General features: G+C 34.8%; 49 protein-coding genes and 1 pseudogene (1 of these 50 only partly in view). 33 read left to right on the forward strand and 17 right to left on the reverse strand.

Going from position 1 to position 57,671, the window contains the following annotated elements; genetic code table 11:
- The first annotated feature begins 214 nt into the window (after window positions 1-214).
- From BW946_RS13405 to BW946_RS13440, 7 genes are all read left to right on the forward strand, one after another.
- Window positions 215-775, forward strand: coding sequence for a recombinase family protein (locus BW946_RS13405; protein ID WP_076596665.1), 561 nt, complete (start codon window positions 215-217; stop codon window positions 773-775).
- 51 nt (window positions 776-826) lie between these two features.
- The gene (locus BW946_RS13410; protein ID WP_076596666.1) at window positions 827-1,756 is read left to right on the forward strand and encodes an ABC-three component system protein; all 930 of its coding nucleotides are present in this window, start codon (window positions 827-829) and stop codon (window positions 1,754-1,756) included.
- A complete protein-coding gene (locus tag BW946_RS13415) occupies window positions 1,749-1,985 on the forward strand; it encodes an ABC-three component system middle component 8 (RefSeq protein ID WP_076596667.1) in 237 nt (78 codons plus the stop codon). The genes BW946_RS13410 and BW946_RS13415 overlap by 8 nt, the downstream gene beginning before the upstream one ends.
- Complete coding sequence (locus BW946_RS13420) at window positions 1,985-3,742, forward strand: DUF2326 domain-containing protein (protein ID WP_076596668.1); 1,758 nt, start codon at window positions 1,985-1,987, stop codon at window positions 3,740-3,742. The genes BW946_RS13415 and BW946_RS13420 overlap by 1 nt, the downstream gene beginning before the upstream one ends.
- A 136-nt stretch (window positions 3,743-3,878) precedes the next feature.
- Complete coding sequence (locus BW946_RS13425; RefSeq protein WP_076596669.1) at window positions 3,879-4,250, forward strand: hypothetical protein; 372 nt, start codon at window positions 3,879-3,881, stop codon at window positions 4,248-4,250.
- A gap of 859 nt (window positions 4,251-5,109) precedes the next feature.
- A complete protein-coding gene (locus BW946_RS13435; RefSeq protein ID WP_076596671.1) occupies window positions 5,110-6,105 on the forward strand; it encodes a PDDEXK nuclease domain-containing protein in 996 nt (331 codons plus the stop codon).
- A 46-nt stretch (window positions 6,106-6,151) separates the two neighbouring features.
- Window positions 6,152-6,793 carry a hypothetical protein gene (locus tag BW946_RS13440; RefSeq protein WP_139326007.1) on the forward strand — a complete coding sequence of 214 codons (642 nt, stop codon included), beginning with the start codon at window positions 6,152-6,154 and terminating at the stop codon, window positions 6,791-6,793.
- 152 nt (window positions 6,794-6,945) lie between these two features.
- On the opposite strand, the gene BW946_RS13445 is transcribed toward BW946_RS13440, so the two are convergent.
- The 4 genes from BW946_RS13445 to BW946_RS13460 form a co-directional block, all read right to left on the reverse strand.
- A complete protein-coding gene (locus tag BW946_RS13445) occupies window positions 6,946-8,352 on the reverse strand; it encodes an MFS transporter (protein ID WP_076596673.1) in 1,407 nt (468 codons plus the stop codon).
- On the reverse strand, window positions 8,349-8,999 hold the full coding sequence (locus BW946_RS13450) for a uridine kinase family protein (RefSeq protein ID WP_076596674.1): 651 nt from the start codon (window positions 8,997-8,999) through the stop codon (window positions 8,349-8,351). The genes BW946_RS13445 and BW946_RS13450 overlap by 4 nt, the downstream gene beginning before the upstream one ends.
- Before the next feature lie 32 nt (window positions 9,000-9,031).
- Complete coding sequence (locus BW946_RS13455) at window positions 9,032-10,150, reverse strand: glycoside hydrolase 100 family protein (RefSeq protein ID WP_076596675.1); 1,119 nt, start codon at window positions 10,148-10,150, stop codon at window positions 9,032-9,034.
- 61 nt (window positions 10,151-10,211) lie between these two features.
- The gene (locus BW946_RS13460) at window positions 10,212-12,635 is read right to left on the reverse strand and encodes a TonB-dependent siderophore receptor (protein WP_076596726.1); all 2,424 of its coding nucleotides are present in this window, start codon (window positions 12,633-12,635) and stop codon (window positions 10,212-10,214) included.
- A 241-nt stretch (window positions 12,636-12,876) separates the two neighbouring features.
- On the opposite strand from BW946_RS13460, the gene BW946_RS13465 reads away from it, so the two are divergent.
- The gene (locus BW946_RS13465; protein WP_076596676.1) at window positions 12,877-13,806 is read left to right on the forward strand and encodes a LacI family DNA-binding transcriptional regulator; all 930 of its coding nucleotides are present in this window, start codon (window positions 12,877-12,879) and stop codon (window positions 13,804-13,806) included.
- A gap of 909 nt (window positions 13,807-14,715) precedes the next feature.
- Here the strand turns inward: BW946_RS13465 and BW946_RS21805 are convergent.
- Complete coding sequence (locus BW946_RS21805; protein ID WP_262484569.1) at window positions 14,716-14,838, reverse strand: hypothetical protein; 123 nt, start codon at window positions 14,836-14,838, stop codon at window positions 14,716-14,718.
- 585 nt (window positions 14,839-15,423) lie between these two features.
- Here BW946_RS21805 and BW946_RS13470 point away from each other — a divergent pair.
- From BW946_RS13470 to BW946_RS13505, 8 genes are all read left to right on the forward strand, one after another.
- Complete coding sequence (locus tag BW946_RS13470) at window positions 15,424-15,759, forward strand: hypothetical protein (protein WP_076596677.1); 336 nt, start codon at window positions 15,424-15,426, stop codon at window positions 15,757-15,759.
- A gap of 14 nt (window positions 15,760-15,773) precedes the next feature.
- A complete protein-coding gene (locus tag BW946_RS13475; protein WP_076596678.1) occupies window positions 15,774-16,568 on the forward strand; it encodes a hypothetical protein in 795 nt (264 codons plus the stop codon).
- An 88-nt stretch (window positions 16,569-16,656) separates the two neighbouring features.
- Entirely contained in the window at window positions 16,657-16,878 is a 222-nt protein-coding gene (locus BW946_RS13480) for a hypothetical protein (RefSeq protein ID WP_076596679.1), read from the forward strand.
- A 201-nt stretch (window positions 16,879-17,079) separates the two neighbouring features.
- Window positions 17,080-17,946 (forward strand): T9SS type A sorting domain-containing protein, encoded by an 867-nt coding sequence (locus BW946_RS13485; protein ID WP_076596680.1) that lies wholly within the window; start codon window positions 17,080-17,082, stop codon window positions 17,944-17,946.
- A 451-nt stretch (window positions 17,947-18,397) separates the two neighbouring features.
- The gene (locus BW946_RS13490) at window positions 18,398-19,015 is read left to right on the forward strand and encodes a DUF1684 domain-containing protein (protein WP_076596681.1); all 618 of its coding nucleotides are present in this window, start codon (window positions 18,398-18,400) and stop codon (window positions 19,013-19,015) included.
- 4 nt (window positions 19,016-19,019) lie between these two features.
- Window positions 19,020-19,493, forward strand: a complete 474-nt coding sequence (locus BW946_RS13495; protein WP_076596682.1) for a GNAT family N-acetyltransferase — start codon at window positions 19,020-19,022, stop codon at window positions 19,491-19,493.
- Between the two features lie 73 nt (window positions 19,494-19,566).
- A complete protein-coding gene (locus BW946_RS13500; protein ID WP_076596683.1) occupies window positions 19,567-20,376 on the forward strand; it encodes a glucose 1-dehydrogenase in 810 nt (269 codons plus the stop codon).
- Window positions 20,377-20,467: 91 nt separating this feature from the next.
- Entirely contained in the window at window positions 20,468-23,137 is a 2,670-nt protein-coding gene (locus BW946_RS13505) for an MGH1-like glycoside hydrolase domain-containing protein (RefSeq protein ID WP_076596684.1), read from the forward strand.
- A 14-nt stretch (window positions 23,138-23,151) separates the two neighbouring features.
- Here BW946_RS13505 and recO read toward each other — a convergent pair whose 3' ends face one another.
- From recO to BW946_RS13525, 4 genes are read right to left on the reverse strand one after another with little or no spacing between them, the layout of a single operon-like run.
- Window positions 23,152-23,838: a DNA repair protein RecO gene (gene recO, locus BW946_RS13510; protein ID WP_076596685.1), complete on the reverse strand. Its 687-nt coding sequence runs from the start codon at window positions 23,836-23,838 to the stop codon at window positions 23,152-23,154.
- Window positions 23,838-26,102 (reverse strand): type IX secretion system anionic LPS delivery protein PorZ, encoded by a 2,265-nt coding sequence (locus BW946_RS13515; RefSeq protein WP_076596686.1) that lies wholly within the window; start codon window positions 26,100-26,102, stop codon window positions 23,838-23,840. Before BW946_RS13515 ends, recO begins: the two co-directional genes overlap by 1 nt.
- Window position 26,103: 1 nt before the next feature.
- Window positions 26,104-27,054: a bifunctional metallophosphatase/5'-nucleotidase gene (locus tag BW946_RS13520; RefSeq protein WP_076596687.1), complete on the reverse strand. Its 951-nt coding sequence runs from the start codon at window positions 27,052-27,054 to the stop codon at window positions 26,104-26,106.
- A gap of 2 nt (window positions 27,055-27,056) precedes the next feature.
- Window positions 27,057-27,812 (reverse strand): 5'-nucleotidase C-terminal domain-containing protein, encoded by a 756-nt coding sequence (locus BW946_RS13525; protein ID WP_076596688.1) that lies wholly within the window; start codon window positions 27,810-27,812, stop codon window positions 27,057-27,059.
- Window positions 27,813-27,919: 107 nt separating this feature from the next.
- On the opposite strand from BW946_RS13525, the gene dapA reads away from it, so the two are divergent.
- The 4 genes from dapA to BW946_RS13545 all read left to right on the forward strand — a co-directional run bounded on the left by dapA (window position 27,920) and on the right by BW946_RS13545 (window position 30,806).
- Window positions 27,920-28,792 carry a 4-hydroxy-tetrahydrodipicolinate synthase gene (gene dapA / locus BW946_RS13530; RefSeq protein WP_076596689.1) on the forward strand — a complete coding sequence of 291 codons (873 nt, stop codon included), beginning with the start codon at window positions 27,920-27,922 and terminating at the stop codon, window positions 28,790-28,792.
- A 194-nt stretch (window positions 28,793-28,986) separates the two neighbouring features.
- Window positions 28,987-29,490: a GNAT family N-acetyltransferase gene (locus tag BW946_RS13535; protein WP_076596690.1), complete on the forward strand. Its 504-nt coding sequence runs from the start codon at window positions 28,987-28,989 to the stop codon at window positions 29,488-29,490.
- Window positions 29,491-29,785: 295 nt separating this feature from the next.
- On the forward strand, window positions 29,786-30,367 hold the full coding sequence (locus BW946_RS13540; protein WP_076596691.1) for a helix-turn-helix domain-containing protein: 582 nt from the start codon (window positions 29,786-29,788) through the stop codon (window positions 30,365-30,367).
- On the forward strand, window positions 30,360-30,806 hold the full coding sequence (locus tag BW946_RS13545) for a response regulator (RefSeq protein WP_076596692.1): 447 nt from the start codon (window positions 30,360-30,362) through the stop codon (window positions 30,804-30,806). Before BW946_RS13540 ends, BW946_RS13545 begins: the two co-directional genes overlap by 8 nt.
- A 613-nt stretch (window positions 30,807-31,419) precedes the next feature.
- On the opposite strand, the gene recG is transcribed toward BW946_RS13545, so the two are convergent.
- From recG to BW946_RS13575, 6 genes are all read right to left on the reverse strand, one after another.
- Window positions 31,420-33,507, reverse strand: coding sequence for an ATP-dependent DNA helicase RecG (gene recG, locus BW946_RS13550; protein WP_076596693.1), 2,088 nt, complete (start codon window positions 33,505-33,507; stop codon window positions 31,420-31,422).
- A gap of 165 nt (window positions 33,508-33,672) precedes the next feature.
- On the reverse strand, window positions 33,673-34,206 hold the full coding sequence (locus tag BW946_RS13555) for a thioredoxin family protein (RefSeq protein ID WP_076596694.1): 534 nt from the start codon (window positions 34,204-34,206) through the stop codon (window positions 33,673-33,675).
- Window positions 34,207-34,247: 41 nt separating this feature from the next.
- A complete protein-coding gene (locus tag BW946_RS13560; RefSeq protein ID WP_076596695.1) occupies window positions 34,248-35,759 on the reverse strand; it encodes a peptide MFS transporter in 1,512 nt (503 codons plus the stop codon).
- A 23-nt stretch (window positions 35,760-35,782) separates the two neighbouring features.
- Complete coding sequence (locus BW946_RS13565) at window positions 35,783-36,775, reverse strand: PDDEXK nuclease domain-containing protein (RefSeq protein WP_076596696.1); 993 nt, start codon at window positions 36,773-36,775, stop codon at window positions 35,783-35,785.
- Between the two features lie 58 nt (window positions 36,776-36,833).
- Entirely contained in the window at window positions 36,834-38,588 is a 1,755-nt protein-coding gene (locus tag BW946_RS13570) for a peptide MFS transporter (protein WP_076596697.1), read from the reverse strand.
- Window positions 38,589-38,722: 134 nt separating this feature from the next.
- Window positions 38,723-40,378: a peptide MFS transporter gene (locus BW946_RS13575; RefSeq protein ID WP_076596727.1), complete on the reverse strand. Its 1,656-nt coding sequence runs from the start codon at window positions 40,376-40,378 to the stop codon at window positions 38,723-38,725.
- 265 nt (window positions 40,379-40,643) lie between these two features.
- On the opposite strand from BW946_RS13575, the gene BW946_RS21445 reads away from it, so the two are divergent.
- From BW946_RS21445 to BW946_RS13585, 3 genes are all read left to right on the forward strand, one after another.
- Window positions 40,644-40,817: a bacteriocin-like protein gene (locus BW946_RS21445; protein WP_170872087.1), complete on the forward strand. Its 174-nt coding sequence runs from the start codon at window positions 40,644-40,646 to the stop codon at window positions 40,815-40,817.
- 89 nt (window positions 40,818-40,906) lie between these two features.
- Window positions 40,907-41,704, forward strand: coding sequence for a GLPGLI family protein (locus BW946_RS13580; RefSeq protein WP_076596698.1), 798 nt, complete (start codon window positions 40,907-40,909; stop codon window positions 41,702-41,704).
- A gap of 125 nt (window positions 41,705-41,829) precedes the next feature.
- Window positions 41,830-42,648: a GLPGLI family protein gene (locus tag BW946_RS13585; RefSeq protein WP_076596699.1), complete on the forward strand. Its 819-nt coding sequence runs from the start codon at window positions 41,830-41,832 to the stop codon at window positions 42,646-42,648.
- Window positions 42,649-42,717: 69 nt separating this feature from the next.
- Here BW946_RS13585 and BW946_RS13590 read toward each other — a convergent pair whose 3' ends face one another.
- Window positions 42,718-44,847: a S9 family peptidase gene (locus BW946_RS13590; protein ID WP_076596700.1), complete on the reverse strand. Its 2,130-nt coding sequence runs from the start codon at window positions 44,845-44,847 to the stop codon at window positions 42,718-42,720.
- Window positions 44,848-44,968: 121 nt separating this feature from the next.
- Here BW946_RS13590 and BW946_RS13595 point away from each other — a divergent pair, with 121 nt between their 5' ends.
- The 5 genes and pseudogenes from BW946_RS13595 (at window position 44,969) to BW946_RS13610 (ending at window position 50,448) form a co-directional block, all read left to right on the forward strand.
- A complete protein-coding gene (locus BW946_RS13595) occupies window positions 44,969-45,442 on the forward strand; it encodes a hypothetical protein (RefSeq protein WP_076596701.1) in 474 nt (157 codons plus the stop codon).
- Between the two features lie 61 nt (window positions 45,443-45,503).
- A pseudogene (locus BW946_RS21690) lies at window positions 45,504-45,721 on the forward strand (DUF6496 domain-containing protein).
- A gap of 400 nt (window positions 45,722-46,121) precedes the next feature.
- Entirely contained in the window at window positions 46,122-47,675 is a 1,554-nt protein-coding gene (locus tag BW946_RS13600; protein ID WP_170872088.1) for a sulfatase, read from the forward strand.
- Window positions 47,676-47,692: 17 nt separating this feature from the next.
- Window positions 47,693-49,303 carry a sulfatase gene (locus BW946_RS13605; protein WP_083688877.1) on the forward strand — a complete coding sequence of 537 codons (1,611 nt, stop codon included), beginning with the start codon at window positions 47,693-47,695 and terminating at the stop codon, window positions 49,301-49,303.
- Window positions 49,304-49,350: 47 nt separating this feature from the next.
- Complete coding sequence (locus tag BW946_RS13610; protein WP_139326008.1) at window positions 49,351-50,448, forward strand: formylglycine-generating enzyme family protein; 1,098 nt, start codon at window positions 49,351-49,353, stop codon at window positions 50,446-50,448.
- A 2-nt stretch (window positions 50,449-50,450) separates the two neighbouring features.
- Here BW946_RS13610 and glgP read toward each other — a convergent pair whose 3' ends face one another.
- Window positions 50,451-52,112, reverse strand: a complete 1,662-nt coding sequence (gene glgP / locus BW946_RS13615; RefSeq protein ID WP_076596704.1) for an alpha-glucan family phosphorylase — start codon at window positions 52,110-52,112, stop codon at window positions 50,451-50,453.
- 204 nt (window positions 52,113-52,316) lie between these two features.
- Here glgP and BW946_RS13620 point away from each other — a divergent pair, with 204 nt between their 5' ends.
- From BW946_RS13620 to BW946_RS13640, 5 genes are all read left to right on the forward strand, one after another.
- On the forward strand, window positions 52,317-53,114 hold the full coding sequence (locus tag BW946_RS13620; protein ID WP_076596705.1) for a hypothetical protein: 798 nt from the start codon (window positions 52,317-52,319) through the stop codon (window positions 53,112-53,114).
- A 198-nt stretch (window positions 53,115-53,312) separates the two neighbouring features.
- Window positions 53,313-55,415 (forward strand): T9SS type B sorting domain-containing protein, encoded by a 2,103-nt coding sequence (locus BW946_RS13625; protein ID WP_076596706.1) that lies wholly within the window; start codon window positions 53,313-53,315, stop codon window positions 55,413-55,415.
- Window positions 55,416-55,500: 85 nt separating this feature from the next.
- Window positions 55,501-56,091: a DUF1572 family protein gene (locus tag BW946_RS13630; RefSeq protein ID WP_076596707.1), complete on the forward strand. Its 591-nt coding sequence runs from the start codon at window positions 55,501-55,503 to the stop codon at window positions 56,089-56,091.
- Between the two features lie 66 nt (window positions 56,092-56,157).
- Complete coding sequence (gene mtaB / locus BW946_RS13635; RefSeq protein WP_076596708.1) at window positions 56,158-57,504, forward strand: tRNA (N(6)-L-threonylcarbamoyladenosine(37)-C(2))-methylthiotransferase MtaB; 1,347 nt, start codon at window positions 56,158-56,160, stop codon at window positions 57,502-57,504.
- A 54-nt stretch (window positions 57,505-57,558) separates the two neighbouring features.
- Window positions 57,559-57,671 carry the 5' portion of an FMN-binding glutamate synthase family protein gene (locus BW946_RS13640; protein ID WP_076596709.1) on the forward strand. Its footprint extends 1,405 nt past the window's final position, so only the first 113 of its 1,518 coding nucleotides appear in the window; the start codon lies at window positions 57,559-57,561; the stop codon falls past the right edge of the window.

Raw genomic sequence — 57,671 nt, forward strand, 5'->3', positions numbered from 1 at the left:
TCCTTAATTGGAGTTCTTTTCATTTTTACGGCTTTCCGTAAACTGATTACTTATAGAATATTTATTTTTATTAAATAATTATCCTTAAACGGTCGGTTTTATGTAATTGCATTGATTTTTTTAATTAAAGCTTATTCTCGTCTTTTTAAGTACATTTTCGTTGTACATAAAATCAAATTACATTATATTTGTTAAAAATGAGTAAAATGTACTAATGATAATAGGATATGCAAGAGTCAGCAAGTTTGAACAAAATTTAGATTTACAAACAGATGCTTTAAAAAAAGTCGGAATAGAAAAAATTTATGTTGACAAAGTTAGTGGAGTAAAATCAGAAAAGCCGCAACTTAATGATTTATTGAAATATATTAGGAAGGGAGATACTTTAACGGTCTGGAGATTAGACAGGATTGGAAGAACAACAGTTGGATTAATTCAATTCGTAACAGAATTGAACGAGAAAGGAATACACTTTCGATCTATCTCTGAGAATATAGATACCAGCTCTGCTAGTGGAAAATTAATCTTCCAGATTTTTTGCGTTTTGGCTGAACATGAAAGAAACGTTTTGATAGAGCGAACAAATGCTGGATTGAAAGCAGCCAGAGCAAGAGGGAAAAATGGAGGTAGACCAAAAGGAATGACAGAAAAATATAAAAAAATTGCGCCTCTAGTAAAGACTTCCTACGAAAGTAAGAACATTCCTATTGAGGAAATTATGAAAGCTTTTAATATCGGAAGTAAAACCACCTTTTATAAAATAATCAAATCTTAAATTGATTAAATAATCTTCTATTTATCATTCTTTCTATAAATTTAAAACTATATGAGAAAATATCCTCTACATTATTTAAATGATGCAGAATTTGAAAATTTAGCAACACTAATTTGCAGAAAAATTCTGGGCGAAGCTGTTATTCCTTTTGCAAAAGGGTCAGATGGGGGAAGAGATGGAAGGTTTCACGGAAAAGCAAATTTCTTTCCAAGCACAGTAGAACCTTGGGACGGAAAAATAGTTATTCAAGCAAAGCACACAACGAAAGAAAATACAAGTTGTTCAGATCGTGATTTTCAAAAAATCCTTACGACTGAGGTTGTTCCTGCAATCGAAAGATTGAAAGGGGAAAATAAAGTTGATTATTATATGCTTTTTACCAATCGTAAGCTAACAGGTAAACAAGATGAAAAAATTGAAAATTTAATCGATGAAAATACAGGTGTTATAAATATTGTTCTTGCTGATGAAAAAATACAGCAGTGGCTACAAGCTTATCCTGATATAGTTAAAGAAGCAAAATTACAGAGTTTATTAACACCACTACAGTTTGATGAACAAGATTTAAAAAATCTCATAATTGAGTTTCATAAGACCATTCCTGATACTAGTGTAATAGGTAAAACTGAAGAAGATCTTATCTATGTAAAAATAGAACGTAAAAATGAGATAAATAATTTAAGTCAAGATTATTTTGATGAAATAATAAAAAAGAATTATACATATTTTGATTTTATCAGAAACTTTTTGAAAGATCCAATTAATCAGTCTCTTAAAGAAATTTATGATGATACAGCAGATGAGTTAAATGCAAAAATTGTAATCAATAGAAGTGCTTACAATGCTTTTGAACACTTACTGGAAGAGTTATATGACTATGTAATTTCTAATAATTCTGAATTGGCGGGAAAAAAAAGATTAATTCGTTTATTTTTGCATTACATGTATTGTAATTGCGATATAGGTAAAAAGAATGCTTAAACCAGACAAACATACAGATATAAAATATTCTGTAGTATATCTTTCTGCTGTTATGATGAAAGAAATACAGCAGAGTGGGATTATTAAATATGATGAGCTCAAGAATATTTTGATACAAAAGATAGGAAACAAAGTGAATGAAAATTTTGAGAAAGCTCTTTCATTTTTATATCTTTTAGATAAAGTCGTTTATTTGAATGAACTTGATTCTATTAAACAAAGTAAGTAATGAAATTAGTAAAAATATATGCTAACAAAAATTTCAAAAACATTGAATTTAATGCAAAATTCAATGTTGTGTTGGCTATTATTAATGATAAACTGAATAAAAAAGACACACATAATCTAGGAAAAACATCTTTGATTCACGTAATCAATTTTATTCTTTTAGGATCTTTTAATAAAAAAATATTTGAAAATGCAATTTTCAATGGTGTAATATTCTATGGAGAGCTAAAATTAAACAGTGGACAGTACCTCACAATTAGAAGGGGGATAGATACTAATACAAAGATATCATTTAAATTAAGTGATGATAAAAGTAAGAGTTTTGATGCTCCAAGTATTTGGGACGAAGAAAATATTCCGTTCGAAAAATCTCGAAAAAAATTAAATGAATATCTGGGATTTGATGTTGTTACAAATTATGATTATCGAAAATCAATTACTTATTTTTTGCGAACCCAACAAGATTTTCTTGATGTATATAAGTTAGATAAGTTTAAAGGAAAACATATTGATTGGAAACCTTTTGTATTTGAGCTTTTAGGATATGACAGTAATTTAATAGTCAATAAGCTATCATTAGAAGATGATATTGAGAAGAAAAAAGGGATTATTAAAGTATTGAAAGAAGAAGCTAGGATTAACATTGAAGATAGAGATAAATTAGCTGGGTTACTTGATATAAAAAAGCAGGATTTAGAAATAGCATTACAAACTATAGATAAATTTAATTTTTTTGAACAAGACAAGACACTTAATAAGGAATTGATTGATCAAATAGATAGTAATATACAACTCTTAAGCACAGAGCGCTATCGTTTAGATTATGAAATTAATAAGATTGAAGAATCTTTATCACATTTAAATCTAGATATTAAAATTGAGGATTTAGAAGTATTATATAAGGAAACTGAACTTTATTTTCCTGAGGTTTTAAAAAAGGACTTTTCGGAATTAATAAAATTTAATGAAGCTATATCTAAAGATAGAAGGAAATATCTAAATGAAAATTTAGAAGAGTTAAAGACACAAAACTATACTGTAAATAAAGAACTTAAAGCTCTTGAACTTGATAAAAGTGAAAAACTTGCATTTCTGACAGAGAAAGATAGTTATGAAAAATTTAAATCTTATCAGAAACAACTATCTAAATTAGAAGCTGAAATTACACGAATTAATGACAAAATACAAGCGGTGGACCAATCTGTAGAAATTGAAGAACAGATACAGGGAATTCATTTGCAAGTAGAAAATGCTGTAACTGCAATTAGGGAGGCGGTTAACAAAAGAAAGCATGCAGATATAAATAAAATTTTCAACAATATTATTTATGATATTTTAGGAACCAATGCTTTGATATCAATACAGCAAAACAAACAGGGAAATGTGGAATATAGCGCAGATTATCAAAATCCATCTGATTTATTAAATACTTCGGAATCACAAGGAACAACATATAAAAAGTTACTTTGTATGGCTTTTGACTTAGCATTATTAATACATTATAGAAAAAAATCATTTTTCAGATTTGCTTATCACGATGGAATTTTAGAGGGGCTTGATGATCGTATAAAAATTAGATTACTAAATAAAATAAAAAGTCTTTGTGAAGAATACGATTTACAATACATTTTATCTTTGATTGATTCGGATATTCCTACTGATGAAAAGGGAGAAAAGTATAAGTTTACATCTGATGAAATTTGTCTAGAACTAAATGATAAGGATGATTTAGGAAAAATTTTCCTTAATAGTTTTTAGTTTAATAAATCTAAAAAGAGATAGCAAAATTTTTGAAAAATAAGATTTGAAAGTCTTTCTTCCAAAAGAGAAGGAATGCACAGGTACAAGTGTATTATCATATTATTGTAGTGTCAAGTTATTTTAATAATTATAAATGATGAAAAAAGAAGTTATACATATATCTACGATTCCAGTTACAATAAAGGTAATTCAAGTCGGTGAAAAAAAACTATCTGTTTCCGTGTTTAATCAAATTCCTATCGATGATGCCTTCTTTACTAAATTAAGTAGTGATGAGAGAATCAATTGCTTTATCGGTTGGGTTGAGAGGGAAACAAAATATATACTTTATTCTTTAGACGGCATTTTATTGAGATTTCAAATTAATAATGAATTATTAACTTCCTCTGATTGGGATTATAAACGCAAGCAATATCAAAAGAAATATAAGTTAAAGCATAAAGATTTCTTGCTTGAAATAGGTAACTTTTTAAATAATAAAAACCAAATTTACATAGCAATTTAGTCTCAAAAAACGATTTGATGAAAAATAAAAAGCTACTCTATATAACATCTTTTCTATTCTTAATAGTGTTTCTTTTGTGTTTTATTTTAATACAGATAGAAGTGAGAAATACATATATTGATATTATTTACTCAGCGGTTATCTTAACAACTATGGTTACTTGTGTAGCTTTATATTTTAATCTAATACTAAAGCTAAAAGATAAATCTAAAAAAATGATCAAAAGCAAGAAAAGCAAATACTTATAGATTATTTATCTCAAAATGGATTTTCAAATGAAAGTGCAACACTTTATGTAAATAGTTTATTAAAGAATCCGGAAGAACCTACAGGGCTTAAAATTTCAGCAATTCTAAATATTATAAAGTTTACTCTAAAGCTAAATACACCAGAACTCAAAACTTTAGAGTTAAAAGAGCCAGTAAAAATTCTCCGAATAAATCCTTTATCGAATCTACTTGATGATTTTATTGATGGAAAATTAAATGAAGATGAAGTTAATCAGTTCATAACGTAATTTGATAATATCAAAAAACAGTATGATACCAAATAATCTCAAATAACGATGAAGAAAAGGAAGTTGTATATTCTCGTAATAGTAATAATAATTTTATTTTTACTTTTTTTTGTTAAGCAAGAAAAAGGATTAGAAGTAGGAACATGGGGTATAAATAGAAACATTAACTGGAAATGAGATTTCGGGTTTTAATAAAAAATTATAATCTCAGAAAATGATTATACAGCTATTCTAGATTTATTAAATTGCTGAATGTTTGGTGTGTTCTATAAATTAATAAAACCTGAAAAACGATCTTGAGGTTACCAAAATTACACACAGTAAATTTTGTAATTTTGGTAAATGATAGAAAAAATACCAGAATTTAATCAAGACCTTTACAGTTCCATTGCAAAAATTATTGTTGATGCCAAAGACCAGGTTTATAGAAACAGTAATACTATATTGCTGAAAATGTATTGGGAAATTGGGCAGCTTATTATTGAGGATGAACAAAATGGTAAACTTCGTGCGAAGTATGGAAAATCAGTCTTAAAGAATCTTGCTAATCATCTATCATTGGAATTTGGAAAGGGATTTAATGAAAGAAATCTTAATAACATGCGAGCTTTTTTCATCGCATTTCCAATTTGGAACGCAGTGCGTACCGAATTGAGCTGGACTCACTACCGAATTATTAGTAGAATTGAAAATACTGAACACCGAATACAGTATATAGAACATTCTATTGAAGGAAACTGGAATACCAGGACACTTCAAAGAAACATTGACAGCCAGTATTTAGGTAGATTATTAAAATTTCCGGAAGCAGAAAACAAAGAAATATCCAATTATATTAAAGACCCCTACATATTTGAATTCTTAGGACTTCCTTCAGACATATCACAAACTGAAACTCAAATAGAATCAGCTTTAATTACGCACCTTCAGCAATTTTTAATGGAGTTAGGGAAAGGGTTTGCGTTTGTTGCCAGACAGCAGCATATCGGTACTGATACTTCAGATTTCTATATAGATCTGGTATTTTACAACTATTACCTTAAATGCTTTGTGCTTGTAGATCTTAAAACTCATAAGCTGACTCACGAAGCCATTGGGCAAATGGATATGTATGTAAGAATGTATAATGATCTGAAGAAAGGAGTTGATGACAATCCCACAATAGGAATTATTTTATGTACCGAAAAAGATGAAACGGTAGTGAAATACTCCGTAATGTCAGAAAATGAGAAGCTATTCGCAAGTAAATACAGAACATATCTTCCTGACGAAAAAGAATTGAAAAATTTGATAGAGGCAGACAGAGTGAAATTTGAGCTGGACAATCAAAAAGAATAAAAATACCCAACATAAATACCCGCTTAAAATCTCAAAAAACGATAAAATGAAAAATATTGACAATTTTGGTCTTTCTTTATTTAATAAAGACTCGACAAAAAAAATTAAATTAAATGAAATTGATATTGAAGAGATAATTAATTCAGGAATTTTAGATTCTATCCCATATCTAGGAGATGCGATTTCAAGTTATAAAGGTGTAATGAATTTGAGAGACAAGATTTTCACAAAAAAGTTCATTCGCTTTTTACAATCTTTCGAAAATCAGACTATTAGTGAAAAAGAATATAATGATTTTAAGGACAGAATTGTAAGCGATAAAAATTACCGAATAAAAGTAACTGAAACATTAATTGAATATATTGATAACTTTAAAAACACAAATAAAATCGAGGTCTATAGTAATCTGTTAACAGCATATATTGAAAAAAAAATTACTTGGGAATATTTTATTAAACTTTCGGAATGTTTAGAAAAAGTTGATTTGAGCTATCTAAATCTAATTCCAAAAATTGATACTACTGATGGTAAAGAAGTGCAAAATTATGATGAAAATGAAACAACGGGAGAGGCTAATTTGGAATCTTCTGGATTAGCAATTCGAATGAGTGTGTGGTCATCAGATATTTATCCAACAAAATATGGAAAGGATTTATACAGATTTGTTATTAATAATAATATAGAATAAAATTAAATCTCAAAAAACGATTTAATAAGGATATGTGAAAATCGGAAATTGAGTGGGGGTATTTTACTTTTAATTATCCGAAGCTATTCAACATTATTACTATTAAATAAATATGGTTTACCGTAAAGGAATTTATTTTTTATAAGTATCTATTAATCTCTCTTAGGAATACTTGGGTTAACAAAAAATACACATCCTCCTGCGATCAGAAATAATATTCCTGAAACTACAATTGCTGTGGAAGGATTACTATTTAGGAAAAATTTGAATATAACACCAAAAGACAGTGTCTGAATTAGCATGGGAATAACAATCATCATATTGATAACTCCCATATAAATTCCTCTTTTACGATGAGGAATAGCAGAGGAAACGATGGAGTAGGGTAGACCCATCATTGCGGCCCATCCAATTCCAAGAGCTATCATTGGGATAAGAACGCCATATTCGTTCCTGATAAAAGGCAATATTATTATTCCCAACCCTGTAAGAAATAAACAGAAAACATAGGTGTTTTTTGAACTGAATTTTTTAGCAAAAGACACCAGGAGTAATGCACAAATCATGGTTACAATATTATAAGTACCATTCATAAGCCCTGTCTGTCCTACGGCTACTTCTACCTGATGTAGTATACTTTTTGCCCATGTCAAGTCAGATGCTGCAACATAGATTCCACTTTTAGCACTTTCCATAAATTTATGGGCTTTCATTTCATCAGCTTCAGAAACTCCGTACAGTGACCATTTCAACATAGGGGTGATAAACTGCCAGTATACAAAAAGGGCATACCATTGGAAAAGATAGACCAATGCCAGTTGCCAAAGAACTTTCGGCATTTTCCGGATAGCAATTATTATTTCTATAAGAGGAGTAAAAAATGTGCTGTTTTCTTTAGCTTTTCTTAATTCCTTAAGTTCATCTTCAGTAGGGGGAAGCTCTGGTGTTTTGTATACAGACCATGCTACCGATGCAATAGAGCAGAAGGAACCTAAGAAAAATGAATAGTAAACCCAAGCAGGAATGCCCCCGTTCGCAGAATTTCCTGGCAGATATTTCTGAAAAACAAAAAGTGAAAGGTTAGCCAGTGTAATACCTGCTCCTACAAACAGACTCTGCATCTGAAAGCCGAATGTCTGCTGATCTTCAGGAAGTTTATCCCCGATAAAAGCACGGTAGGGTTCCATTGCTGTATTATTTGCAGCATCCAAAATCCACAACAAACCCACCGCCATCCAGATGGTAGAACTGAAAGGGAATAAAAATAAAGCAATGCTGCAAAATACAGCACCCAGCAAAAAGAAAGGTTTTCTTCGCCCCCATTTAGGACTCCAGGTTTTATCACTGATGGCACCGATCAGAGGTTGTATGAGTAATCCTGTAATAGGTCCGGCAAGATTGAGAAAAGGAAGATGCTCGGCATGGGCTCCTAAAAAAGAATAAATAGGATTTACTGCCGTCTGCTGAAGCCCAAAGCTGTACTGAATACCAAAAAATCCGACATTCATATTCCAGATCTGCCAGAAATTCAGATGGGGGATGATTCTTTTTGCTTTCATAAATCGGTGTTTAGAAGTTCATAGTTTTTTCCCAGAATAAGATCTGCACTATTTTTAAAATTTCTGATAATCTGATGTTCAATTTCCAGTACTCTTTCTATAAAATCACTTTGCTCATCACGGTTACGGTTCATCCGGTTTCTAAAAGTATCCTTATAGTCCCTGTCTATAAAAATTTTAAAATCAAAAGACTCAATTTCAAAGACGTAAGTACCTTCCACAATCATCATGCTGTATTCAGAGGTATCTACTATTTCATTGCTGACAGAGTTGGCTTCGTAGTTTACTAATGGTTTTTCAAGTTCTGCGACTTTATTTTTAAAATCTTTTATATTTCGGGAAAGGGTATCAAGATCCACTTCATGTATTCCTACATTATTCAGAGACTGCTGCCTGTTTTCGTGATTCGTTTTCGGAGGCAGTTTAAAGTAATCATCCATCTGTACAACGAAGCTCTTTATATTTTCCTGTTCCAGAATCTTCTGAATGGCAAAAGCCGTTACAGACTTTCCACTCCCGCTTTCTCCTGCAATTCCTATTGCTATTTTCTTTTGTTTACATAATGGAAAGCGCTTTTTCAGTATTTCTATAATCTCTTTGGCTGTTGCCAGATGCTTGTCTTTTAGTTCTATTATATCTCCAATCATTTTTTTTGACTTTCGTTGTTTTGAAAAAATCTTTAAGACATTAGCAGGTATCCGGTTGCAGAAAAGCAGAGCTGCTCTGTTCCCAGTGGCAGTAATTTGTCTGTTGAATAGTATTCTCTGAAAAGTTCTCCTTTTTCATTCATTAATGTTTCGTATTCTGTAATGATTTTTTCAGGAATTCCCCTTACTCCTTTCTTCTTGAGACCCAGGCACAGCCATCCTAAAAATATAGGCCATGATCCACCGTTATGAAAATGATAAGGTTGGTTTTTAAAGCTGTAACTGTAATTGTTTTCCAGCAACCGCCAATCATCATCCCCAGGAAAAATAACCGGGTAAAAGGCAGGAAGCATCCAGTGTTTAAATTCATTACTGACAATATTTAAAAATTCTGAAAAAGCATCTATATTTATTTCAAAATCTAAAAGAACGGAAAGTGCATTCCCGGCAAGATCAAACCGTTCATCATATCCGTTTGCATTCAAAGAAGCCCAGAAGTAGGGTTTTGTTTTAGCTTTAGCATAGGCTGTTTCATGATACCTGAATGCATTTGAATCATTTTTGCAAAAATTTTGCTGAATCAGATTTTTGGTTTGCTCTGCCACGACCTTTAACTCATGATCATTATAAATTTCTGATGTGTTTTTTAACGCCCAGTATCTTAAGACATTGTCATATAGGGTGTATCCTGATGTCACATATTCATCCGCCCAGTTTCCGCCCAGGGGACTATAAACTAAACCTCTCTGATTATATTCCCATGTCTTAAGGCAGGAAAGGGCCTGATAAATCTTCTCTTTCAGACTGACCCTAAGAGCATCATCTGATGTTATTCCAAGGTATTCACAAGTCGTAACAATCCACCATGCAGTAGCATCCGTCCTTCCTACATGTGTTCCATAACTGGCCCTGCCATTTACCACATTGGAGGGAATCTGTCCGTTTTCTGCCTGATGTTTGGCTAATGTCAGAATGGATTTTTCAAGTCCGTTAAGAATCTCTTCGTCACAGATTAAAATTCCGGCATATCCTGTCATCATAGAATCTCTTGCCCATACTCTTGCGTAATTGTCTTTTCGTTGTGCAGATGCCAGAATTCCCTCTTCTGTAATGGCTTTTCTGATCACCTCTATGGCTTCCTCTCTAAACATATTATTATTTTAAAAAATGCGGGACTAAATTTTTTAATTCGTTTTGCATATAAGCAAAGAATTAAAAATCAAATTTTACACTTGCGCTGTAGCTTGTTCCCGGTAGTGTTCTGGCTCTTACAATTCCGTTTCCGCCTACGGTTGATCCTTCTTCCGCTTCCGTAACCGCAATGGTGTTAAAGATATTATTGGCATTTACACTTACTGAAAGATTTTTCATAATCTGATAAGAAATATAAGGATTTACAATGGCATAACCTGGCATTATTAACTTATTGGAATCCTGAGTGTATGCTTTGGTAGCTCCGATCAAATAAAAACCGACATTCAGTTTGGCTATATTGAAATTGGGATTTACAGAATACATGAGCTTAGGAGTCCTTCTTGGTGTGTTTCCAATAATAGAAGGATCAAGTGCATTTTTGATTTCAGCATGGGTATAAGTAAGCCCTGCCTTTAATTCAAAACTTTTTGTAATTCTGTAATATCCATCCAGTTCTACTCCCAGAGACCGGTATTTGTTTTCTGTTTTTCTCTGGGTTGTAGCTTCGTAATTGGCCTCTTTTGTTCCTGCATAGAAAAGTGTTGTGTTAAGGAAATATCCGGCTCCTCTGAGTTTGTATCCTGCTTCTATCTGATTTACCTTATTTACCTTTACAGCATCCAATGCGGGGTCATCACTATTGGTATAATTATACCCTGAGAACAAGATTCTGTCTGCAGAAGCACTACCGCCCTGGCTTACTCTGGCAAATACTGCATTTTTACTATTGAGTGTATAATTGGCTCCTAACGAATATCCGAAAATTCCATATCTGTAATTAACCGGAACATTGATATTGTCATTTGATCCAACCATTTGTTCAGGAATATCAATGACACCATTTCCATTCATATCAAGACTTGTGTAGGTAACCGTAGCACCTGAAAAAGTTCCTGTTACTTTTCCGATATCATATCTTGCTCCTGCATCTATCGTGAGTTGATCCGTTGCATTTATTTCAATCTGTGCATGGGGTGCGGTGATATCATATTTTGTATTGTAATCTCTCTTCAGATTTCCCCAGTCTTTCATTCCGTAATTCAGTAAGCCGTGGTCTGTGATAGATGCTCCGGATGTGTTTCTTACATCTACCAATCTTGCATTGCTATCGTTTACTTCCTGAATGTAATTGTTCCACATCCATGACATATTGATGTTTTGTGTAGATTTATACAAGCCTGTATTTAATTTTAATCTGTTCCATTTCTTGTTTATATTGAAATCATTCACAATATTATTGAAGTTATTCAGCTTTACGTTAAAAAGGGCTATCTTCATATAATAAGCATTCATATCGACCGGAGTATTGGTACCTGCATAAACGGCACTTCCGAAATTAGTGAAATTACCAGCAGTAAAAAAATCACTACCTCTGCTTACAGTTGCGGGAAACGGTGCAATAAATTGTCCGCTGTTGGCTGCATAACGAATTTTTTCTTCAACTTTCCAACCTTCTCCAAGGTCATAATTAAATTCCGCACCTACCATTTTTGAAAGGGAATGCATCCCATCTGAAACATCACTGTTGAAAATATTTCCATCATTTCCTAAGGTTCTGTCGTGTTGAAGATTAATGGTTTGTAAAGCACCTCTGAGAATATTATAATTCGGAAGAGAAGACCATTTAGGATCAGCATCAGCTCCGGTAACCCCTACCGGCATGGGCATATAAGCTGCCGTTCTGTCATCCAGAATTTTAGCGTATATTCTGAAGTTTCCTTTATCAAATTTTTTAAGTAAAGAAATTCTGAACTGGCCTCCGTTATTAGAATTAAATCCTGTCTTTCTGGGCCCGTCACCTATTCTGTAGAATCCTCCTACTGCTATATAGGTATTTTCTGTTATTGAAGTTCCGTAATCAAAATCTGTTCTGTAGTTTTTATAATTAAGCCCAATCTGCTGAGTTATACTCCCTCCTTCTTTTTCACCTGTTTTTGTGATGAAATTGATGATCCCTGCCGGAGAATTACTTGCAAAAACTGAGGCAGAACCTCCCCTTAATGCTTCTACTCTGGAAACAAAGGAATCAAATCGTGTAAACTGATCCTGGGTTCCGAAAGCAATATCCCCAAACTGCATTATGGGTAAACCATCTTCATGAATCAGCAAATACCTTGAACCACCTGCCGAAACCGGAACTCCTCTTACGGTAATGTTGGAATTTCCTTCTCCTCCTGATGATTCTGAACGTATTCCTGGAATTGTACGGAAAATTTCTGCCGTTGTTCTTGGAGCAGCATTTTCTATATCTTTCATTTTTAATGTTGAAATAGAAGTACTGGTTTTAATAGAAGCCTTAGGGTTGGAGTTTCCTGTAACCACTACTTCATCAATTGCTTTACTTTTTGCAATGGTATCATTTTCTGTACTTTGGGAAAACATAAATGCAGCTGTATTCATGGCACCCAAAATGAGCATTCTGGTAAAAATTTTTGATTCCATATTTTTTTGGAGTTTTTTATTATGGTTTAAAAGTATTTTTTTTACCATATGTAAAATATGGTTTATACCCAGTGTTAAATTATTATTAAATTCAAACGTTTGCGCAAACGTTTGCGGTGGATAACTTATTTTTATTTTAACTTTTTTATAACATTTTGGTTGTAAAAATTAACATATTTTAACTTAATTTTACTCATAAAACATTCCTAAATTAACCCAAAATTGCCTCAATTAACTTAAAATGAAAAGAGTCACAATAAAAGACATTGCTGAAATGCTTAATATCAGCGTATCTACAGTGTCCAGGGCATTGAAGGATCATCCCGATATAAGCAATAGTGTAAAGCTTAAAGTAAAAGAGGCCGCAGAGACCTTTAATTATATTCCGAATGATTTTGCCATTAACTTCAGGAAGAAATCCTCAAAAGTAATTGGGCTTATTATTCCTGAAATGTCAATGTTTTTTATCCCTTCTATTATTAAAGGGATATCTTCTGTACTTCACAAAGAAGGGTATCATTTTTTTGTACTTTCATCTGAAGAGTCTTTAGACAGAGAAATAGAGAATATTATTACCTGTATCAACTCCCGGGTTGATGGTATCCTTATTTCTCTTACAAGATATACGAAAGACCTTTCCCACCTTCAAAAAGCCAAAGATATTGAGCTTCCTATAGTATTTTTTGACAAGACGATTCCGCAAAATCATTTTGATCAGATTGTTTTCGATAATAGGCTCAATGCTGAAAAAGCTGCGGAAAAGCTGATAAAAAGCAACTGTAAAAAAATACTGGCTGTATTCGGTGACGAAAACCTGGAAATAACGCAGGTCAGAAGAGATTTCTTTATCAGAAAATTAAAAGAATTCCAGGAAATAGAATGTAAGGTAATCTATTGTGAATCTGCAGAAAGTGTAAAAGAAAAGCTGAATGTCATTCTGGATTATGAACATTTTGACGGTTACTTTGCTATGAGTGACGAAACTCTTGCAGGACTGCACAGCTCTCTTATTAAGAAAAGAATATCCACTTCTGATACCAAAGTGGTTGCTATTACGGAAGGCACTCTTCCCAAATATCTTGATGAATCTTATGAATGTATCATCAATGATGGCTACAGCATGGGAACTATGGCTGCTGTCAAATTACTGAAAATAATACAAGAACCCTAAATCTCTATTATAAGAGACCTAAGAGATTAAAGTGTAAATTGATCAATTAATTTGAATTTGTAGTTCAGTATTAAAATTCAATAGTTTCTATATTGGGTAAAGATTTTTATAGTTAGATTAAATGTAATGATTGTATTTCAGCGAAGCATAAATTGTATTAATGAGTCATAGAGTCTAGATTATTATAAATAGCAAAGCTGCCAAAAGAGTGGCAAAATGTGCGGTTGTATTCAAAATGGCTCCGTTTAATCTTCCTCACGCAACAGTTATCATTCGTGTTGCAGGTTCTAAAGATTCTCTTTCCAAACGAGACATTGCATCAAATAAGATTTCATATTTAGTAGAATAAAACTTTTACGAAAGTTATAGATTAGCTTGACGCTATTCGTAAATTTAAACGTTAGCGGAAATCTTTGTTCCAAAAAACATTCTAAGCGTGCAGTTTCCTTAAAATTGATAATAATTGATTTTCACACAATTTTAGAATGTTTAGATAGAATTCGTCAAATAGAAAAACGAGATGAAATAATTCTAAATAGTTTATGGTGAAATTTTCACTAAATCAAAAAATTGATCTACATCATTAGTGAAGAATTAAATTATTAAATCTGAATATAATATAAAGATATTACCTTCAATTTTAATAATAAGACTTTTAAACCATGAAACTGAATAAAACAAAAACACAAAATTATAGAAGCATTATTGATTATGGAGAATTTAAAATTGAAGATCTAAAACAATAATGATAGGTCCTAACGAAGGGGGGATTTCAAAACTAAAATTCTTCAGCAATTAAAAAACCTAATGAGATATTAGGGTTTGATCCGTTAATAGATTAACCAAGATCTGGGTACATTAAAGTATTTTAATAAGTGTATGTGAGTATTTTATTTTGGTTTAATCACGCTATTTTTGCGCAGGTTGTTCTGCCAAAGTTTTCACTTCTTTTCCAGCCTGTGCATTTGCAGATGCTGCTGTAAAGAAAAGGGCTCCCAATAGAAGCAGTCCGTTTTTTCTGTTTGTGATCATAACTTTAAGTTTGGTTTATTTCCGCAGAACAATGGCAGGAACTCTGTCTTTGTAAGGAGTTGTTATGCTAAAATCTTTATTGCTCCGCTTATCTATATAAATTCAGGATACATCAAATCCTTGCCCAAAGCTTTTTCAAAAAAAAAACATAACATATTGATTATTAGAAACATTATTTTTTAATAAATCAAATAATTTTTATTTCCCTATGATAATATGACTGCTTTACTATTCAAATTGTCCATTGCTTCACATAACGAGCCTGGGAAGTAATGTTACACAAATGGGTAATTGTTTACTCTTTGCATTATCATGAAATTTGAGAATCTTTTATAGTATTATCGAAATGATTATTAAATAAAAATCATTTTTTGTAAATTAGAAAGACAAAACACATCAAACATGAAACCACCTCATTTCCCCTACCTATCAACATATTGATAGTAAACGCTAACTTCCTTAGCATAGAGTATAGAATCAATAGCTGGCAGTTTTAAATCAATACCCTGACAGTTAAAAGCACCAGAATCAATACCTGGCTTTTCGATTAATATTTTATTACCAACAAAAACAAAATAATCCAAAATGAAAACTCGAACAATCACACTACTATTTATTGCTTTATCTCTTGTTGCCTGTGAAAGCCAAAAAGAAAAAGAAAAGGAATTCACAATATCCCAAAAAGCATACAGTATAACTAAAAGCGGAAGTCCTTTCACTGCTATAACATCTTACAGTATATACTATAACCCATTATCAAATGGAACAGTTAAAATAACACTGGAAGACGGTTCAGCCTACACCTCCAAATATTTAGAAGGAAGTAATATTTCTGCAGTTATTTTATTACTAAAAGACTCCAGAACAGTGTTTGATACTCAGAGAAAAGAACTCTCCATTAGAGAAGCCATTGACAAATAGTAAAAACATGAATCATGAAAATAATAACTCTTATAGCACTTGCTTTACTGGTGTCCTCATGTAATGCAAAAAAAACAGTATTTGCCGGACAAAAGGTCTACAAATATGTGAATAAACAGGGACAGGAAGACGGCAAAGATCAGGTTATTGAATACACTGTAACCAAAAAATTTACAACCGTACTTAATGACAGAACAACTCGGTTTGAAATCCCTGAAAACATTAAAGAAAACATTTCCCAAACAGATATCGCCGATGTAGAATATGAAAATGTTGCGCTATATAAAGGGATGGAAAATGTTTATTATACCTCTGAAGGCAGAAAATTTGCCAATAACAAGTATTTTGAACAGAAACCGTTTCACTTCTACTATAGTAAATTTTCACTTACCGCTCTGACAGTTCCATTAAAATTCCGAAAAGGAATTGGTGATGAATTATTAAACCCTCCCAATGTGGAGACTGGATTTAATGTGAATTTTGCTCCTGCCTACAGATTGAACTATAGCAGCTTTAATCCTTCAAAAAAATTTCTGGGTTCCAACACAACCAACTATTCAGTAACCTTTGGTGGAATATTCGGTATTGGCGGAGTGGATCTAAAAACTAAATCAAATGCTCCAGGTCTTATCTCCGATAGAAAGTCAGCAGCTTTTACATATGGCGGAGCAGTTATTCTAGGACTTAATTCAATAGGGTTAGGCTATGCCTTTGGATTTGACAATGTACTGGGAACAGGTAGGAAATATTGGGTATATCAGAATAAAATCTGGCATGGTATCATTGTATCTGTAGACTTAATAAAATAATTTTTTTCAAAATAAAAAACAGCTAAAAAGGGCTGCCTACCAAAAAAAGAGGCAGCCCTAACCATAAAAAAATTGAAAAAGCAGTGTAATGTCTAATGCCCAACTTCAGGAAGCAACCCTCACCAATCCTACTAAGGGAAAACTATCAGGCCATGATCTTGAACGGACCATTTATTATGGATACACCCCTGATAATTGGAATGGAAAAACCATGAAAATTGAGATAATAGTAGCTAAAGTTTTTTGTTGTCATATTGATAATTTTAAATTAATTTTACAGAGTTCTAAATTTTCAGCTGAAAACTACTGATTGTTTAGTTCAAAAGCGGTTTGGCAAAAGCAGGGTAGGCGGAAGTAATTGAATATTATTACTTGTGTTTACATTTGTAGAATAGCGGGGCTTACTTTTTTCAAAGTCCCTTCTTCACCAAGCTATAAACCCATTAGTGAATTTTTAAAACACAAATGCACTAAAAATATAGTACTATTAACCATTTAAAATATATTATAAATGAAGAAAAAATTATTCCTTGCGTTAGTTATTTTACCTATTTTCGGTTTTACACAAGTTGTATTAAATCAAGTTGATGATTTTGAGGATTACACACCAAAAAATTGGACTAAGTCATCATCTACACTACCAAATCAAAATATTGCAACTGGAGGACCTTTGGGATTAAATGATAATTTTTTAAGAGTTCAATCCCCAGCTGGGGGACAGCTTGTTACATTTAATCAAGCACAATGGATTGGAGATTATTATAAATTTGACAGTACAAACAGAATTAAGTTTATTTCTATGGATGTCAGAAATTCAGGATCAAATATTATTTTTTTAAGATTAGCTTTCACAAATAATAACTGGACTGGTACTGATCCTGTATTTTGTTCAACTAACGCTATTGCTGTGATACCTGGTGAAGGTTGGAAGAAAATTAGCTTTCCTATTACAGAAAATGCAATGACGAATGTTAGTACTGGGCAAGGTTACTTAAGTGTTTTTAATAATGTTACAGAATTAAGAATTTTACATAATGATTCTCCTGCCTGGGATTCAGATCCAATTGAAGCTACGCTAGATATTGATAATATTATTGCAAGTAGTTCATCTTTATTGGGAGTTAGTGATTTTGAAGAGAAAAAGAAAATAAAATTGTATCCTAATCCATCAAATGAAAGTATTATATTGAGTAACAATGAAAATTTAAATGAGAATTTTACGTATACTATTTTTGATTTAGCAGGTAGACAAGTTCTTAATGGAAATTCAAAATTTAATAAACAAATAAACATAAAGAATTTGATAAAAGGCAATTATTTTATACAAATAGAAACAAAAAAGGGTGAAATACTTAAAGAAAAGTTGATTAAAAATTAAATCTACTGCCAAAAAAAGTGTTTCGAAACAAGTTAACATAAATTATAAATCCGGAGAAACTCTTTCTTCGGATTTTTTATGCACTTTCTCCGGACTTTGTGTATTAAGACTTAAAGATGTCTTTTTGCGTTAGAAATATAAATACTTTGGATTTTAATCCTGTTTATTTTTTGTTCTGCAAAACGGAAATTCCTGCTTCAATGTTCCATTTAATTCTCTGCTAAATCATTTTGGTTACATTCGTAAACATAAGTCATTTAGGGTTTTAATATTATTTTACTTAGTTGATTTTGATAATAGCCAGAGTTGTATTGCAGTCCTTTTGGGACATTAACATACTAAACATTCTGCAAAGTATATTTTCATTTATTAAATTGCAAAATGTTTTGGTGTGTTGTAAAACGTCAAAAAATCTCAAAAAACAATAGCTTTACTTATAATTTTTAAATTCATGAAAAAATATATCATACTCTTTCTACTGCTTCCATTATGGGGCTTTTCTCAAAAAAAGATATCAAAGAAAGAGAAAGAGGTCCAGAAATTTCAGAAAGAACTGAATGCGGAATACCTTAACCCAAAAGAGACTCCGTTAAGAGGTGATAATTTTAAAAAATTTAAAGGGCATCCCTTCTTTCCTTTTGATACTAAATACAGAGTGACAGCACAATTTGTCAAATCAGAAGATACAAAACCCTTCGATCTTCCTACGTCTTCAGGAAAAACAAAGTCGTATCAGGAATATGGAAAAGCAACCTTTACGTTGGATGGTAAGCCTTATACTGTAACGCTTTACCAAAGTCTGGATTTGATCAAACAGGAAAAATATAAAGACTATCTCTTCCTTCCGTTCCGTGATGCTACCAATGAAAAAGAAACCTATGGAGGAGGGAAATATATGGATCTTAAAATCCCGAAAGGAAATACTATCGTGCTTGATTTCAACCAGTCCTATCATCCCTTCTGTGCTTATAACGCTTATGATTACAATTGCCCCATTGTTCCTGAGGAAAATAAACTTCCTGTAGAAATCCGTGCAGGGGTAATGTATGAAGATATCTACCATCACTAATACTATGATACATTTAGAATTCTTTAGACCAGAAGATCTTTCCGGAGTCAGTTATGTTTTGGATGACAATCAGATGAGGTTTACAGCGACTGCTCAGCAGGCTTTACAAAGCATCAGTGAGCGGGATGATGATGACGCATTTCCAGTGACGATATTTCAAAATGATCTGCCTGTAGGTTTTTTTGTCCTTGATTTTGGAAAAGATAAACTTGATCTTACGGATAATGAAAACTCAGCTTTACTGCGTTCTCTGTCTGTAAATCCTCAGATGCAGGGCAAAGGAATCGGGAAAGCTGCGATGCTGGAAGTAGGTACTTTTGTCCAAAATCATTTCAAGACCTGCGATGAAATTGTGCTGGCTGTCAACCAGAAAAATGAATCTGCTTACCATATTTATCTTCAGGCAGGATATATTTATGACGGTAAAACGAGGATCGGAAGAAGCGGGCCTCAATACCTGATGTATAAAAAACTTTAATAAAATTTTAAAATCATAATTTTTTATCTGCTGATATCTTTCCATAACTTTGAGTAACATCAAATTACAAAACATGGAAATATCACTTCAAAATCAGGTGGCAGTAGTTACAGGAGCTTCCAGCGGGATCGGTTCAGGAATTGCAAAATCATTGGCTGCGGCAGGAGCAACAGTGATCGTCAATCATTCCTCGGAAAGATCTACGGATGAAGCTAAAGTCGTTTTAAAGGAAATAACGGACGCCGGAGGAAAGGGAATGACCTACCAATGCGATGTTTCCAGGGAAGACCAGGTAGTCAGAATGTTTCAGGATGTCATTGCTGAATACCAGACTGTAGATATTCTGGTTAATAATGCAGGTATTCAAAAGGATGCGGAATTCACGGAAATGACTTTGGATCAATGGAATGCTGTCATCGGGGTCAATCTGACGGGGCAATTTCTATGCGCCAGAGAAGCCATTAAAGAATTTCTGCGACGGGGAATAGATCCCTCTCGGTCTGTTGCCTGTGGAAAAATTATTCATATCAGTTCGGTGCACGAAATTATTCCGTGGGCGGGACATGCTAATTATGCTTCCAGTAAAGGTGCAGTCAGAATGCTGATGCAGACATTGGCTCAGGAATATGGTGCAGACAAAATACGTGTCAATTCCATTTGCCCGGGAGCTATTCAAACTCCCATTAATAAGACTGCCTGGGATACTCCGGAAGCTCTCAATTCTCTCCTTACTCTTATTCCTTATAACCGAATCGGCCAGCCACAGGATATCGGAAACTTAGCTGCATTCCTTGCCAGTGACCTTGCAGATTATATCACCGGAACCAGCATTTTCGTGGATGGTGGAATGACTACATTTGAAAGTTTTTCTACGGGAGGGTAGGAGAGTTCAAGGTTTAAAGTTTTCAGGTTATTCCTAGAGTTTGAAACGGAATTAAATATTACTCATTATTCATTACTCATAATTATCGCTTATGTCGGAAAAACAGAGAATTTCAGATGTTTCATGGAAAAAATGGGGTCCCTATGTCAGTAACCGTGAATGGGGACTTGTTCGTGAAGATTACAGTGAAAACGGAGATGCGTGGAATTATACCAATCATGACACCGCAGAAGCCAAAACATACCGTTGGGGCGAAGAAGGAATATGCGGAATCTGCGACGATCTCCAGAAGCTTGTATTTTCTGTAGGATTCTGGAATAAAAAAGATAAAATGGTCAAAGAGCGGTTTTTTGGACTCACCAATGGACAGGGAAATCATGGTGAAGATGTGAAAGAATATTTTTACTATCTGGATTCTACCCCTACACATTCCTATATGAAAATGCTGTATAAATATCCTCAAAATGACTTCCCTTATGAACAGCTTGTAAAAACAAATGCAGCAAGAGGAAAAGAGGATGCTGAATATGAGTTGATTGATACCGGAATTTTTGATTACAATGAATACTTTGACATCTTTATCGAATACGCAAAAGAAAGTCAGAACGATATTCTTGTAAGATTAATAATAGTCAATAAATCTGAAAAGGAAGCGCCTCTTGTAATTCTTCCGACTGTCTGGTTCAGGAATACCTGGAACTGGGGATATGATGACTATAAACCTCAACTGTCTGCAGAAGATGCAGATCATATTAAAGTCAAGCATCAGGATATTGAGATTAAAAATGTCTATGCAAAACAATCTTTAAAAACATTATTCTGTAATAACGAAACCAATAATGAAAGGCTTTATCAGTCTTCCAATGAGTCGAAATACTGTAAAGACGGGATCAATAATTTTGTAATGACGGGAAATTCTCAGACTGTGAATCCTCAAAATACAGGAACTAAAGCTTCTTTCTTTATGGATGAAGATTTTAAAGCAGGAGAATCGAAAATATTTGAATTCAGACTTTCAGATAAAGATCTAAGGGAACCTTTTAAAGATTTTGATGCTCTTTTTGAACAAAGAAAAAAAGAGGCAGACGAGTTTTATGCAGAAATTCAGAAAGGAATTGCTTCGGACGATGAAAAACTGGTTCAGAGACAGGCTTTTGCCGGAATGCTTTGGAATAAAATGTTTTATCACTACAATGTAGAAAAATGGCTGAAAGGTGATCCTGCAGAAATACCTCCGCCAAAATCCCGGGAGTCAATAAGAAACTTCGACTGGAAGCATCTTAACAATGAACACATTGTTTCCATGCCGGACAAATGGGAATATCCATGGTATGCAACATGGGATCTGGCATTTCACACCATTAGTTTTTCCCTGATAGATCCGGATTTTGCAAAACATCAGTTAAAACTCTTTCTGTTTGAATGGTATATGCATCCCAACGGACAGCTTCCCGCTTACGAATGGAACTTAAGTGATGTGAATCCTCCGGTACATGCCTGGGCGGTTTTCAGAGTATTTAAAATTGATGAATATTTAAAAGATAAACCCGACCTGGAATTTCTGGAAAGTGCTTTCCAGAAGCTATTGATGAATTTTACCTGGTGGGTGAATAAGAAAGACCTTAACGGTAATAATATTTTTGAAGGAGGATTCCTGGGACTTGATAATATCGGTGTTTTTGACAGGAATTCTGTTTTGCCCAACGGAGAACAGCTGGAACAATCGGATGGAACAAGCTGGATGGCCATGTTTGCTCTGAATATGATGAGAATTGCCCTGGAACTGGCTCTTTACAATAAAGTATATGAAGAAATGGCGATGAAATTCTTTGAACATTTCCTGTCGATTGCCCATTCACTGGATAATATGGGCGATGAGAATTTCTGTCTTTGGGATGAGCAGGATGAATTTTTCTATGATGCTATAGCCTCCAGTGACGGAACACATATGTATCTCAAGTTAAGAACCATTGTTGGATTAATTCCGATGTTTGCCGTTGAGGTCATCGATGATGAAATGATTGAAAACCTTCCCAATTTCAAGAAAAGAATGAAATGGGTACTGGATAACAAGCCTGAACTGGCTTCTCTGGTTTCAAGATGGGAAGTGAAAGGGCAGGATTCCAAACACCTTTTATCTCTGCTTCGGGGACATCGCTTGAAAAGACTGTTAAACCGAATGTTGAATCCGGATGAATTTCTAAGTGATTACGGCGTAAGAGCTTTATCCAAAGAATATGAAAACAATCCTTACACGTTAACATTGAATGATACGAATTACAGCGTAAAATATACCCCTGCAGAAAGTGATAGCGGACTTTTTGGTGGAAACAGCAACTGGCGCGGTCCGGTGTGGTTTCCTATCAATTTCCTTATTATTGACAGTCTTCAGCGTTTTTTCTTCTATTACAGCCCGGATTTTTTAGTGGAATATCCTACGGGAAGCGGTAATTATTCAAACCTGGATCAGATTGCAGATGCCTTAAACAAGAGACTTGCCAAGATATTTTTAAAGGATGAAAATGGGAAACGCCCGGTTCATGGGCAGTATGAAAAATTTCAGACCGATCCGGATTTTAAAGATTATATCCTGTTCTATGAATATTTTCACGGAGACAACGGCCGTGGAGTAGGAGCTTCCCATCAGACCGGCTGGACGGGACTTATTGCTAAGATTCTTCAGCCCAGATTTTCCAAAAAAGAAATGGCAGCATCTGAAACAGAAATACCGGAGGATATTGGAAAAACAACAGGAAAGTAAAAAGATGATCTGGTTTACTCAAATATCTGCTGAATAATTTCCAGTGAGGCCGGAGTTTTGAAATCCGTGATATGGTAATGATAATAGACCAAAAGACTGTCCAGGAAATCTTTTCTTAAAGAAGGATGGATTTTTGTGGCATAAAAATCTTCTGCACAAAGCGCTTCTTTCCACAACAAGGAAATTTCTTCATTGAAAAGCTGATGACTTATTCCCGGAGAAAAAGTTCCGGTCTCCGGATCTAAAAATCTGCCTTCACTCAATAATGGAGCTACACCCTGAATTTTTAAAAAAGAAAGCAAAAACAGAAGATGTGCCTGATAATTTTTATTCGTCAGCTCACTGATAAGATGATCAATTCCGGAATAGATCGGAATATTTTTATTCTCATGCTTAAGAATATGGCTCAGAAAATCTGAGATGAAGAAAATGACGGTATTGACCTTGATGTCTGTATAAATATCATTGTTTTTTACCAGTTCAAACTTTGAAACAGACGGGATTCCGTTGCCCCGCGATGGATTTACAGAAAAATTGAGCTGGCTCAGCGGTTGAAGCAAGGCTTTCTTTTTATTCTTTTTGGAATAAATTCCCTTCAGAAAATAGCTTTGAAAACCCTCTTCTTCTGTAAAACAATGCAATACAGCATCATTTTCTCCATATTTTATAAATGAAAGTAAAAAACCGTTTTGAGAATTCATTAATTAACCACTCCTATTTTGGCGGTAGCTTTATCAGATCCGTCTTCATTCGTCATCAGGACAAAATAAATCCCTGAGGCTACTCTTGTTCCTTTCTGATTATTCATATCCCATTCATAATATCCTCCGCGTGCTACGGCTGAGTGCACTACATTTCCTGCAGCATCTACAATTCTTATATTGGTTTTTTCTGCAAGACCCTTAATGGTTACTTTTCCTTTGAAGTTAGAATAAACAACAGGATTAGGATACACTACAACATCCCCGAAATTGGACGTTACATCTGCAACATCGCCCTGATACGTTACAATACCATTATACGTTACAAAATATACTTTACCCGTTTTCTTATCAATCTTTATATCGGTAACACTATTCGTAGGAAGAGGTGAATTTTCTTTTGTAAAATGTTTTATGGTTCTCTGACCGTCGGCAGACAGATAATAAACACCACCACCATCAACAGATACCCACTTGTAATCACCTGCATCTACCGCAACCTGAAGAATTGCTGACTCTCTGAAAAGCTCTTCCCCCAAACCATTCTGCTCTATAACTATAGGCTCCACTTTAGGCTGAGCGCTTTTTATTTCTGATGCTGCGTTGGACATGATCCTCAGACCACCGTCTGTACCGATCCATGCATCACCAGCCTTATCAAATGCTACAGATAAGATTCCTCCTGAACTGTTAAATCCATTAGCCGTTCCCAGGATATAATCTGAATCATCGGAAAGGTTAAGAGCATTTTTATAATCATATACCCAGAAATTATTAGATCTTGGCAGAGGTGTCCAAAGCATGTTTTCATGGTAAAAAGTCTTTTGTATACCATCACTGGCAAGAACTATTTTCTTGATGAGAAAATCATCAGATGCTTTATCGTAAATTCCTATAGAAGGGTTTCCATCGTTGAATCCAAAAGAAACAAAGAGATTATTTTGTGGGTCTACAGCAAAACCTACAGGACGTCTGAGGTAAGGCTGTGCCCCCAGATTATAATATTTTACCAGTTCAAAATCTTTACTTGTCGCATTATATTTCATTTTGTACACTCCGTTATCCAACATTGTATAATTGGTAAAGAGCACTTCATTACTGTTATAAGGACTTATAATAGCATCCAGTACATTGATGAAAATGGGACGATTGGGATTACTTTTATTGAAAAATGAGGGATAAATCCACTCTGTACCATTGAAATAATAAAATCCCGGTTCTTGTGGCTGAATAAACGGATGGTTGTAGTTATTGGCTCTGGCGCCAGAGGAAACTAAAAGTTGGTTATTATCAAAAAGATTGATATTATACGCAAAATTGAAGTAAGGGCCGGAAGGTTTAAAAGTATTGTTCCCTTCATCCTTAATCCCCGATAATACCGTTCCGCCTAAAATCTTTCCACCGGCTGTTAATGCAGTATTACATTCTTCACCAAGGCTTACTGCATTTTGCGATACTCCATTGATTCCATAAGTATATACCCGGTTATCTGTCACCACAATACTATTAGAAGTAATCACCAGATCCCTGATTTTTTCAAAAGTAGTAGGAAGTTGTGTTGGAGTACCGTTGTTATAAATATAAGCTGCTGTAGCCGTTGAATACACCAGTTCTGATTCTGAATCTATATGTTTGAAAGCTCCCGGAGCTTCCGTTGTCCAGGTAGAAAATACCGGAAACGTAGTATTCATTTGATGGCTTTTCAATCCAGTATCCGTTACAGAATATACTTTATTTCCGAATATCGTGGCTTCATTACTTGCCTGATAAACACCACCGGAAAGGAAAAATGCAGAATCACCAAACTCTTTATTCTGAAGGTTAAATATGGAAACTCCATATCCAACTGAAATGACAGCCTGATCTCCTGTTATGGAAATATGGTTGATCTTTTTGTTCCCGTTATATCCTGTAGCAATAGGAATATCAACAATATATTTGATTTCCTGTGGCGTAATGACGTCCATAGACCCGTTTTCATAACCGATAAGTCCTGTTTTAGTCTGCGGATTATAATCGAAAGCAGTAATTCCGATATTATGCAGCCCATTGGCTTTGGATAACTTCGTAATTTCTCCTGTTGATATTGTATAATAGAATATTCCGTTTTGAGTGGCTGCAATGATTTTTCCGTTGTCTTCTTTCATGGCTAAGACATTATTATAGGAAAACAGATCTGCCCATTTTTTGGATGAAATAACCTGAGCTTTTGTCAGCTGCAGGGATGCTAAAATACCAAGAGAAATTATAAAGAGTTTTTTCATATTATGCGGTTATGCTGCTATCTATTACCTGATTGTTCCAGGAAATATGCTGTACGTTTTTGTTTGTATCAAAATAAAAATCTATCCTGCCTAAAAGAAGGCCTGCCCATCCTACCTGGTTGACAAGAACATTTTTGCCCTGTCTGTTGGTAAAGTTCTGAGGTTCCGGTAAGAATGTATGAGTATGGCCTCCTAAGATAATATCAATATTTTCCGTATTGGCGGCTAAAATTTTATCACTTATTTTATCAGGTTCGTCTTTGTAGTCGTAGCCGATGTGTGAAAGACAAATCACAAGATCACATTTCTGATCTTTCTTCAGGAAATTTGAATAATGCTGCGCTACATCAATCGGGTTGGTATAAACGGTTTCTCCATATTGTTTTTTGCCTACAAGGCCATCCAGCTGGATTCCCACCCCGAAAATTCCCACTTTTATTCCATTCTTGCTGAAGATCTGATAAGGAGATGTTTTCCCGTCAAGAACAGTGTTTTTAAAGTCATAATTGGAACAGATAAAAGGAAACTTCGCATTGGGAAGCACTTTTAAAAATCCATCAAGTCCATTATCGAAATCATGATTTCCCATAGTAGAAGCATCATATTTCATCATAGACATTAATTTGAATTCCAGTTCACCTCCGAAGAAATTAAAATAAGGAGTTCCCTGGAAAATATCTCCGGAATCAAGAAGAAGAACATTACTTTCCTGACTCCTGATCTGTTGGATTAAGCTTGCCCTTCTTGCAAAACCTCCCTGATTGGGATTTTTTGTATAGCTTGCATCAAAAGGCTCTATTCTGCTATGTTGGTCATTAGTATGTAGAATAGTCAGTTTATTTGCAGATTTTAAATTAAGAATTTTTAATTCCTCCGCCATCATCATATTAGGAGCTAAAGCCATTGCTAAAGATCCGCTTCCTATTGCTTTTAAAAAACTTTTTCTATCCATTATTACTTCCCTATAAAATGTAAACGAACATCCGAATTGACCACCACTTCAGGTGATTTTTTAAAATAATCGATAAATAAATCTCTCATTTTAATACCTGTTGCAATAGATTCTCCTTTAGCAAAGAATTTCATATTGTCTCCACCCAACGCAAGATAGTCTGATGTGGCAATATAATAATCTTTCTCCGGATCTACTGTGTAGCCGTTAATTAAGGATTTAATTACCTGTCCGTTTTTTGTTTCAATATATAAATGAGAAACAGGATTGTTGACCTGCGTTTTTGCATAATACTCAAAAAGCCCCTGTAAATCTGCTCCTTTCATTTTTACAATGACCACTTCATTTTCGAAAGGCATTACTTCAAATACATTTTTAAGTAAGATATCTCCTTTTCCGATAGTGGTTCGGATTCCTCCGATATTGATCAATGCAGCGTCTACGTTTTGCTTAAGATGAGTTTTGATCCATTCATTACCTCCTTCAAACGTATAGTCAGCTAAAAGATTGCCCAGATTGCTGTTATCGCCCTGCTTGGTAAGATCCACATTGGTATGCGAGATCTTCTGGTTCATTTCTTTATCCAGTTTCTGCTTATAAGGTTCGATAAATTTTACAAACTCCTCATCATTTTTTAGCTCATTATTAATAGAAATATTTTTCTGGGTCTTTACATTCACAAGCTGCGGCGCAGAAGCCGTTTTGCATGCAGTAAGCGACACCAGAGCAATTCCCAGTAACAAGAATTTATTTTTCATAATCTCTTTTAGTATATGCAAATATAACTATATGTATAATAAAACATTATTATTTATTACAAATTCTTACTGTAAATTATTAAATTTGGCAAAAATAATTCTAACAGATGAGCATTTTAAAAGGAGTAGGTGTTGCATTGGTAACGCCCTTTAATGAAGATTTATCCGTTGACTTCGAAAGTTTGACAAAACTGGTGGAGTACAATATTGAAAACGGAACCAATTATTTAGTTGTATTGGGAACAACGGCAGAAGCCGCAACGCTTTCTGCAGAGGAGAAGAAACAGGTAATTGAGCATATCATTAAGGTGAATAATAAACGTCTTCCTTTAGTTTTGGGAATTGGCGGTAACGATACTCTTGATGTCAAGAAACAGATTGAAGAAGCAGATCTTTCTGCATTTGAAGCCGTACTTTCAGTATCTCCCTATTATAATAAACCCAACCAGGAAGGTCTTTATCAGCATTATAAGGCATTAGCTTCCACAGGTAAAAATATTATCATTTATAATGTTCCATCAAGAACAGGGCAAAATGTAGAAGCTGATACTACGCTTCGTCTTGCAAATGAATTCCCGAATTTGTTTTTAATTAAAGAGGCGGCGCCGAATATTCTGCAGTATTTTGATATCCTCAGAAAGAAGCCTGAAGGCTTTTCTTTAGTTTCCGGAGATGATGAATATACATTGCCGGTAACATTAGCCGGTGGAGATGGTGTAATTTCCGTAATCGGGCAGGCCTATCCTAAAGAATTCTCTACGATGGTACAGCTGGCTTTCGAAGGTAAGGTAAAAGAAGCTTATGAAATCCATAACAAACTTGTAGATATTACCCGTTTGATTTTTGCTGAAGGTAATCCTTGTGGTATTAAAGTAATCCTTACAGAAAAAGGAATCATCAAAAATTATCTTAGACTTCCTTTGGTAAAAGCTTCGGAAGGTCTTCATGCAAAAATTAAGGCTGAAATGGCTAAAATTTAACTAATGATTATGAATGGTTATTGGAAATGAATAATGCTTTTCCGGTATATTTTAACATTATAGTAAGCATATTAAGGTGAAAGGTGATATACTTTCACCTTTTTATTTCCACATCTGATGGGATTAAAGATTATTCGGTGAAAATTTTCATCAACTTTGCATTTGAAAATTAGAATAAAAAACAAATTTAGAATATGAAATTAATAGAAGCGAAAGAAAAGGATATTCCTTTAATCCAGGAATTGGCAAGAAGATCGTGGGAGAATGCTTATGCAGGAATTATTTCAGATGAACAGATCAATTATATGCTGGGAGAGATGTATTCTAAAGAAGAAATTTCAAAACACCTCGATAATCCAAATTATCATTATTATTTAATCTTTAACGAAAATAATGCTTCTTTCGAAGGCTTTATTGGTTATGAGCATGGCTACGAACCGGATACTACAAAACTGCACCGCATTTATCTGGTTCCGGAAAGTAAAGGTAAAGGATTCGGAAAAAGAGCTATTGATTTCCTGAAGAAAAAACTTTCTGAAAGCAATGACATAAGAATCATTCTCAATGTAAACAAGGAAAATAGCGCAAGAAAATTCTACGAATCCCAGGAATTTAAAGTTTATAATGAGATGGTTTTGGATATTGGAAATGGCTTTGTAATGGATGATTATCAAATGGAATATCTAATTCACAAGTAATTGACTTAAAATTTTGTAACTTTATCCTGTAATTCTATAACAAGTGATTTCTTTTTTTGATTCATCTTTGCTTCAGAACCAAATCACTTATACAATACATTCATATGCTTGGTTTTGAGCTGAAAAAGCTTTTTATCAGTATATTTTTTTCATCCTTAGTGTTTAAATTCCTGTATTCTAAAATACAGGAGTTTTTTCGTGTATAAAGTGAAATATTAAAAACATGCATCTATTTCACGTTTAATTGAAATAAATTGTTATATTTACTCAATAATATTGGCTTATATATACTAGGATGAAAATGTATGTTAAATTTGATTTCAATGCCCTTTGTAAAAAGGTATTGGACGAAAAACTTAAAGAACACGGGCTGAAGTACAGGTTACTGAACTTCGGTGAGGTGGAATTCTATGAGCCCCTTACACAGGAACAGCACAATCTTTTTAAGAAAAATCTTGAAGAGTATGGTATCGAGATCATAGAAAGCCAAAAAAGCGCGCTGGTACAGAAAATAAAAGATGCTATTGTGGAGCTCGTTTTTTCTGATGAAATTATACCGGTAAAAGCCTCCATCTATATTTCTGAAAAGCTGAATCACAGCTATGGATATCTTTCCAATCTTTTTTCGGAAGTTGCTTATACCTCTATTGAGAATTTTATTATTCTGCAAAAGATTGAGCATGCAAAGGCTTTGATCATAAGAAATAAACAAAGTCTTACAGAAATTGCCCATAAGCTGAACTACTCCAGTGTAGCCCATTTGAGTACCCAGTTCAAAAATACAACAGGAATTACACCATCCCAGTTTCAAAAAATTATAGGCAGGCGAAGAAGAGCACAAAGCAAGGTAATAAATCCTAAAATGCAGTATGAATAAAGAATTTCTGAACGTAATTGTAGCAGATAACGATCAAAATACTTTGATTTTTTTTAAAAATATTTTGAAAGAGTTAAAAATCTCTATAAAAGTTCAATGTTTTAGTAATGGGAACAATCTTATGGAATATCTGAATAATGACGATGCGGTAGTGCCGGAACTTGTTTTTATCAATTATATGATTCCTGGAAAAGAAAGTATGGAATGTCTGGAAGATATCAGTTCGAACTCAAAATTCAATAATATGGTGACGGCTATTTTTTCTGAGCCGATTCCGGAAAGTGAAATAGAAGATATTTTTGTAAAAGGAGCTCATATTTTTATGAAAAAACCGGAGTGTTTTGAGAAGCTTAAAAAGGTGCTTTCGGAAGTGATTACTATCAACTGGCAGTATCATACTTCAGGATTGAATAAAGATAATCTCATCTTGAAAGTGTGATGAGTAAAGGATTTATTAATTAAATGTTAATGATTTTTTAATCGTATTTACAGCATACTATTCACGAATAAGTGAAAATTTTATAACTAATAATTAAAATAATATAAAAGGCATCTGAATTAATATTCTGACATTTGTAAAAGTAAACTCAGACACAAATTTCATTATATAGTAGAAGATACAGATGAATGGGAAGTAATTGTTTCTTAAGAACAAAATTTTATAAATCACGATGTTAGTTAAACAAAATGGATTATACTAATTTTCCAATTTTAAAGCACAGAAGATCTTTAAACAAAACGGTACAATCATGAAAACTCAATAAGTAGTTGGAGATATTTTTATTCGTTTCATTCCCTCATCTCCACCGAAACACAGTTAGTTTTTATAATAAGCAAGTTGGAAAAAATAATTCATTTTGTTTTTTTTATAATTTATTTTAATAGTTATGGTTTTAGCTCATTATTATATTGTTATATAAATATTTTCACACCACATCACAAAATATTAAGCCTGAGCTATTAAAATAAATTTTTTTTGGACACACCAAAAGTAATTTCTTCTAAAGAACAGTTTTATAAGGGGGCCGCAGGAAGTTTTTTCTGCGGTTTTTTTATGATATTTTACTCCACTTATTTTTTCCTCTGTAGTATCTGATATAATAGTTTTTGATGATCATATTGTCAGGTCTTGAAAGCATAGGATCTGCTTCAAGGATTTTTTCTACCGTATTTTTTGTTGTTTTGATGATCGCCAAGTCATTAATAAGATCCAGCCTTTTAAAATCTACTACACCACTTTGCTGAGTACCCAGTATATCTCCGGGACCGCGAAGCTGCATATCCACCTCAGAAATTTTAAAACCGTCGTTGGTCTCAGTCATGGTTTTAATACGCGTTCTGCTTTCTTTTGATAATTTATCGGAAGTCATCAGAATACAGTAACTCTGTTCAGCACCTCTTCCCACACGTCCTCTGAGCTGGTGAAGCTGTGATAGTCCGAACCTTTCCGAGCTTTCAATTACCATTACTGAAGCATTCGGAACATTTACTCCTACTTCAATTACCGTTGTTGCAACCATTATTTCAGCTTTTCCGGAAGCAAAATAAGCCATAGCAGTATCTTTTTCGTCCGGTTTCATTTTTCCGTGAAGCATGGTGACGTTATATTCTGAGAAAAACTCCATAACATGCTCCAGGCCTTCCATCAGATTTTTATAATCCAACGTTTCAGATTCCTCAATCAAAGGATATACGAAATAAACCTGTCTGCCCTTTCTAATTTCATCTTTACAGAAATTATATACATACAATCTGTCTTTTTCCCTGCGGTGAGCTGTAATAATAGGCTTTCTTCCCACGGGCATCTCATCAATCACGGAAACATCCAGATCAGAATAAAAACTCATAGCCAGAGTTCTTGGAATAGGGGTGGCGGTCATCACCAGAATATGAGGCGGAATCTTATTTTTAGCCCAAAGTTTGGCCCTTTGGGCAACTCCGAATCTATGCTGCTCATCAATAATGGCTAATCCCAGATTTTTAAATTTAACCTTGTCTTCAAGAACAGCATGAGTTCCTACCAAAATAGAAAGTGTCCCATTTTCCAGTTCTTCATGGATAATTCTTCTTTCAGCTGCTTTGGCAGAACCTGTAAGAAGACGGATATTAATTCCTGTTTTTTCCAACAGCTCTTTGATACCGTGGTAATGCTGCTGGGCAAGAATCTCCGTAGGAGCCATCAGACAGCTCTGAAATCCGTTGTCCATCGCAATAAGCATGGTAAGAAGGGCAACCATCGTTTTTCCTGATCCTACATCTCCCTGCAAAAGCCTGTTCATCTGAATAGGCCTTTTCATATCCATTCTTATTTCCTTCAAAACCCTTTTCTGTGCATTGGTAAGCTCAAAAGGAAGATGGTTTTCATAAAAATCATTAAAATGATCTCCGATTATCGGGAAAGGATTACCATGAGACTGTGTTTTATGATGAAACTTTTTTAAGCCATATCCCAACTGAAAGAAGAATGATTCTTCAAACTTCAATCTGTAGTCCGCTTTATCAAAATGTTCCTGGTCTTTTGGAAAGTGAACATTCAGAAAAGCGTGCTGTCTTGACATGAACTTGAATGTTTTCATCAGATATTCCGGAAAATTTTCTTCAATAAGATTGGGAATCTCCCTGCAGATATTTCTTAAAGCATTCTGGAAAAACCTTTGATTTAATCCTCTTTTGGTCAGTTTTTCAGAACCCGGATAAATAGGTTTAAGACGAGTGTCTCCTTCTTTTTTTTCTTCCGCTTCAATTTCCGGATGCGGCATAGAAAACTGACGGTTGAAAACATTGATCTTTCCGAAAATATAAACTTCCCTGTTGATTGGAAGCTGTTCTTTTAACCACTTGGAATATTGAAACCAAACCAGATCCATACTCCCGGTTTCATCATTGAATTTTGCAGATAATCTTTTGGTTTTACCCGTCTGAATTTCCTGTACCTGAGTAATTCTCCCCTTCAGCTGAATTTCCTGGCTGGTTTCTTCTCCGAGCTGAGAAACGGTATAGATCTTACTTTTGTCCAGATAACGGATAGGGTAGAAATTCAACATGTCTTCTACAGTAGATAAGCCCAAGACACTTTTAATGAGTTTGGCTCTTTCAGGACCTATTCCTTTTACATATTCTATGGAGGTTTCGAGATTCATTGTCTGATTTCAGGATGCTGTTTTTCGAATTTTAAGATTCTTATTTCGGATCATAAAAATAAAGGTTCGAATTTCGGCAAAATAAGAAAGACTTCCAAAAAATTGGAAGCCTCTATAGTGATTTTTTAGCATTGAAACTGAAAATCTATGTTTCAAAGTTCTGAATTAATCTTTGATCTTAGATCTGAATTTTTTCTGGTAATCCTCCCATTGTTCTCTGGTCTTGATCTTTTTAAACAGATCTTTGGAGATCAGTTCCAGATAGGGTTCCAGTTCTTTGGCAGATAATTCTCCCTGCAGAATGGTGATGGGATCGCCATGCTCATCCAGAAATACTGTGCTTGGGACAGCTCCTACATTCATATATTGGGTAAACTCATGCAGAGAATTTTTTCCTTTTTTATGTTCAGTATTGGGATTTGAAAATGTTCTTCCGAAAATTTCAATACTCTTTTTTTCTTCCGCATTAAATTTTACGGGATAATAATTCTCATTTAAAATCTGAGCCAGTACAGGGTGGCCGTACGTTTTTTTATCCATGATTTTGCATGGACCACACCAGTCTGCATAGAAATCAATCAATATTTTTTTTGGATTTTCTTTTTGAGCTTTTAAAGCCTCCTCAATGGTCATCCACTTTACCTGTGCAAAACTGATATTTAATAAAAGTAAGAGAACTATGCTTAAAATTTTCTTCATATTGTGATATTTAGGTAAAAATAAGCATAATTACTTATTTTCTATTTTACATCCTGCATTAATTTTTTCACGTACGGAGATATCAAAATTAATACCACTCCGGCAATTACCGCATACAATCCCAATTGTTTATATCCATCAGTATAAGTGATTAATTCATCATAGTTGGTAGATCCTTTTTTTGCCGTAGCAAGACTGGCTCCGATAATCCCGGCAACATACTGTCCGTAAGCCGAAGCAAGGAACCACATTCCCATCATCATTCCCTGAAGGTTCTTGGTAGAAAGTTTTGTCATGATAGATAATCCGATAGGAGAGAGGCATAATTCTCCAAGTGTAATGATTAGCAGTGCCAGTGTGAAGAAGTTCAGTGAAGTGATTCCCTGAAGGTCTGCAAACAGACGTGTTGCAAACAAAACATAATATCCTAATCCTAAGAAAATAAATCCTAATCCGAATTTGATGATTGTGTTGGGTTCAATTTTTCTTTTGTTCAGCCAGATCCAAAGAAGCCCGATCAGTGGAGCAAGGAAGATAATAAAGAAAGCTCCTCCTGAATTATTTACACCATTTGGATCTAATCCTAAAAGATCCTTATTCAGGTTCTTAGCTGCGAAAATACTTAAAGAACCTCCACTTTGCTCATAAATTCCCCAGAATATGATTGAAAATATAATGAATACTAAAGCAGCCCAAAGTTTTTTGCGCTCAGAAGCGGTTACTTTAGACATTTCATAGAATAAATAGATTAAGGTTAATGGCCCGATGGTCCACATAAAATAATCTGTATATTCAGTTTTAGCAACCATAGTCATAATGATAGGTACAAAAACCAGTGACAAGGCATAGACTCCATATTCTTTCCATTTTGGTATTGGAGCTGTTTTTTCTTCTGCTAAAGGATGTCCAGGCTGTAAACCGATAGTTCCTAATGTTCTTTGCGTAAATACAAAGTTAATTAAGCTTATCACCATTACTATTGAAGCCAATCCGAAAGCAATATGCCATCTCATTTCTTCTGCAATAATGTTGCTTAAAAATTCTCCTTTACCAATAGCAATACATAAATAACCTCCTAATAATGCCCCTAGATTAATTCCCGCATAAAAAAGTGAAAAGCCTGCATCCGCTCTTGAGTCATTAGGTTTATAAAGCTGTCCTACCATAGAAGAAATATTAGGTTTAAAGAAACCTGTTCCTACTACAGTGAATGCTATTCCTAAGAAAAAGAATTTGTGCGGATCGGTAGCAAGAATTAAACTTCCTACTATCATCAGAAGTCCGCCCCAGAAAAGGGATTTTCGGAATCCTAAAATTTTATCGGCAAAAAGACCTCCTACAAAAGTAAAGGCATATACGAATGCCTGAGTAGCGCCATATTGAAGATTGGCTTCTTTTTCATGGAAATTAAGCTGAGAAATCATAAAGAAAACCAGCATTCCACGCATTCCGTAGAAACAGAAACGTTCCCACATTTCAGAGAAAAACAGGCTCCAGATTTGTCTGGGATATTTTCCTTTGAAATTTTGTATTTCATCTAAAGTTAAGCTCATAATGATATATGATTAAGTTCTAATTAAGGGTTTTTATCTTTCTGATCCAGTTCAAAACGGATTCTGTCCTGGTCAATAATTTGTTTTAATTCTTCTTCTTTTGGGAGGTACAGCAGGTATTTGCTGGCAAATAAATTGTTTTTATCATTCAGAATGGAATATTTTACAATGGTCTCATCTTTTTCTGAGCATAATAAAATTCCGATAGTTGGGTTATCATCTTCACCGCGTTTCAGATCGTCATACATTCTTACATACATATCAATCTGTCCTATATCCTGATGAGAGAGTTCTCCCGTTTTTAAATCAATAATGACAAAGCATTTTAATATGTAATTATAGAAGACAAGATCGATGTAGAAGTCTGATGTATCCGTAGAAATATGTTGTTGTCTCGCTACGAAAGCAAACCCTTTTCCAAATTCAAGTAAAAACTTTTGAATATGATCAATAATGGCTGTTTCAATTTCTTTTTCAGAAAATTGTTCATCAGCTTTTAATCCAAGAAACTCAAAAATATAAGGATCTTTTAAAACACTGTGAATAGTTTCCGGAGAAGATTTTTTATGTTCTAAAACCCTTTCATAAGCAAGCGAATTGATTTGTCTTTTAAGATCCCTGTAATTCCAGTTATTTTGAACGGATTCATTGATATAGTAATTCATTTTATCAGCATTGTCAAGCCTTATCAGTAATCTGTAATGGGTCCAGCTCAATTCGTGACGCAATGCGTCACATATTGGAAATGCATGATAAAAAGAGCGCATGTTTCTTAAGTTACTTTCATCAAACCCTTTTCCAAATTCTAAGGTAAGCTTCTGAGAAAGTTTTTTCAGCGTATATTTTCCGTATTCTGCCCGTTCTTTTCCTTGTTGTTCATCTTCAACAATCAATTTTCCAATCTGCCAGTAAGTGAGCAGCAGCGTAGAATTCGCTATACGAAACACTTTTTCGCGCGACTGCCTAATGATTTCCTTTACGGATTGGAATAAAGAATCTTCGGAAATTTCCATCATACGAAAATAAAAAAAACCTCTGACTTAGCAGAGGTTTTATGATATTTTGTTGATACAATTAGTTTACACCGTGCATCATTTTCTTTAAGATAGGTGAAATTAAACCTAAAATCACAGAAGCAATCCCACAAAGTACTACGAATACCATGAAGAATTCAAATAAATTGTGAATTTCAAATCCTACAAAAGTAGGGTTGTGTAATGGAAGCTGAGCTTTATCAAAAGCTGCAACCTGATCAGCTGTCAGGGTTACTTTTTTATCTAAAACATCCTGTAGATTAATACCCATTTCTTCAGCCTTTTTGAACTTATCACCTGTAGCAGGGATAAGCGCTCCTAATGAACCTGCCAATGCATAACCAGCAGCATTAGAAATAAAGAAAACACCGTATAGTAATGAAGCAAATCTTTTTGGAGCAAGCTTACCAACCAATGATAAACCAATTGGAGAAAGGCAAAGCTCACCACATGTTTGAATGAAATATAATAACATTAACCATTTGATGGCTAATAATCCTGAGTTTCCAAGATCTTTTACATTGTGTGCAATAATAAAATAAGAAAGAGCGATCAGTGCTAATCCCATCGCTTGTTTGAACGGAGATACCGGCTCTTTTCCTTTAGCTCTTAACTTGTCCCAGCATAAACTGAAAGGAACCGCTAAAAGAACTACGAAAATACCGTTGAAGATCTGAACCATTGAAGGCGGCATATTCCATCCGAAAATGTTTCTGTCAGTCTGATTGTCTGCAATAAACGTTAATGAAGATCCTGCCTGCTCAAACGCAGCCCAGAAGAAAATAATAAAGAATGATACAATATAGATTACCCAGATTCTTTGTCTTTCTACCTTATTTTCAGCAGAAGACATAATTAAGAAGGCAAGAGCAATACCAGCTGAATAGATGAATGGATAAATGATCCCTTTAATCAACTGTCCCATTTCTACGGAGTTGAATCCAAACTCACCTACAAGAAGGTATCTGAAAATGAAGAATAAAACAACAAATATTCCTCCGGTGATTCCTAAAGCCTGACCTGAGAATTTGGCAGTTTGAGTTTCTCCTTCTTCGAAGTCAGCACTTGTATTGTTTTTTGGTAATCCCCCGATTGGTCTTCCCTCCGGAGTTACTACATATTTGTTTTTAAGGATAAAGAAGGTTACAGTCCCAATTACCATTGCAATAGAAGCTGCCAAGAATCCCCATTTGAAAGCAAAGATATCTCTTACCCCAGTTGCAGCATCTTTTACGTCTCCTAAGTATGGACAGATAAACTGACCTAAGAATGCTCCAATGTTGATCCCCATATAGAAAATGGTAAAAGCAGAGTCCAGTTTAGATTTTTCCTGCTTTGGATAAAGACTTCCTACCATTGAGGAAATATTCGGTTTGAAGAATCCGTTACCGAAAATGATAACGAATAATGCCAGCCACATGATAAGTTTAGCACTTCCAATATCTGCTGAGAAAGTAGAGGCACTGATGAATAATAAGAACTGGCCGATAGCCATTAAAGATCCACCAATGATGATAGCGTATCTGTTTCCTATATATTTGTCAGCAATAAATCCTCCCAAAAGAGGGGTTAAATAACATAAAGCCAGAAATCCACCATAGATGATCGCTGCATCAGCTTCTTTTATTAATAAGGAATTTACCATGAAGAGCGTCAAAAGAGCTCTCATTCCATAAAAGTTGAAACGCTCCCACATTTCTGTTCCGAAAAGAACCCATAATCCTTTAGGATGCCTGGAATTCTTATTCTCTACAAATTCATCCGGTTTCGGACTCAATGCTTCAATATTATCCATTTCTATTGTTAATTTTTGTTAAGACTGACAAATATAGTTTATTTTGGGTTTTTGGCAAGGTTTTAATTTTATTTTTAAATAAAAAAGCTGCGGGACTAGTCCGCAGCTTGGTTATCGTTATAATATTGAGCATTTTAATGCCCTTTTTCTGTCATGATTTTATTCAGTCTCTTTAACATAGAAAGGCCCAAAAGTGTAGCGAATATTAACAAAGCGAAGTTAACAAGGAAATAATTCGTTTTGTTTTCGTAGCTGTACCATGTACTGGCCAGGATTCCTGAAAGCTTATTTCCAACAGAGTTAGCCAGGAAGAATCCTCCCATCATCAATGCTGTAATTCTTGCAGGAGAAAGTTTAGATACAAAAGAAAGTCCCATTGGAGATAAACATAATTCACCGATGGTAATCACTCCGTAGCTGGCCACCAGCCATAGAGGAGAGACTTTTACAGATCCATTATCTCCGGCTATCACTGCTAAAACCATTACCAGACAAGAAAGTCCGGAAATAAATAATCCTAAAACAATCTTAGTTGGTGTTAAAGGCTCTTTGCCTTTTCTTCTCAATAATGCCCAGAATCCTACGATAACTGGAGTCAAAGCAATAACCCAGAATGGATTGATAGATTGGAATAATTCTGTATTGTAAAGATATACTTTGTTTTCCGGATTTTTCTCAAGAACCGCACGCTGTTCAGGGGATATGTTTTTAAAGTAAACATCTTTCCCCATTTCCTTTTTAGTTTCCCCATTATCATCTTTTTGAGAACGGAACTGATTGTCATAAACAGGGGTTTCTTTATCTTCATAACTTTTCCCTTCCACCATATAAATTCCTTCCAGTGGCTTTTCAAGAGAAGCAGGAACACTTCTGTCGGTATAATAATTCGCCCATCTTGTTAAAGCTGTACCGTTTTGTTTGAAAACAGCCCAGAAGAACATGCTGATCAGGAATACAGAAAGTAATGCCCCGATAGATGCTTTTTCATCAGGTTTAGCTTTAAAGTAAAGAGATGCATAAAAATAAATAACGGGTATACATGCGAAAATAAAGGCATCTGTACTGTCACTTCCGAAAATATTACCAGGAATAAACCAACCTATTGCTCCGGCAACGATAGCAGGAACAAATACTTTGATCAGAATTTCTGAAAGCTTGGTATCTCCTTCCTGTACAGGTTTCATCTGTGCAGCATGGATATAATGCTTTCTTCCTATTGTAAAAATAACCATTCCGATAAGCATTCCTACACCCGCGGTGATGAAAGCTTCACCCCAACCGAATTTATTACGCATAAAAGCCGCAATAATATTACAGATAAATGCCCCGATATTGATCCCCATATAGAAGATATTATATCCGGAGTCTTTATTCGCTTTGTAAGGTTCTTCAGAATAGAGATTTCCTAGTAATGTTGAAATAGTAGGTTTAAAGAAACCATTTCCGATGATAATTAATGCCAGAGAAGCATAAAACAAAGGCAAATCTTTAAAAACACCCATTCCTATATATCCTGCAGCCATTAAAAAACCTCCAAGATAAATAGATTTAATATATCCTAAAACCCTGTCTGCCAGGAATCCTCCAATGAATGGAGTCAGATAGGTTAAGGCAATATAAGTTCCGAAAATGTCATCAGCAGTTTTATCCGGAAGTCCAAGTCCGCCTTTCATGCCTGTAGGCTCAATAACATAGAGAACAAAGATTCCAAGAATCAGGTAATACCCGAAACGCTCCCACATTTCTGTGAAAAAGAGATAGGGCAGCCCTTTAGGATGTTTAGTTTTCATATAATCAATTTTCAAATTTCCCAAAAATAGCTTTTTAATTTTAATTGATAAAATAAATAATACGCGTATAAATGATTAATGAAATAAATATAAAATTTTAAGTATAAAGAGTGATTTATATTGCTGAATTTAACTTGTACACAGAATGTAAATAGTGTAAATAACGGCTTGTACACAGAATATACAAATTAATTTCTCTGTTAAGTGATATTTGTTTTCTAGTTTCGAAGTGTCAATAATGACATGTAATTAAAAAACATTTATTATGAAAAAATTAAAAAAAATTTCGAGAGAAAAGTTAAAAAGTGTCCAAGGAGGTGTAAAAGATTTTTGTCAGCCGGGAGCTAATGATGTATGCGCACAATATGGATTAGAGTGTGGCTTTTGGTATACGGTACAGAATGGCGAGGTGGTTGAATCTCATAATGCTTGTATGTAATGATGTTAACCTGAATGATAGGTTTTTAAGAGATACAATTAGTATCTCTTTTTCTTTATTCTCTTATACTGAATACTACTTAAACTGTCATGAAAGTATTACTTTTTATCTTATTACTCATATCTAATATTTTAGCTGCACAGAATATTACTTTTATATATGAGCTTACCTTCAGAACTGAAAAAAAAGATGTAAAACAAGAATATTATTATCTGGATGTTCTGGGTAAGCAATCTGTTTTTAGATCAGAAAAAGCACGTGAAGCAGACTCATTAATGCAAAAAAATGGGTATTGGAATAGTCGTAAGCCTATTTTTGAAGATATATATTCTTTCAAAAACTTAATCAATAATAAAGTTTACAAAAGTGTCACACACCCTTCTATGTACGATTTATATTATATTAATATTAATGATCAATTAAACTGGAAAGTTCTATCTGATACAATGAAAGTTGATTCTGTGCAATGCCAGAAAGCTACAACACAGTATGGTGGGCGAAATTGGATTGCCTGGTTTGATCCTACAAGTCCAATAGAAGAGGGACCCTATATATTTTATGGGCTTCCGGGATTAATTATTAAACTTTCAGATGAACAAAAGGATTTTGATTTTAATCTTATTAAAATTAAAAAGTCTGGTAAAAATAATATGTTCTATTTAAGAAAGGGAAAAGAAATAACCTGGGATGCATATAAGAAATTACAAATCGATTATTATAATGATCCATTAGCTGAAATAAAAATCAAAAATATTAAAACAAAAATTGGTGATGTCAATGGAAATCCTGTTAATATAAGTTTTAAAGAAATTACAGAAAGTATTCAGAAGCAGATAAAAGGAGGTAATAATCCTATAGAATTAGATAAAGTGGTAAAATATCCTTAACCAATTAACTATAACTTATCCTTTTAATTAATATCTTTATCAATGACACGGAATACCCGGTTCAGTATGAAAGAGCAGATCTGGAGTTCTTTATCCCGGAATTATTATCTGAAAATTAAATTATTATGAAAAGCTTATTATTTATATTGCTGGGAACTGTAATGTTTTTTTCCCAGAACAACCGGTTCATCTATGAGGTGAAATACAAGAAAGATTCAACCTCAAAAGATATCACCCGGGAAAATTATTATCTGGATATCACAAAAGAGGATATTGCTTATTATAACAGACTGAATTATATTAGTGATTCAGTATTTACTGCTACCGGGAGAACTCCAATTAATAGACTGACTTCTTTTTTATTAAAAAAGAAGGATGATAATATATACCAAAACTATGAATATATCGGAGATGTAAATTTTTATAAAATATCTGAGGAGGCCAGGCAACAGTGGACTATTACAGACAGTATAAAAATAGCTGATAATCTTTCGCTTCAAAAGGCGACCACTGAATTTGGAGGAAGAAACTGGATCGCATGGTTTACTAAAGATATCCCAATGCCTTACGGACCTTATAAGTTTAGCGGATTACCGGGATTGATTATGGAATTGTATGATACAAAAAAGAATTATTATTTTAATGTGATTAAGAGTGAAAAGATTCCGGATGATTATCAACGTAATTCATTAAATAATTATATCCCCAGAGCAATTCCCGTTACTCAAAAAGATTTAAATAAACTAAGGCTGGACCTCTATTCCAACCCTTTTAAATATGTTTTGAATGGAAATCTGACTATGCGCGAAGGGCAAAAATTACAGCTTGATGACGGCACAATTCTCTCCAAAGAACAGCTGAAACCCGCAGAAGCCAACGAAAGAAAAAAATTAAAAGCATTTAACAACCCTATAGAACTGGATAAAGCTGTCAAATATCCTTAACAGGTATGTAAATAAAAATTCCTTTCAGACTTTCTGAAAGGAATTTTTTGTGAGATTTAAATTTGATATTTACAGATTATTCAGGATGAAATCCGTCATTTTCTGATACAGCTGAGGTCTTGTCTGCCCACCGTAAATTCCGTGGTTTTTATCAGGATAAGCCATGAAGTCAAACTGTTTTTTGTTTTGAATCAAAGCTTCGGAGAATTCCATAGAGTTCTGGAAGTGAACATTGTCATCAGCCGTTCCGTGAATTAATAAGAATTTTCCTTTCAACAGATTAGCATATTCCGTAGGAGAGTTTTTATCATATCCATCAGGGTTTTCCTGAGGTGTTCTCATAAATCTTTCGGTATATACAGAGTCATAATATCTCCAGTTGGTTACCGGTGCTACAGCAATTCCCACTTTGAATACATCAGCTCCTTTCGTCATTGCTAAACTTGTCATATAACCACCAAAGCTCCATCCGAACATTCCGATTCTGCTTTTGTCAATATAAGATTGGTTTCCGAACCACTTGGCTGCGGTGATCTGATCTTCAATCTCATATTTTCCTAAATTCATATACGTTACCTTCTTGTATTTTGCACCTTTATAACCTGTTCCACGCCCGTCTACACAAGCTACGATATATCCTTTTTGAACAAGATGATTGAACCACATTGCATTTCCGTTGTCCCATGAATTGGCAACCTGCTGAGATCCCGGCCCTGAATACTGAAACATAAATAGAGGATATTTTTTATTCGGATCAAAGTTTTTAGGCTTCATTACCCATGCGTTCATCTGGTCACCTGCTGCATTAGGAATCGTAATGAATTCTTTTTCAACAAAATTATCATTCTTTAATTTCTGTAACTGATCATTGTTGTTCTGAAGTTCTTTCACTGCTTTTCCGTTACCATCTTTCAAAACATAGGTATATGGTCTTGAAGCAGTGGAAGAGGTTTCAATGAAATAATTATAGTTTTTGCTGAAGTTCGCAGCGTTGTTTCCTTCTGCATTAGAGATCAGCTGAGTTTTTCCGTTTTCAATATTGACTTTGGAAATCACTTTATTAATGCTTCCTTTTTCAGTAGTCTGAACATAAATTTCTTTAGACTTTGGATTAAAACCATAATAATCCGTTACCTCCCAGTTTCCTTTTGTGATCTGCTTTTTAAGCTTACCGTCTTTGTCGTACCAGTAAAGATGGCGGTTTCCGTCTCTTTCAGAAGCCCAAAGGAAAGAATCATCCTCAAGGAATTCTAAAGTAGGACTGTCCGTATCAATCCATTTATCATCCGTTTCAGTAAATAATTTCTGAACAGATCCTGTTTTAGTATTTACCTTTAAAATATCTGACGCGTTTTGAACTCTCTCAGAAGTAATTAAAACAATTTCATCCGGTTTTGCAGTCTGAAATACATTCGGGATGTAGTAGTTTTTGAAAGAACCTAAGTTCAGCTGCATTGTTTTTCCATTGTCAAGACGGTATAGCTGTGCTGAAACGGCTGAGTTTTTTTCGCCCGCTTTAGGATATTTATAACGCATTTCAGCCGGATAAAGGCTTTTCCCGTAGATAGGAATGTAGATTTCCGGAACCTGGCTTTCATCAGACTTTACAAATACAATAGCATCCGAATTTTTTGTCCATTCATATTGTCTTGCATGCCCGAATTCTTCTTCATACACCCAGTCTGCCAAACCATTCAGGATTGAATTCTTTTTACCATCAGTAGTAATCTGGGTAATTTTTCCTGAGCTAAGATCCTGATAGAAAAGATTATTATCAGAAATAAAGGCCACTTTTGTAGCATCCGGCGAAAATGTAGGCTCCTGAACCGGTTTCCCTTCATTCAGGCTGATTACTTTTCCGGATTTTAAATCTTTTACATCAAATTTTCCCAGGAAAGAATGTCTGTAAATAGGTTGGCTTCCGGTCTGTAAAAGAATCTTAGATTCATCATCAGAAAAAATATAGCTTTCAAACTTTCCATCCACAAGATTTCCTTCCTTCTGCGAAGTTTTGTAAGAATATTTTGCAATACCTGAAGATTCAATCACGAGATAATTTTCTCCGTTTTTCATGGAAGTGATTCCTGCAATCCCTTTTCCACGGTAATATCCTGAATATATTTTATCTAAAGTGATTTCCTGTGCAGACACATTTTGAAATACCGCCGCAACAGTAAGAGTTAAGAATAATTTTTTCATTTCTAATAGTAATGGATTTCAAAGATAATAATTTTATTAAAATGTATAAAAAAGCTTTTCAAATGAGCTTTTTGGCAAAAAAATTGAATATCATTTTATATAATCAAATCAAATAATAATTATGGAAACGAATGCATACAACCAGAAGCTGAACCGTTATGTATTAAGCGATCAGATTGTTTATACAGGTTTTTCCAGTTTTAAGGACGCGGAAGAATGTGCTCAAAAAAAAGGAGGAACATTGGCAGAAGTAGTATTCAGAGACGGAAATGATAATCCTGAAATTACTGATGAAGCGGGGTTGATAGAGAAAAAAATTCATTACTATGTGTATGCAGGCGATGAGTATAAATTTATTCATTCATCAGATCCGGGATTCAGAAAATACGCGGACGAACTGCAGAAAATAAAAGCAAGTAATGATAAAACCAGCCCTGATGAGCGATACTTTGCCAATTTTGAAATTGAAAATATAGAAGATCCGATTATTGTAATCAAAAATGATCATTTTGAATCGGTAACTTCTAGAGAGCGTTCAAAATATTTGAAACATGCCTGTGTTTATGAATTAGGGGTATCCCTGCCAAAATCCTAAAAATCTGATCATGGGCAAGATTAAATATTCAGAAAAAGCTCATGACAAAATAGGAAAGGTAATGCACGAATTTAAGGAAGGAAAATTAAAGTCTTCTTCCGGGAAAAAAGTGACAAGCAGAAAAAAGCCGTAGCCATAGGTATTTCTGAAGCGAAGGAAAAAGGTATGAAAGTACCATCTAAAAAAATAAGTAATTCATCATCCGGAAAGATAAACTTTCTGGATTTTTTTGTATTCTATATTTCATGTATTTCGAATAATCGAGAAGAAGTGAGATAAAAGCAGGACATGGAAAATCAGCTGATCTGTTTTTTTTACTGTATTTTTTTATGTCTTGATAATGTTGGAATTTGTAAATTACTGTAAATGTGTATTTTATGTTATTGATGTATATATGATGTAGTTCACTTTGCAAGAGTTTATTCTTTTTTGTTGCAAATTTGCATCACATCCATAACTCATTATATCTTATTTCAAAATAAAACACAAATGATGAAAAAAGACTCCTTAATGTTTTGTGGATGTTTAAAGTTTCTCTTGATCCAGTGTTTAATCGATAAACAACCTTGGGAAGCTTTTCTTTGCTGCCACAATGCAACTCACATTCTTAGAAGGCTGATTACGTAAAATAATTGATATGTTTGGATTTTCAACTTTAAAATCAATATATATATTTCTATTGATTTTACCATTTAGCATCATTGCAGGACAGTCGCAAAAAAAATCTAAAGCCAATGTAATCTTTATTGTGGTTGATGACCTGAGACCGGAACTGGGAGTTTATGGTAATACAATTATTAAAACACCCAATATTGATAAGCTGGCAAGAAGAGGTACTACTTTCACAAATGCATATTGCCAGGTGGCTGTTTGCGCTCCTTCCAGAGCAAGTGCTTTAACAGGCTTACGGCCGGATTCCACCAAAGTATGGGTATTGGGAGAAGAATTTCGCAAAATACATCCTGATGTGGTAACGATTCCTCAACAGTTTGAAAAATTCAATTATCATACAGTATCCATCGGAAAGATTTTTCATAATCATATGCCTGATTCTATCTCTTTTCGGGAGCCTGATCTCCGTCCTGAAGGATATGCCGTTAAAAATATGATAAACAGAGATCCCGAATCTTTTTATTTCAGCGGAGAACTTAAAACTGAGCTTGCTGCCAAAAGACTGGAAAGATTAGCCAAAGATCCTAAAAGATATGGTAACGGCTGGGCATACGGACGTTCCGTAGAAGTGGCAGACTGTCCTGATGATTCATTGTATGACGGAGCTCAGACATCACTTGCCATTCAAACGATCAACCGTATTAAAAATAAAAAGAAACCTTTCTTCCTGGCATTGGGATATTTCAGGCCGCATTTACCCTTTGTAGCTCCTAAAAAGTACTGGGACCTTTATGATCCTATGGAAATACCTATAGCAGATAACAGTTTTATTCCGTTCAACGCACCAAGCATGGCCATGTATAACCAAAGAGAGATGACTGCTTGTTATGACCTTGAATATGTAAGACATCCTGCCTACTTCAGAATGCCGGAAAAAGAAGCCAGAATGCTAAAACATGGGTATTATGCTTCTGTAAGTTATGTTGATGCCTGTATTGGACGACTTGTTGATGAGCTTGAAAAACAAAAATTGATAGATAACACCATTATTGTATTATGGGGAGACCATGGCTGGAAATTAGGAGAACATAATGCATGGGGGAAACAGACTAATTATTTAAATGATACCCGAGTTCCGCTTATTGTTTATGCGCCCGGAATGAAAAATCCAGGAAGCAAAAGCAATGAACTGGTAGAGATGGTAGATCTTTATCCTACCCTCTGTGATCTCGCAGGAATAGAAACTCCCTCTTATCTGCAAGGAGTAAGCTTTAAAAAACTTCTGAATGAAAATAGTGTGGAATGGAAAGGAGCTGTATTCAGTCAGTTTTTGCGGCCGGCCGGAGAAGGAATAGATCTTAACAAAAAAAATTACATGGGATATTCAATGGTGACCAAAAGCTATCATCTGATAGAGTGGTATTATTGGGATAAAGTAACCCAAAAGCCTGGAGAACTTGTGGCTCAGGAACTTTATAATCTTAGCTCAGATCCAAAAGAGAATTTCAATATTGCAGTTTATCCGGAAAACAAAGATATCCTGGAAAAGCTTTCTGAGCAACGTAAAAAAGGATGGAAACAAGTGAAAGATAAGCTGATAACAACTAAATCTTATCAATAAAAGAAAATTTGGACCTCATGAAGAATTTCAATTTTTTAAGAATAGTATTCATTATATCGATTTGTAATTATATAACAATAAGTGGTGGAAGTTTCCATAAAGACAATCCTAAACCTAAAAAAAGTATAAGATCCAATGCAAAGCAAACAAGACCCAATATTCTGTTTATTCCTATTGATGATTTAAGACCTGAAATGGGCTGCTATGGAAACACCGTTATAAAAACGCCTAATATGGATAAGCTTGCAGCAAAAGGAGTCGTTTTTAATAGAGCATACTGTCAGCAGGCGGTATGTAATCCTTCTAGAGCAAGTCTTCTTACAGGTTTGAGACCAGATTCTGTGCGTGTATGGGATCTTCAGACAGATTTCAGGAAAAACCTCCCGGATGCAATCACTCTTCCTCAGGCATTCAAAAATAACGGTTATTATACGGTAGGGATAGGAAAAACCTTTCATAATAATTTTCCTGATGATAAGTCCTGGAATGAAGAACTTCATGTAGCCGGATATCCTTTTGATCCGGACGCTGTGTACCAGATGGAAAAAAACAAGATGATTCAGAAGGAAAAAGAACTTGGTCTTCAAAAAATTGGAAAAGCCAGGCCTGATGCCTATGGATTTGTCTATACAAAGGCTAATTCCGTTGAAATGGCAGACGTTGATGATGATGCCTATTATGACGGAGCACAGACAACCATGGCCATTCAAAAGCTGAAAGAATTAAAAGGAAAAGATAAGCCTTTCTTTTTTTCAGTAGGCTATTACCGTCCGCATTTACCTTTTAATGCTCCTAAAAAATACTGGGATTTGTATAACAGAAACGATATACCGCTTGCAAAAAATCAATTCATGCCAGAAAATGCTCCGGAATTTGCCGTACATGGGGATACTGAACTGAGAGCGTATACTGATAGATCTGATCTGCCTTTGCCTTCAGAAAAACCTTATGATATTGAAAAGCAGCGGGAACTTCTCCATGGATATTACGCTTCTGTTTCTTATACGGATGCTCAGATAGGAAGACTCTTAAAAGCACTTGACGAACTGGAGCTTAGTGAAAATACCATTATCGTATTGTGGGGAGATCATGGCTGGAAACTGGGAGAGCATAACAGCTGGTGTAAACAGAGCAACTATGAGATTGATACCAGAGTACCGCTTATTATCAGTGGGGCAGGAGTAAAAGCAAAAGGAAAAACAAGCGATGCCCTTACAGAATTTGTGGATATTTATCCCACTTTATGCGATATGGCGGGAATAAAAATACCTGATTATCTTCAGGGAACCAGTATGAAACCTCTGCTTACAGATCCTGCCCGTACATGGAAAACAGCAGCCTACAGCCAGTTTTTATTAGGTAGGTTTGGAGTAAAAGCCAGAGGGGTGCAAAATGTGGAAAGAATGGGATACGCCATCCGTACGGATCGTTACAGATATGTAGAATGGTTTGAATGGAATAAAGAGACTGGCAAGCCGGGAGCTTATCTGGCCAGAGAACTGTATGATCATAAAAATGACCCTGATGAAAATGTGAATATCGCTGAAGAAGTTTCTTCTAAAAAGCTGGTTAGCCAATTGTCATTACAGATGAAAAAGGGATGGAGATATAGCAAGCCAAAATCATAAAACCTGTAAATGTTCAGATTAAAATGAGGTTTTCTATAATAAAAAAGATGATGATATGCATAGGTGCATTAAGTTTTTTATCTTCCTGTAATAAGAATAAAATCTTAAAACCGGAGGAAGAGAAACCGGGACACACCTGTATGAATGTGCCGAAGCGGTTAGGAACTGCAGATTCTTCCCATATCCGTTTTAACGGGAAAATTTCTTTGCAAGGAATGGTATTCATTCCCGGGGGTGAATTTGATATGGGAGGGGATAACAGCTATGCTGATGCAGATGAATATCCCAAACACAGAGTAAAAGTTTCTCCGTTCTATATGGATATAACCGAAGTAACGAATGAACAGTTCCGCAAATTTGTAAATGCTACAGGATATATCACAACGGCAGAACGTAAACCCGATTGGGATGAATTAAAAAAAAACCTGCCTGAGGGTACTCCGAAACCCCCGGATAGCTTGCTGGTAGCTGCTTCATTAGTATTTAAACCCACAAATAAACCTGTGAATCTGAATGACTTCAGCCAATGGTGGAAATGGGTAAAAGGTGCTAGCTGGAAGCATCCTCAGGGACCGGCAAGCAATATTGAAGGAAAAGACAATTATCCCGTGGTACATGTAAGCTGGGATGATGTACAGGCATACTGTAAATGGTCAGGTAAACGCTTGCCCACAGAAGCAGAATGGGAATTTGCAGCACGGGGCGGATTAAAAAATAATATTTATCCATGGGGAAATGAACCCATCAATGCAGGAATTCCTAAAGCGAACAGCTGGGAAGGAAAATTTCCCTACCTTAATGATAAGAAAGACGGCTATATTACCCTTGCTCCTGTACAATCATTTAAAGCCAACGGATATGGCCTGTATGACATGGCTGGAAATGTTTGGGAATGGTGCAGCGATTTATACAATTATGATTACTATAAAAAACTGGAAGGCAGCCTCGTTCTGAATCCTCAGGGTGCAGACAGGTCTTATGACCCTCAGGAACCGTATAGTGTAAAACGCAGCCTGCGTGGAGGAAGCTTTTTATGTAATGATAGCTATTGCAGCGGATACAGAGTAGCCCGCCGCATGAAAAGCAGCCCTGATACAAGCCTTGAACACACCGGATTCAGATGTGTTCAGGATATTGCTCATTAATTCTATTGCTGATTATAGAGGATTCTGTAATATTCATCCGCCATTCTGTCACTGTTGAAATGATCTTTCACATCATTCATTGCATTGTACTGGATTTTTCTCCATTCGTCAGGACGGTCGTAATAGGTTGGGAGAATTTCATTTTCAAGAATTTCATATAATTTATTTAAATCATAATTATCCTGTTCGTAAATACTCATGTTCAGATAATCTGCTTTGGGAACTACAAAAGAGTTTTCTCCGTGTCTGGCAAATTCCGGGATCCAGCCGTCATCTGTGGATAAATTGACAGATCCGTTCATGGCAGCCGTCATACCGGAAGTTCCGGAAGCTTCCCTCGGAACTCTTGGATTATTAAGCCATACATCAGAACCCTGTTTTAAAGACTTGCTTAAAGAAAGCTCATAACCTGTAAGAACAGCAATATTCTTATGGTTTTTACTTTCTTCAACCAGTGTATTGAACGTAGAAATGGCAGAATAGTCCATTGGGTAAGGTTTCCCTGCCCAGATGATCTGTACCGGATATTTTGGATTATTCAGAAGTCTGTAGAATCTTTCCTTATCATGTAAAAGAAGTTCTGCTCTCTTATAGCCTGCAAATCTTCTGGCCCATACCATCGTAAAGACATTAGGATTAAATAAATTTCCTGTCTGATCGGCAACAATACTGAACAGTTTTTTCTTCAGATATTTTTTGCGGAAATCGAAAACTGTACTGTCGTTTTCATCCTTTGCATTGTATAAAGGTTTATCAGACCAGTATTTAAATTCCTGAGCATTGGTAATAGAAGTGATCTCACAGATTCCCGGATATTTATTCCACATGGCTCTGGAAACCACACCATGAAGCCGGGAAACTCCATTGGCCATTCTGGCCATTCTTAATGCGCAGAGAGAGTGATTAAAACGGTCGTCATCAGATCCTTCAATATTTTTTACTTCTTCCATACTGTATCCTGAAAAATAGGACATATCATAGCATAATCTGAAGCTATGTTTTTCATTCCCTGCTTCCTCAGGGGTATGAGTGGTGAAAACAAGTTTTTCTTTAACTTTATTAAGATCTCCGTTATATTTTCTCAGAAGATAAAATGCTGCAGGAAGTCCATGGGCTTCATTAAGATGATACACCTCTCTTTCAATATTCATTTCATCCAGTAACTTGGCTCCTCCTTTTCCCAGTAAAATATATTGAGCAAGCTTTGTAGATTCATTGGCATCATACAACCTGTGACAGATTGTTTTCGAAACGTGATCGTTTTCCGGAACATCTGTAGAAAGGAAAAACATGGGGGCCGTATTGAAGATTTCAGGATCAAGGTACCATACTTTTACCCAAACCGGAGCACTGTGGATTTCGATTTGGAATTTTATTCCGGTATCTTCAAGAAAACTGTACATTTTTTTCGTCCATACAGGCTGTAAAGACTGGTCGTGGTTTCTTGCCTGGTCATAATAACCAAATTTCCACAGGATACCGATTCCAATAAGATCCTGCTTAAGGTTATAAGCACTTCTCATGTGAGATCCTGCCAGAAAGCCAAGCCCTCCGGAATATATTTTAAGTACCTGCTCAAGAGCAAATTCCATGGAGAAATAGACGGTCTTTTTTGAATATTGAGGATTGATAGTGTAGGGTATTCTGAAATTCCTGAAATCCATAAGTTTGGGTTTGTGTTTAAAAAGACAAAGGTATTAATTATGAAAATAAACTTTACATTAATTAATCGATAAATTAATTTAAAAACTAAGTATTGAATTGTTTTTTTACTTACCTTTAAGAGTGTAAATTTTTGATTATCAAAAACTTTTAATGATGAAAGCCATTGGCTGCATGTGTTCTTTAATTAAATAAAAAAATCACACATGAAAAAGACTTTTTCTGAAGAAGATCTGGTAAAGAATCTTAGTTTATACTATCTTAATCGGCATTTGAAAAAAAAGCCAATGGAAAAGTATCACCGTACCATAGATGAATCTCCGCTGCATGACCGTGAAAAGTACAGAAAGAAATCCGAGATTCTTCTTCTCAACTCTTTTATGCATCATTTTCCCGAAGTGAAATTTGAAAACCTTACCTGCGAGAGTCCAGACTTTATCGCCAAGTTCAACGACAAAAAAATCGGAATAGAACTTACCGAAGTAATCAATCATCTGGAAATGAAAAAAGTAGAAAGTACTTTGAATAAAATGTTCCGTCAGGCAGAAATACTATTAGAACAGGAAGACACTACGAAATATCGTGGTGTTTATTTTTTGGAATTCCACCCGGAAACGAAATTTGACAATCTCGAAGTACAGCAGGAAAACATCATCAGTATCTATAAAAGCATCAAAAAAAATAAACCAGCAGGCTGTGTGAAAAGTCTGAGAAAATCTTTCCACCGCAGAAATGTCTTTATTACCCATGAATACAGCATGAATCTGTTTGATGAGCTTTGCTCGGAAAAGATTCTTGAACTTATTGAAAAAAAGAATGAAAAATTCCCATATTATGACACCTCTGTGGATGAATGCTGGCTGGTTATTGTTTCCGATATGAATTCTATTGCCTCAAGATATACTTTCATTCAGGATAAAGAACATCTGAAAGAAGTAAAAAGCCCTTTCCATAAAATATTTCACCTGGAAAATCTCTGTGGAAATATTACAAGTATAAAATAAAGTGAATATTTTATAGATTTGATTATTTGTTGTGTAATTTGATATAATATAGATTATTTTAAATTATTTGATGTTTTAATTTATAATAGTTTAAAATTATTTATATTTTGTTGTTTTTAATTAAAATAAGGTTATATTTGATGGGTATTGATTATCAATACAATGTGTAACTGATATAACCATAAAAACATTAAATCTATGAGGAAACTTCTACTTTTCATACTTCTATGTCTCTCTCATACTTTCTATGCTCAGGCAGACTGTGCTACTGCACTCTCCGTTTGTGGAAATTCAAATATCACGTATAGTCCTACCGGATATGGTAATATAAAAGAATTGGTAAACTCCGGAAGTTGTATAGATTTTACGGGAGAACACAACTCAATCTGGTATAAAATTACAATCGCCACAGGAGGTACACTTACCTTCGACCTTGTTCCGAATAATCCGGATGCCGATTATGACTGGGCGATTTTTGGTCCTAATGTAACCTGTGGAAGTTTAGGGTCGCCGATACGTTGTAATGCAGCAACAGTTATCGGACCCGGACCCGCTACAGGATTGAATATGACCAGCACAATTTTAAGCGCCGCAGGAGGTTCTCTGACTCCTTATTGTAGATATCTTGATGTTTTGCCAGGGCAAACGTATTACTTGTTTATTGACAACTGGGTGAGCAGTACCAGTTCCACTACAGCTCCATTTTCTTTAACGTGGGGAGGAACTGCAACATTGGCTTCACCATTTACAGATCCGGCTATTCAGACACAGCCATTTAATCCTCCCGGAATTCCGGCTGCAAATCCTGCTGACCCAAGAGAAGTGGTCATTTGTTCTGCTACAGCTTTATTCGATTTTTCTACATTATCCTCAGGAATTCTTAATGGAAATCAAAACTTTGGGGTAAGTTATCATCTGAGTCAGAATGATGCCTTAACGGGGAATAATCCCATTACAACACCTATCACGGTAAATACGACAACTGTCTATTACTACAGCATCAATTATACCGATCCAACCAATACGTCTAATCCGCTCAATAAATGTAAACAGGTTGGATTATTTAAATTTAAAAATGGGTCTATAACAGTGAAAAATGCAACTTTAACCCAATGCAACAATAATAATGCAGGCACAGCTTTATTTGACTTAACCACAGCGGATGTTATCGCCAACCCGAACGTTACAAAGAAATACTATCCTACAATGGCGGATCTCAATGCCGGAACCAATGAGATTACCACCCCAATGGCATTTGTTTCTGCAGAAGGTATTATCTACGTGAAGGTGATCTCAGAATTCGGTTGTACCGCTGTAGCAGAGATTACCCTGAAATTTTATCCGGTTGTGGTAGTGAATGAAACAACTTTGAGATCATGCTTCATCGAAGCCAGCCCATCCACAGCTTCTTTCAATCTTGTTAATGCTTCGGTAACCGGCCAAACTAATCCTGCAAAAAAATATTATCCTTCATTGACAGATGCTGTTAATCAGACCAATGAAATCCTGAATCCCAATAATTACATTGCACCTAATGGATTTGTGTATATAAGAGTTTCTAATGCTCAGGGATGTTATAATGTAGCTAAGGTTACTTTAATTGTTATTCCACCTGTATATTCTGATAAACTTAAAGATGTGACTATTTGTGCAGAAGATCAGGCCACTCTGGACGCAGGTCCCGGATTTAAAAGCTACGAGTGGAGTACAGGAGCAACTACACAAACGATCAAAGCCGGAATAGGAGTATACTGGGTAAAACTTAAAACAGGAGAATGTGTTACAACACAAACGGTAAAAGTACTTCCTTCCGAACAGCCTGTTGTTTCCGGTATCGATATCTCGAACAATACCATCACAGTATCTGTAATAGGAGGAACTCCGGCATATAAATATTCAATAGATAATATCATCTGGCAGGATTCCAATGTATTCAGTAATCTTTCAAGAGGAGATCATAAAGTCTATGTAAAAGATGCTTATGACTGTGATCCGATAGAAATAGGAATTGTTGTCCCTAATCTGATTAATGTGATAACACCCAATGCAGATGGAATAAATGATGTGATTGATTATTCAGCCCTGGCAAACAAACAAAACCTGATCATGAATGTCTTCGACCGTTATGGAAACAAAATCTTCCAGGCAGACAAATCCAATGGCTATAAATGGGATGGTACGCAGGGAGGAAGAAGAGTACCTACAGGAACATACTGGTATTCTATTACATGGAATGAAAATGATAAAAAGAATACTGCACTCAAATTCACAGGTTGGGTATTGGTGAAAAACAGAGAATAGTCAATAAAACAGATAGAAAAAACCACTTCAATTGAGGTGGTTTTTATTTTTAAAAGTTTTTAAATTAGATATCAAAATAGAAAGAATGAAAGACCTGTTTGTAAAACGTTTTGAATACTATAAATCTCTTGGTGATAAAACCTTTGAACAGTTAACAGATGAGCAGATGTTCTGGCAGTATAATGAAGAAAGTAATTCTATTGCCATTATTGTGAAACATCTTGCAGGAAATATGCTTTCAAGATGGACCAATTTCCTGACCGAAGATGGTGAGAAATCCTGGCGTAACCGTGACGGAGAATTTGTCAATACCTTTACCACTAAAGAACAGGTTCTGGATTTTTGGGAACGAGGCTGGCAATGCTTTTTTGATGCTCTTGAGAAAATAAATGAGGATAATCTTTATGCATCAACCTATATCAGAGGAGAAGCACATCCTGTGATTGATGCGGTTCTTCGTCAATTGGCACATTATCCTTATCATATAGGTCAGATTGTTTATATTGCCAAAATGATAAAGAATGAAGATTGGAACACGCTTTCTATTGCCCGAAACCGATCTCAGGAGTTTAATACAGAAATGAAAGCCAAATTTTCAGGTCAGGATCCAGCTCCCAATTCATCATCCGTCTGCTTTCAAAACAGCCCCGAAGTAAGAGATGAATATAAACAATAGATTGAATCAATCTTGAATTCTTATTAAAATTACTATCTTTGCACCCATAAAATTCAGGAGTAACAAATGTCTACTTTTCACAGAACTGCCGCGTTTCATACACTGGGCTGCAAATTAAACTTTGCAGAAACATCTACTATTGCCCGTCAATTAACAGATGCAGGTTATGATAAGGTAAGCTTTGATGAAAAAGCGAATGTGTATGTTATCAATACATGTTCTGTGACAGAAAATGCTGACCGTGAATGTAAACTTCACGTGAAAAGAGCAATGAAAGCCAATCCGGAAGGGCTGGTGGTAATTGTTGGATGCTATGCACAGCTGAAACCTGAAGAAATTTCACAAATTGAAGGAGTGGACCTGGTTTTAGGTGCAAAAGAAAAATTCAATATTCTGAGCTACCTGGACGATTTGGAGAAATCTGAGAGTGAAGGCGTAGTGCATTCATGTGAAATTGAAGAAACCGATTTCTTTATCGGAAGTTATTCTATTGGGGACAGAACCAGAGCTTTCCTGAAAGTACAGGATGGCTGTGATTATAAATGTACCTACTGTACCATTCCTTTAGCAAGAGGAATTTCACGTTCCGATACCATCGAAAATGTTCTCAGAAATGCAACGGAAATCGCTGCAAAAGACATCAAGGAAATTGTTCTTACAGGGGTGAATATCGGTGATTATGGTAAAGGAGAATTTGGAAATAAAAAACACGAGCATACTTTCCTTGATCTTATTTCAGAACTGGATAAGGTAGAAGGAATAGAAAGAATCCGTATATCTTCTATTGAACCCAATCTTTTGAAAGATGAAAGTATTGAACTGGTTTCTAAAAGTAAAAGCTTTGTTCCGCATTTTCATATCCCGTTACAATCCGGGAGCGATGATCTTTTGAAAAAGATGAAACGTCGTTACCTGACCAAACTGTATAACGACAGAGTGAACAAGATCCGCGAGGTTATGCCTCATGCGGCTATTGGTGTAGATGTTATTGTAGGATTCCCGGGAGAAACAGAAGAAAGATTTATGGAAACCTATAATTTCCTTAATGAGCTTCCTATCACCTACCTTCACGTATTTACCTATTCTGAAAGAGAAAATACGGAAGCTGCCGCTATGGACGGAGTAGTTCCTGTAGCGGAAAGAAAAAAACGTAACAAAATGCTGAGAATTCTTTCTGAAAAGAAGAAAATGGCATTTTATCAGACGCAATTGGGAAAAACGCTTCCTGTTCTTTGGGAACATGAAAATAAGGACGGGAAAATGTTTGGTTTCACAGAAAACTATGTGAGAGTCCAGAAAGACTTTGATCCTGCATCCGTAAACCAGATCGAATTTCTAAATTTAGAAAAAATCCTGTCAGATGGCACGGTTTCTGTGCAATCTTCTTACCAAAATTTTTTAGCAAAAGCGTAGGCTCTTTGCTAAAATTCCACTAAATTTATTTTTAAACTTTTAAATACTACATTCATGAGAGATAAGTTTTTATCTTGGGGAATTGTATTAGTAGTTGCTACATGGATTATAGCAATACTGATCAGAGCGCATTATTGGATACCTACGCTGTTATCCGCAATCTATGC

This window comes from Chryseobacterium sp. RU33C (assembly GCF_900156015.1).
GTDB lineage: Bacteria > Bacteroidota > Bacteroidia > Flavobacteriales > Weeksellaceae > Chryseobacterium > Chryseobacterium candidae.

What these genes read in the sequence shown, in the direction of transcription:
- BW946_RS13545 (WP_076596692.1), top strand. Translation starts at nt 30,360, where the DNA reads ATGAATAAAGAATTTCTGAACGTAATTGTAGCAGATAACGATCAAAAT.
- glgP (WP_076596704.1), bottom strand. Translation starts at nt 52,112, where the DNA reads ATGGATTTCAGGAATTTCAGAATACCCTACACTATCAATCCTCAATAT.
- BW946_RS13570 (WP_076596697.1), bottom strand. Translation starts at nt 38,588, where the DNA reads ATGGATAATATTGAAGCATTGAGTCCGAAACCGGATGAATTTGTAGAG.
- BW946_RS13610 (WP_139326008.1), top strand. Translation starts at nt 49,351, where the DNA reads ATGATGATATGCATAGGTGCATTAAGTTTTTTATCTTCCTGTAATAAG.
- BW946_RS21445 (WP_170872087.1), top strand. Translation starts at nt 40,644, where the DNA reads ATGAAAAAATTAAAAAAAATTTCGAGAGAAAAGTTAAAAAGTGTCCAA.
- BW946_RS13455 (WP_076596675.1), bottom strand. Translation starts at nt 10,150, where the DNA reads ATGTTTAGAGAGGAAGCCATAGAGGTGATCAGAAAAGCCATTACAGAA.
- recG (WP_076596693.1), bottom strand. Translation starts at nt 33,507, where the DNA reads ATGAATCTCGAAACCTCCATAGAATATGTAAAAGGAATAGGTCCTGAA.
- BW946_RS13445 (WP_076596673.1), bottom strand. Translation starts at nt 8,352, where the DNA reads ATGAAAGCAAAAAGAATCATCCCCCATCTGAATTTCTGGCAGATCTGG.
- BW946_RS13440 (WP_139326007.1), top strand. Translation starts at nt 6,152, where the DNA reads ATGAAAAATATTGACAATTTTGGTCTTTCTTTATTTAATAAAGACTCG.
- BW946_RS13495 (WP_076596682.1), top strand. Translation starts at nt 19,020, where the DNA reads ATGATACATTTAGAATTCTTTAGACCAGAAGATCTTTCCGGAGTCAGT.
- BW946_RS13540 (WP_076596691.1), top strand. Translation starts at nt 29,786, where the DNA reads ATGAAAATGTATGTTAAATTTGATTTCAATGCCCTTTGTAAAAAGGTA.
- BW946_RS13420 (WP_076596668.1), top strand. Translation starts at nt 1,985, where the DNA reads ATGAAATTAGTAAAAATATATGCTAACAAAAATTTCAAAAACATTGAA.
- BW946_RS13465 (WP_076596676.1), top strand. Translation starts at nt 12,877, where the DNA reads ATGAAAAGAGTCACAATAAAAGACATTGCTGAAATGCTTAATATCAGC.
- BW946_RS13520 (WP_076596687.1), bottom strand. Translation starts at nt 27,054, where the DNA reads ATGGATAGAAAAAGTTTTTTAAAAGCAATAGGAAGCGGATCTTTAGCA.
- BW946_RS13515 (WP_076596686.1), bottom strand. Translation starts at nt 26,102, where the DNA reads ATGAAAAAACTCTTTATAATTTCTCTTGGTATTTTAGCATCCCTGCAG.
- BW946_RS13410 (WP_076596666.1), top strand. Translation starts at nt 827, where the DNA reads ATGAGAAAATATCCTCTACATTATTTAAATGATGCAGAATTTGAAAAT.
- BW946_RS13555 (WP_076596694.1), bottom strand. Translation starts at nt 34,206, where the DNA reads ATGAAGAAAATTTTAAGCATAGTTCTCTTACTTTTATTAAATATCAGT.
- BW946_RS13590 (WP_076596700.1), bottom strand. Translation starts at nt 44,847, where the DNA reads ATGAAAAAATTATTCTTAACTCTTACTGTTGCGGCGGTATTTCAAAAT.
- BW946_RS13490 (WP_076596681.1), top strand. Translation starts at nt 18,398, where the DNA reads ATGAAAAAATATATCATACTCTTTCTACTGCTTCCATTATGGGGCTTT.
- recO (WP_076596685.1), bottom strand. Translation starts at nt 23,838, where the DNA reads ATGAATTCTCAAAACGGTTTTTTACTTTCATTTATAAAATATGGAGAA.
- BW946_RS21805 (WP_262484569.1), bottom strand. Translation starts at nt 14,838, where the DNA reads ATGATCACAAACAGAAAAAACGGACTGCTTCTATTGGGAGCCCTTTTC.
- BW946_RS13575 (WP_076596727.1), bottom strand. Translation starts at nt 40,378, where the DNA reads ATGAAAACTAAACATCCTAAAGGGCTGCCCTATCTCTTTTTCACAGAA.
- BW946_RS13565 (WP_076596696.1), bottom strand. Translation starts at nt 36,775, where the DNA reads ATGATGGAAATTTCCGAAGATTCTTTATTCCAATCCGTAAAGGAAATC.
- BW946_RS13480 (WP_076596679.1), top strand. Translation starts at nt 16,657, where the DNA reads ATGTCTAATGCCCAACTTCAGGAAGCAACCCTCACCAATCCTACTAAG.
- BW946_RS13450 (WP_076596674.1), bottom strand. Translation starts at nt 8,999, where the DNA reads ATGATTGGAGATATAATAGAACTAAAAGACAAGCATCTGGCAACAGCC.
- BW946_RS13460 (WP_076596726.1), bottom strand. Translation starts at nt 12,635, where the DNA reads ATGGAATCAAAAATTTTTACCAGAATGCTCATTTTGGGTGCCATGAAT.
- BW946_RS13415 (WP_076596667.1), top strand. Translation starts at nt 1,749, where the DNA reads ATGCTTAAACCAGACAAACATACAGATATAAAATATTCTGTAGTATAT.
- BW946_RS13535 (WP_076596690.1), top strand. Translation starts at nt 28,987, where the DNA reads ATGAAATTAATAGAAGCGAAAGAAAAGGATATTCCTTTAATCCAGGAA.
- BW946_RS13485 (WP_076596680.1), top strand. Translation starts at nt 17,080, where the DNA reads ATGAAGAAAAAATTATTCCTTGCGTTAGTTATTTTACCTATTTTCGGT.
- BW946_RS13580 (WP_076596698.1), top strand. Translation starts at nt 40,907, where the DNA reads ATGAAAGTATTACTTTTTATCTTATTACTCATATCTAATATTTTAGCT.
- BW946_RS13595 (WP_076596701.1), top strand. Translation starts at nt 44,969, where the DNA reads ATGGAAACGAATGCATACAACCAGAAGCTGAACCGTTATGTATTAAGC.
- BW946_RS13470 (WP_076596677.1), top strand. Translation starts at nt 15,424, where the DNA reads ATGAAAACTCGAACAATCACACTACTATTTATTGCTTTATCTCTTGTT.
- BW946_RS13475 (WP_076596678.1), top strand. Translation starts at nt 15,774, where the DNA reads ATGAAAATAATAACTCTTATAGCACTTGCTTTACTGGTGTCCTCATGT.
- BW946_RS13435 (WP_076596671.1), top strand. Translation starts at nt 5,110, where the DNA reads ATGATAGAAAAAATACCAGAATTTAATCAAGACCTTTACAGTTCCATT.
- BW946_RS13505 (WP_076596684.1), top strand. Translation starts at nt 20,468, where the DNA reads ATGTCGGAAAAACAGAGAATTTCAGATGTTTCATGGAAAAAATGGGGT.
- BW946_RS13605 (WP_083688877.1), top strand. Translation starts at nt 47,693, where the DNA reads ATGAAGAATTTCAATTTTTTAAGAATAGTATTCATTATATCGATTTGT.
- BW946_RS13525 (WP_076596688.1), bottom strand. Translation starts at nt 27,812, where the DNA reads ATGAAAAATAAATTCTTGTTACTGGGAATTGCTCTGGTGTCGCTTACT.
- mtaB (WP_076596708.1), top strand. Translation starts at nt 56,158, where the DNA reads ATGTCTACTTTTCACAGAACTGCCGCGTTTCATACACTGGGCTGCAAA.
- BW946_RS13560 (WP_076596695.1), bottom strand. Translation starts at nt 35,759, where the DNA reads ATGAGCTTAACTTTAGATGAAATACAAAATTTCAAAGGAAAATATCCC.
- BW946_RS13585 (WP_076596699.1), top strand. Translation starts at nt 41,830, where the DNA reads ATGAAAAGCTTATTATTTATATTGCTGGGAACTGTAATGTTTTTTTCC.
- BW946_RS13425 (WP_076596669.1), top strand. Translation starts at nt 3,879, where the DNA reads ATGATGAAAAAAGAAGTTATACATATATCTACGATTCCAGTTACAATA.
- BW946_RS13625 (WP_076596706.1), top strand. Translation starts at nt 53,313, where the DNA reads ATGAGGAAACTTCTACTTTTCATACTTCTATGTCTCTCTCATACTTTC.
- BW946_RS13620 (WP_076596705.1), top strand. Translation starts at nt 52,317, where the DNA reads ATGAAAAAGACTTTTTCTGAAGAAGATCTGGTAAAGAATCTTAGTTTA.
- BW946_RS13405 (WP_076596665.1), top strand. Translation starts at nt 215, where the DNA reads ATGATAATAGGATATGCAAGAGTCAGCAAGTTTGAACAAAATTTAGAT.
- BW946_RS13500 (WP_076596683.1), top strand. Translation starts at nt 19,567, where the DNA reads ATGGAAATATCACTTCAAAATCAGGTGGCAGTAGTTACAGGAGCTTCC.
- dapA (WP_076596689.1), top strand. Translation starts at nt 27,920, where the DNA reads ATGAGCATTTTAAAAGGAGTAGGTGTTGCATTGGTAACGCCCTTTAAT.
- BW946_RS13630 (WP_076596707.1), top strand. Translation starts at nt 55,501, where the DNA reads ATGAAAGACCTGTTTGTAAAACGTTTTGAATACTATAAATCTCTTGGT.